The sequence below is a fragment of the Pseudomonas sp. genome (assembly GCF_050739775.1).
Lineage (GTDB): Bacteria > Pseudomonadota > Gammaproteobacteria > Pseudomonadales > Pseudomonadaceae > Aquipseudomonas.
The window spans coordinates 56,799-114,169 of sequence record NZ_JBOICA010000009.1; the positions used below are offsets into that span (position 1 = coordinate 56,799).

Sequence of the window (57,371 nt, forward strand, 5' to 3'; positions counted from 1 at the left end):
TCCGGCGTTACGTGAGGCCTTGCTCGAGGCGCAGTTCGAGCTCAAGCAGCAGTCGCGTTTTCCGGTGATTGTGCTGATCAACGGTATTGAAGGCGCCGGCAAGGGCGAGACGGTAAAGCTGCTCAGTGAGTGGATGGACCCGCGCTTGATCGAAGTGCGCACCTTCGACCAGCAGACCGATGAAGAGCTTGCCCGACCACCGGCCTGGCGCTACTGGCGCGCGCTGCCGGCCAAGGGGCGGATTGGGGTGTTTTTCGGTAACTGGTACAGCCAGATGCTTCAGGGCCGGGTCCATGGCTTGTTCAAGGATGCTGTGCTCGACCAGGCCATTCGTGGTGCCGAGCGCCTGGAGGAAATGCTCTGTGACGAAGGCGCGCTGATTTTCAAGTTCTGGTTCCACCTGTCCAAGAAGCAGATGAAAGCCCGGCTCAAGGCGCTCAAGGACGATCCGGTGCACAGCTGGCGCATCAGTCAGCTGGACTGGCAGCAGTCGCAAACCTACGACCGTTTCGTACGCTTTGGCGAACGGGTGCTGCGCCAGACCAGCCGTGACTACGCGCCCTGGCATGTGATCGAAGGGGTTGATCCGCATTACCGCAGCCTGGCGGTCGGGCGCATCCTGCTCGAGGGCCTGCAGGCGGCGCTCAAGGTCCAGCACGCGCCGGTACACAAGGCCAACATTGCGCCATTGGGGCAGAGCATCGATCAGCGCAGCTTGTTGGGCAGCCTGGACATGACCTTGCGCCTGGGCAAGAGCGACTACCAGGAACAATTGATCACCGAACAAGCGCGTCTGGCCGGCTTGCTGCGTGACAAGCAGATGCGTCGCCATGCCCTGGTGGCGGTGTTCGAGGGCAATGATGCTGCGGGCAAGGGCAGTGCTATTCGGCGGGTGGCCGCTGCGCTGGACCCGCGTCAGTACCGCATCGTGCCGATTGCCGCTCCCACTGAAGAAGAGCGTGCGCAACCTTACCTGTGGCGGTTCTGGCGGCATATTCCGGCGCGGAGCAAGTTCACCGTGTTCGACCGCTCCTGGTATGGCCGGGTGCTGGTCGAGCGGGTCGAAGGCTTCTGCAGCCAGGCTGACTGGATGCGTGCCTATGGCGAGATCAACGACTTCGAAGAACAGCTGACCAGTGCCGGTGTGGTACTGGTCAAGTTCTGGCTGTCGATCGATGAGCAAACCCAGCTTGAGCGCTTCCAGGAGCGTGAACAGATCCCCTTCAAACGCTTCAAGATCACCGAGGAAGATTGGCGCAATCGCGAAAAATGGGGGCAGTACGCCGAAGCGGTGGGGGACATGGTTGACCGCACCAGTACCGAGATCGCGCCGTGGACGCTGGTCGAGGCCAACGACAAGCGTTGGGCCCGGGTCAAAGTGCTGCGTACCATCAATGATGCGTTGGAGGCGGCGTTCAAGAAGGATAAGAAATAGCCATCGCGGGCTTGCCCCGCGGTGTTTCTCGGCTCGCAGTAACTCAGGGAATGAAGTGCTGAATTCTTTTCCGCAATTGTAGCTGTCGGCCCCAGGCACCCAGCCCGTAGAATCCAGTCTCCCCCCACCACAGGGCAATCGAGGCTGGTATGCACATTTCTTCCGGACGCTGGGTCTATGGCCTGTCTCTTTCGCTATTGACCGCTTTGCTCTGGGGCATCCTGCCGATCAAGCTCAAACAGGTGCTGCAGGTGATGGACCCGATCACCGTGACCTGGTTTCGCCTGTTGGTGTCCGGCGGCCTGTTGCTGGCCTGGTTGGCGGCGAGCAAGCGGTTGCCATCGTTCAGCCGGCTTGGGCGCAACGGCTGGGGACTGGTGGCATTGGCTACCTGCGGGCTGGTCGGCAACTATGTGCTGTACCTGATGGGCTTGAACCTGCTTAGCCCTGGCACTGCGCAACTGGTCGTGCAGCTTGGTCCGGTACTGCTGCTGGTGGCCAGCGTGTTCCTGTTCAAGGAACGCTTCAGTCTCGGACAAGGGATGGGCCTTGCCATCCTGCTCATGGGGTTCGGCCTGTTTTTCAATCAGCGCCTGGAGGAGCTGTTGACCTCGCTGAGCGTTTACACCACCGGTGTGCTGACGATTTTGCTGGCGACGACAATATGGGTGTTCTATGCCCTGAGCCAGAAGCAATTGCTGACGGTGTGGAATTCGCTGCAAGTGATGATGGTCATCTACCTGTGCTGCGCCGTGCTCCTGACGCCTTGGGTGCATCCGCTGGAAGCGTTGCAACTGAGTCCGTTGCAGGGCTGGCTGTTGCTCGCCTGCTGTCTCAACACCCTGGTGGCCTATGGTGCCTTCGCTGAGGCACTGGCCCATTGGGAAGCCTCCAAGGTCAGCGCCACCCTGGCGATCACGCCCTTGATCACCTTCGTTGCCGTCGCCTTGGCGGCCTGGTTCTGGCCAGACTATGTACACGCCGAACAGATCAACACGCTGGGTTACATCGGTGCGCTGGTGGTGGTGCTGGGTTCGGCGTTGACCGCGTTGGGCCCATCGATCATGGCCGGCTGGCGGGCCAGGCGCGTACGCCTGGCCCGGTGACTCAGCCTTTCTTGCCGGGTTCGAGCATGTCTTGCGGGCGTACCCACTGCTCGAATTGCTCGTTGGTCAGGTAACCCAGGGTCAAGGCCGCCTCGCGTAAAGTGCGGCCTTCGCTGTAGGCCTTCTTGGCGATTTCTGCTGCTTTGTCGTAGCCGATGTGCGGGTTGAGGGCGGTAACCAGCATCAGTCCGCGTTCCAGATGCGCGGCCATCTGTTCTGCATCCGGTTCGATGCCAGCGATGCAGTGCTGCTGGAAGTTGCGACAGCCGTCGGCCAGCAGCTCGATGGACTGCAGCAGGTTGTGGATGATTACCGGTTTGAACACGTTCAACTGCAGGTGGCCCTGGCTCGCCGCGAAGCCGATGGCCGTGTCGTTGCCCAGCACCTGGCAGGCCAGCATCGACAGCGCCTCGCATTGGGTCGGGTTGACCTTGCCGGGCATGATCGAGCTGCCGGGTTCGTTGGCTGGCAGGCGCACTTCGGCGATGCCGCCGCGGGGGCCGGAGCCGAGCAGGCGCAGGTCGTTGGCCAGTTTCATCAGGGCCACCGCCAGGGTCTTCAGGCCACCTGCCAGGGTGGTCAGGGGCTCATGTCCGGCCAGGGCGGCAAACTTGTTCGGCGCGGTGACAAAGGGCAGGCCGGAGAGGGCCGCCAGCTCTGCGGCAATGGCTTCGGCAAAACCGTGCGGCGCGTTCAGTCCGGTGCCCACAGCAGTGCCGCCCTGGGCCAGTTCACACACCGCCGGCAGGGCAGAGCGGATCGCCCGCTGAGCGTAATCGAGTTGTGCTACATAAGCCGAGATTTCCTGGCCGAAGGTGATCGGCGTGGCATCCATCATGTGGGTGCGGCCGGTCTTTACCAGGTGCTGGTGGCGCGCCGCCAGCTCTGCCAGCCCCGACGACAGCTCGGCGATTGCCGGCAGCAGGTGGTGCTGGACGGCCTGGGCGGCGGCGATGTGCATGGCGGTGGGGAAGCAGTCGTTGGAGCTCTGGGAACGATTGACGTGATCGTTGGGGTGGACCGGTACCTTGCCGCCACGACCCTTGCCAGCCAGTTCGTTGGCGCGGCCGGCGATCACTTCATTGATGTTCATGTTGCTCTGGGTGCCGCTGCCGGTCTGCCAGACGACGAGTGGAAACTGCTCGTCGAGTTGGCCGTCGAGCACTTCGTCGGCCGCCTGTTCGATCAGTCGGGCAATGTCAGCCGGCAGGTCTCCGTTGCGGTTGTTGACCCGTGCGGCGGCTTTCTTGATCATCGCCAGGGCATGCAAGACGGCCAATGGCATGCGTTCCTTGCCAATGGCGAAGTTGATCAGCGAGCGTTGCGTCTGGGCACCCCAGTAAGCCTGGTCAGGAACTTCGACCTGTCCGAGGCTGTCAGTTTCGATACGGCTCATGCTGCGCTCACTCCCTTGTGGTCTGAATTCGCAGTTTAGGTCCCTTTTTGGCGCAGCGGTTCCATCGCTCGTCGACCCACTTGAGTGCTGTGCCCGAGTCGGCGCAGAATGCTCTACTCTGGGGTACTACCTCCTATGTCTGATGAAGGAATTACGATGACCCGTCTACGCGCCCTTTGCACCGCTGTTGCGCTGGTCTGCGCCAGCGGCCAAGTGCTTGCAGATACCGCTAGCCACAACGCCAGTGCTGAAAAATTCCTCATGATGGCGCATGCCGACAAGCTCGGTACTCCGGTCTACATGCAGGTACAGCAGATGTTTGCCCAGCGTTTCGAGCAGACCAAGGCCCCAGCCTCGAAAAAATCCGTGCTCGACAGCTACCAGGCCAAGGCCAACACCGCCCTGGACCAGGCTATCGGCTGGAACAAGCTCAAGCCGGACATGGTCAAGCTCTACACCAGCACCTTCAGCGAAAGCGAGCTCAAGGACCTGGTCGCTTTCTACCAGTCGCCACTGGGCAAAAAAGTCCTGGAAAAGATGCCGCAGGTTACCCAGCAGTCGGCCCAATTGACCCAGCAGAAGCTGGAAAGCGCGGTGCCGGTGGTCAACAAGCTGCTGGCTGACATGACCAAGGAACTCGACCCGAACGCTGGCAAGGCCGCCGCGCCAGCTAAGAAGTAATACGTGGAGCCGTCCATGTCCATGCAGCAAAAGATTGAACAGCGTCTGGCCATGCTGGCGCCGCAGCACCTTTCGGTGCTCGATGAAAGCCACATGCACAGCCGTGGCCAACAGACCCACTACAAGGCGGTACTGGTCAGCGAGCAGTTTGAAGGCCTGAACAGCGTCAAGCGTCACCAGAAGGTCTACGCCACCCTTGGTGAGCTGATGGGCCAGGTCCATGCTCTGGCCCTGCACACCTATACCCCCGAAGAGTGGCAGAAGGTCGGCGCAGCGCCTGCCTCACCCACCTGTGCAGGTGGCAGCAAACACTGATTTCATCGTCAGGTTTTTGCTAGAATGTGCAACGCGCCGCTCGTCGGCGCGTTTTTTTTTGCTATCCGGTCCGCCCTTTGCGAGGGTGACCACCTGGAGATTTATTGCATGACCCAAGCTATCGTCGTGGCGGCGCTGTACAAGTTCGTCACCCTGAAAGATTACGTCGAGTTGCGCGAGCCGCTGCTCGAAAGCATGTCGGCCAACGACATCAAGGGCACCCTGCTGCTGGCCGAAGAAGGCATCAACGGCACTGTGTCCGGTACCCGTGAAGGTATCGATGGCCTGCTGGCCTGGCTGCGCAGCGATGCCCGCCTGGTGGATATCGATCACAAGGAATCCTACTGCGACGAACAACCGTTCTATCGCACCAAGGTCAAGCTCAAGAAAGAGATCGTCACCCTCGGTGTGGCGGGCGTGGACCCGAACCACAAGGTTGGCACCTACATTGAGCCCAAGGATTGGAACGCGCTGATCAGCGATCCCGAAGTGCTGCTGATCGATACCCGCAATGACTACGAAGTGGCCATTGGCACTTTCGAAGGCGCGATCGACCCGAAAACCACCACCTTCCGTGAGTTTCCCCAGTACATCAAGGCCAACTTCGATCCGGCGCGGCACAAGAAGGTGGCGATGTTCTGCACCGGTGGCATTCGTTGCGAAAAAGCCTCCAGCTACATGCTCGGTGAAGGTTTCGAAGAGGTCTATCATCTTAAAGGCGGGATCCTCAAATACCTCGAAGAGGTGCCGCAGGATGAAAGCCGCTGGCAGGGCGACTGCTTCGTGTTCGACAACCGGGTCACCGTGCGTCACGACCTGACCGAAGGCGACTATGACCAGTGCCATGCCTGCCGCACCCCGGTCAGCGTGGAGGAGCGGGCGTCCGAGCACTATTCGCCGGGTATCAGCTGCCCGCATTGCTGGGACAGCCTGAGCGAAAAGACCCGACGCAGTGCCATTGACCGGCAGAAGCAGATCGAGTTGGCCAAGGCCCGTAACATGCCGCACCCGATCGGTCACAACTACCGCAAAGCTGCCGAGGCCTGATAGATGTCTGCACGCCTGCTCTATGTAATGGACCCGATGTGCTCCTGGTGCTGGGGGTTTGCACCAGTGGCCCAAGCCCTGATCGCCCAGGCGCGGGCAGCCGGGATCGACACCCACCTGGTGCTCGGCGGCTTGCGCACGGGCAGCTCTGCGCTGGATGCATCGACCCGGGGTTACATCCTCGAGCACTGGCAGGCGGTCAACGCCGCCACTGGCCAACCCTTCACCCTCGAAGGCGCGATGCCGGACGGTTTTGTCTATGACACCGAGCCTGCCTGCCGCGCTCTGGTGGCGGCCCGAGGTCTTGACGGACAGCGCACCTGGGCATTGCTTGCGGCGATCCAGCAGGCGTTCTATCAGGGCGGCGAAGACGTTACCCGTGCACCCAGGCTGGTGGAGTTGGCCGAACAGGTTGGTTTTGAGCGAGCGGCTTTTGCCGAATGCTTTGCCAGTGCCGAGGTGCGCGCGGCCACGGCCTCCGATTTCACCTGGGTACAGGATCTGGGCATCGCCGGCTTTCCAACCTTGCTGGCCGAACGTAACGGCCAGCTGGCGTTGCTGACCAATGGCTACCAGTCGCTCGACTCGTTAAGCCCGCTGCTCGGCCGCTGGCTGCAGCAGGCCGCCTGTGCTTGACCTGCCAGGGTCACCCGACCCTGTGCCGGGGCCTGCTGCCGCCGTTGCCGATCGACTGAGCTGGGCACACATTCGCCGCCTGGCCCTGCACCACAAGAAAGCCCTGTGGATCGCCAACGGCATTGCGGTGCTGGCGGCCCTGTGCAGCGTGCCTATTCCCTTGTTGCTGCCGTTGCTGGTCGACGAGGTCTTGCTCGGGCATGGTGATGCCGCGCTCAAGTGGATGAATCAGCTGTTGCCGGGCAACTGGCAGGTGGCGGCCGGTTACATCGGTCTCATGCTGCTGCTGACCCTGTGTCTGCGCTGTGCCGCGCTGGCCTTCAACGTGGTTCAGGCCAAGCTGTTCGCCGGCCTTGCCAAGGACATCGTCTATCGCCTGCGCATCCGCTTGATCGAACGGCTCAAGCGAATCTCCCTGAAGGAATACGAAAGCCTGGGCAGCGGCACGGTGACCACGCACCTGGTCACCGACCTGGACACCCTGGACAAGTTCGTCGGCGAGACCTTGAGTCGCTTCCTGGTCGCCATGCTGACCCTGACCGGGACCGCCGCGATTCTGATGTGGATGCACTGGAAGCTGGCGTTGCTGATCCTGCTGTTCAACCCCTTGGTCATTTTTGCCACGGTGCAGTTGGGAAAACGGGTCAAGCACCTGAAAAAGCTGGAGAACGACAGCACTTCACGCTTCACCCAGGCGCTGACCGAAACCCTGGACGCTATCCAGGAAATTCGTGCCAGCAATCGCCAGGGCTATTTCCTCGGGCGCCTCGGTTTGCGTGCTCAGGAGGTGCGCAACTACGCAGTCGCTTCGCAGTGGAAAAGTGATGCCAGTGGCCGCGCCAGCGGCCTGCTGTTCCAGTTCGGCATTGATATTTTCCGCGCCGCGGCGATGCTTACCGTGCTGTTCTCCGACTTGTCGATCGGACAGATGCTGGCGGTGTTCAGTTACCTGTGGTTCATGATCGGTCCGGTCGAGCAGCTGCTGAACCTGCAATACGCCTATTATGCTGCTGGCGGCGCGCTGAGCCGGCTCAACGAATTGCTCGCCCGTGCCGACGAGCCGCAGTACCCCGGTGGCGTCAATCCGTTCGAGGGGCGTGACACGCTGGGTATCGAAGTGCAGGGACTGCGCTTTGCCTATGCCGACGAGCCGGTGCTCGATCAGTTGAACCTGTCCATCGCCCCGGGCGAAAAGGTCGCTATCGTCGGCGCCAGTGGTGGTGGCAAGAGCACTCTGGTGCAGTTGCTGCTTGGGCTCTACAGCGCCCAGGCCGGCACCATCCGCTTCGGTGGCTCGACCTTGCAGGACATCGGCCTGGAAACCCTGCGTGAGCATGTCGCGGTGGTGCTGCAGCATCCGTCGCTGTTCAACGACACGGTGCGCGCCAACCTGGCCATGGGCCGCGACTGCAGCGACGAAGCCTGTTGGCAGGCGCTGGGTATTGCCCAGCTTGACACAACCATTGCGGCATTACCCCGTGGCCTGGATACCGTGGTCGGACGCTCGGGCGTACGTTTGTCAGGGGGGCAGCGCCAGCGCCTGGCGATTGCGCGGATGGTCCTGGCCGAGCCCAAGGTGGTGATTCTCGACGAAGCCACCTCGGCCCTGGATGCGGCCACCGAATACAATCTGCATCAAGCCCTTGCCCGCTTCCTCAGTGCGCGTACCACATTGATCATTGCCCATCGTCTGTCCGCTGTGAAGCAGGCCGACCGGGTACTGGTCTTCGATGGCGGGCATGTCGCCGAGGATGGCGATCATCAGCAACTGATTGCTGATGGCGGCTTGTACGCCAAGCTATATGGTCATTTGCAACAGAGTTGAGGGCAAAGTGCTGAGTAAATGGAAAAGCTCTCTAGTATTGAGAGCAAATAGCCTAGGCTGTGCATCAATAAGATAGAGATTCATCCGGCTCTGTGTGCAAGGGACCTCATGAAGCGAAAACGGACTCTCGAAGCCCCGAACCTGTTGGGCATCATCTGGCCATTTGTTGCCGTGGTGTTGTTTCAGGCATTGCTGGGCGGCATCAGCCTGTACGCGTTGTCGGCGGTGCGTGGCTATGTGGCGGGGGAGAGCCTCTGGTCCAAGGGGCAGAAGGATGCGATCTACTACCTCGATCTGTATGCCGATAACCGTGACGAGGCAGTATTTCGCAAGTACCAAAAATCCTTTGCCGTACCGCAGGGCGGGCATGACTTGCGCGCGGCTCTGGATTTGCCTAGCCCGGACCTGGAAGCTGCGCGCCGTGGCATTCTTCAGGGTGGCAACCATCCTGACGACGTCTCCAGTGTCATTTGGTTGTACCTGAACTTTCGCCAGGTCAGTTACCTGGAAAAAGCCATTGAGCTGTGGGCGGTGGGTGACGGTTTCCTCAGTCAACTGGACGAAGTTGCCCAGCAGATGCACGAAGGCTTTCGCTCAGGTACGGCTGATGCCCATGCTGTGGCCGAATGGAAAGCGCGCATTGCCACCATCAACGACGGTGTGACGCCCGCTGCCCGAGCATTCAGCGACGCCTTGGGCGAAGGTTCGCGGATGCTGCTGCGGGTACTGCTGGGGACCAACCTTGCCACTGCACTGTTTCTGATTGCCCTGGCCTGGATGCGCTCAAGCAAGTTGCTGGCCCAGCGCCAGGCGTTTGCCAACGCCTTGCAGGTGGAAAAGGAGCGGGCGCAAATCACCCTTGAGTCCATTGGCGACGGGGTGATCACCACCGACGTCGAGGGTTGCATCGCTTACATGAACCCGGCAGCCGAGCAACTGACTCACTGGCACGCCACCCAAGCCCATGGCCTGCCCTTGGCGGCGCTGTTCAGCCTGCTTGATGAGAATGCCGAGAAAGACAGCCTGACCCTGGTCGAGCGTATCCTCAGCGGCGGTCTCAAGGCCGACAGTGAACACACCAAGCTGATTCAGCGCCTGGATGGCAGCACGGTGTCGGTTACCCTGGTCGGGGCGCCGATCATGGCTGACGGGCAGGTCAGCGGCATCGTCCTGGTACTGCATGACATGACCCAGGAGCGTCAGTACATCGCCAATCTGTCCTGGCAGGCGACCCATGACGCGCTGACCGGCCTGGCCAACCGCCGCGAGTTCGAATACCGCCTGGAGCAGGCGCTCAATGCCCTGGCACGCAAACCCGCACGGCATGCCTTGATGTTTCTCGACCTCGACCAGTTCAAGCTGGTCAACGACACCTGCGGGCATGCGGCCGGTGATGAGCTGCTACGACACATTTGTGCCGTGCTACAAGCGGGTCTGCGGGAAGGTGACACGCTGGCGCGGTTGGGCGGCGACGAGTTTGGCATCCTCCTGGAGAATTGCCCGCAAGAGCAGGCCGAGCGCATCGCCGAAAGCCTGCGTCAGGCCGTGCAGAGCCTGCATTTCGTCTGGAAGGGGCGTCCGTTCATGACCACGGTGAGTCTGGGGCTGGTGCATATCGCTCAGGTGCCCACCACCTTGGAGGCGTCCCTGCGCGCGGCCGACATGGCCTGCTACATGGCCAAAGAGAAGGGCCGCAATCGGGTGCAGGTGTATCACGCCGACGACAGTGAGTTGTCCATGCGCTTTGGCGAAATGGCCTGGATTCAGCGCCTGCATGTGGCTCTGGAAGAAAACCGCTTCTGTCTGTACGCCCAGGAAATCGCTGCCCTGGGGCCCCATGAGGGGGCTGGGCATATCGAAATCCTCTTGCGTCTGCAGGATGAAAGCGGGCGGATCATCCTGCCGGACAGCTTCATCCCTGCCGCTGAGCGCTATGGCTTGATGACCGCGTTGGATCGTTGGGTGGTGCGCAGTGTCTTCAAGGTCATTCGCCAGAGTCTGGACGAGCAGCGCGACGGCCCCTTGGCCATGTGTGCGATCAATCTGTCTGGCAGCAGCATCGGTGATGACAAGTTCCTTGAATACCTGCGGCGACTGTTTGGTGAGTATGGTATTGCGCCGCAGATGATTTGTTTCGAAATCACCGAAACCAGTGCAATCGCCAATCTGGGCAGCGCCATACGCTTCATCAATGAACTCAAAGGCCTGGGCTGCCGGTTCTCTCTGGATGACTTCTGTGCCGGGATGTCGTCGTTCGCGTATTTGAAGCACTTGCCTGTAGACTTCCTGAAGATCGACGGAAGTTTCGTCAAAGACATGCTCGATGACCCGATCAACCGGGCTATGGTTGAAGTCATCAATCACATCGGTCATGTCATGGGCAAACGCACCATTGCCGAATTCGTCGAAACGCCGTTGATCGAGCAAGCCCTGCAGGAAATAGGCGTCGATTACGCCCAGGGGTACCTGATCGAGCGGCCACAGGTGTTCACCTGCGACAGCCTGCAACGCCAACGGATTAGCTCGAGGCCCTTATTGTTCAAGGCACCAGGGACCTTTCGCTGAAGATCCGTACGAAAATCACAAGGAACAAGGAGCAGACAGTGATTGACGCGTTTATCCGTACCGGTCCATTGATGGACCCCACCAGTTACCCGCTCTGGGCCCAGCAGTTGATCAAGGACTGCCATGAGAGCAAGCGCCGGGTAGCCGAACACGAACTCTATCAGCGCATGCGCGACGGTCGGCTCAGCGCTCGCACTATGCGCCAGTATCTGATTGGCGGCTGGCCGGTGGTTGAGCAGTTTTCCCTGTACATGGCCAAGAACCTGACCAAGACTCGCTACGCCCGCCATCCCGGCGAGGACATGGCGCGTCGCTGGCTGATGCGCAACATTCGTGTCGAGCTCAATCATGGCGACTACTGGCTGTACTGGAGCCAGGCCCATGGCGTTAGCCTGGAGGACCTGCAGGCCCAGGACGTACCGACCGAGCTCAACGCCCTGAGCGACTGGTGCTGGCATACCTGCGCAGCCGATTCACTGGTGGTTGCCATCGCCGCGACCAATTACGCGATCGAAGGGGCGACCGGCGAATGGTCGGCATTGGTCTGTTCGACGGGCGTGTATGCCCAGGGCTTCCCGGAAGAGGGGCGCAAGCGCGCCATGAAGTGGCTGAAGATGCATGCCCAGTACGACGATGCCCACCCGTGGGAGGCATTGGAAATTGTCTGTACCCTGGCCGGTAATCATCCGTCCCAGGCGTTGCAGACCGAGTTGCGTCGGGCGATCTGCAAGAGCTACGATTACATGTTCCTGTTCCTTGAGCGCTGCATGCAGCTGGAACAGCGCCAGCCCGCCCGTGCTCAGGCGGAGCTGGTCGAGGGTTGAACCTTACTGGGCGTTGAACGCCTGGCCGTTGACGCCAGTGCTGTCAGGGCCCATCAAGTACAGGTAAACCGGCATGATCTGCTCGGGCAGCGGATTGTTCTCCGGGTTCTCGCCCGGATAGGCCTGGGCGCGCATGCTGGTGCGGGTGGCGCCTGGATTGACGCTGTTGGAGCGCACCGGCGCCACACCTTCCAGTTCGTCGGCGAGGGTTTGCATCAGCCCCTCGGTGGCGAACTTCGATACCCCATAGGCACCCCAGTAGGCCCGGCCTTTGCGCCCGACGCTGCTGGAGGTGAAGATCACTGAAGCATCCTGGGACAGCTTGAGCAGTGGCAGCAAGGTGCTGGTGAGCATGAACATGGCATTGACGTTGACCTGCATCACACGCATGAAGTTGTCGCCGGACAGCTGTTCCAGCGGCGTGCGTGGGCCGATGATCGAGGCGTTGTGCAGCAGGCCGTCGATATGGCCGAACTCGGTTTCGATCATTGCCGCCAGTTCGTCGTACTGATGCGGCAGGGCGGTTTCCAGGTTGAACGGGATGACCACAGGCTTAGGATGGCCGGCCGCTTCGATCTCGTCATAGACCTGGCCCAGGTTAGCTTCAGTCTTGCCCAGCAGCAGTACGGTCGCGCCGTGGGCGGCGTAGGCCTTGGCGGCCGCTGCACCGATTCCGCGACCGGCGCCGGTGACCATGATGGTCCGGCCTTTGAGCAGGTCGGGGCGGGCGGAGTAATCGAACATGGGGTTACCTCTAGATAGGTGATGGCTTCATCGTTGGCAAGCCAGCTCCCTGTAGGAGCCGGCGTTGCCGGCGATGCAAGGCAAAGCCTTGCTAGCTAAGTGTTCAGCAACCGCAAAGCGCGCTATCAAGCACCTTGCGCAGCTCCAGCGGATGATCGACCACCACATCCGCGCCCCAGTTGTTGGGGTTGTCATCCGGATGAATATAGCCGTAGCGCACTGCCGCGGTGCGGGTGCCGGCATCGCGGCCGGACTCGATATCGCGCAGATCGTCGCCGACGAACAGTACGCTGGCCGGGTCCAGATCCAAGGTCTTGCAGGCGAGGATCAGCGGCTCGGGGTCCGGTTTGCTGTTCGTTACGTGGTCCGGGCAGATCAGCAGGGCCGAGCGTTCGGCCAGGCCCAGCTGGTGCATGATCGGTTCGGCGAAGCGCAGCGGTTTGTTGGTCACCACGCCCCACAACAGGTTGCTTTTCTCGATGTCGGCCAACAGTTCGGCCATGCCGTCGTAAAGCTTGCTGTGTACCGCGCAGCCGTGCTGGTAGCGTTCCAGGAACTCCAGGCGCAGGGCCTCGAATGCCGCCGCTTCAGGATCGAGATTGAAAGTGACCGAGACCATGGCCTTGGCCCCGCCGGAGACCACGTCACGAATGCGCTGGTCGTCGATGGCAGGCAGGCCGCGCTCGGCGAGCATCGCCTGGCAGATGGCGATGAAGTCCGGCGCCGTGTCGAGCAGGGTGCCGTCCATGTCGAAAAGTACTGCTCTCAGGCGCATGCTCATTCCTCGCGCAGGGTCTGGATCATGTAATTGACGTCGACGTCGTTGGCCAGTTTGTAATGCTTGGTCAGCGGGTTATAGGTCAGGCCGATGATGTCCTTGACGTTCAGGCCGGCTTCACGGCTCCAGGCGCCAAGTTCGGAAGGGCGGATGAACTTCTTGAAGTCATGGGTGCCGCGCGGCAGCAGCTTCATGATGTACTCGGCGCCGATGATCGCGAACAGGTAGGCCTTGGGATTGCGGTTGATGGTCGAGAAAAACACCTGGCCGCCCGGCTTGACCATGCGGTAGCAAGCGCGGATTACCGAAGAGGGGTCAGGAACGTGCTCAAGCATTTCCAGGCAGGTGACCACGTCGAATTGCTCGGGCATTTCTTCGGCCAGGGCTTCGGCGGTGATCTGCCGGTATTCGACCTCTACGCCGGATTCGAGCTGGTGCAGTTGGGCTACGGCCAGCGGCGCTTCGCCCATGTCGATGCCCATGACGGTGGCGCCGCGTTGGGCCATGGCTTCGCTGAGAATGCCACCGCCGCAACCGACGTCGAGGACCTTTTTACCGGCCAGGTTGACCCGCTCGTTGATCCAGTTGACGCGCAGCGGGTTGATGTCGTGCAGCGGCTTGAACTCGCTCTCGCGGTCCCACCAGCGGTGGGCCAGGGCTTCGAACTTGGCGATTTCGGCGTGGTCGACGTTGCTCATGGAACGGTCCTCTGAAACTTTGATTAAAGGTGTCACGGGCCGGCAGCCGTAGCTGCCTGCCAGTTATTCGGTGCGCTCGCCAATCCGCTGGCCCCAGGCGCAGGCAGTGGCATGCAGTGCCTGTTCGTCCATGCGGGTCAGGCGGCGCTCGTCGAGCAGTTGCTTGCCGGCGACCCAGACATGCTTCACGCAGTCTCGGCCGCTGGCGTAGATCAGTTGCGAAACCGGGTCGTAGATCGGTTGCTGGGCAAGACCTGACAGGTCGAAGGCCACCAGGTCGGCGGCCTTGCCTGCTTCCAGCGAGCCGGTCAGCGTTTCCAGGCCCAGCGCCCGGGCCCCGTTGAGGGTGGCCATGCGCAGTGCCCGGTGAACATCGAGGGCGGCCGCCGAGCCGGCCACGGCCTTGGCCAGCAGGGCCGCAGTACGGGTTTCGCCGAGCAGGTCGAGGTCGTTGTTGCTGGCCGCGCCATCGGTACCCAGCGCGACATTGACACCCGCCTGCCACAAGCGCTCGACCGGGCAGAAGCCACTGGCCAGCTTGAGGTTGGATTCCGGGCAGTGCACCACGCTGGTGTTGCTTTCTACCAGCAGGGCCAGGTCTTCGTCGCTGACCTGGGTCATGTGCACCGCTTGCAGGCGCGGTCCGAGCAAGCCCAGGCGGGCAAGGCGGGCCAGTGGGCGCTCGCCGCGGGTTGCCAGCGATTGTTCCACCTCGAAGGCGGTTTCATGGATGTGCATGTGAATCGGCGCGTCGAGCTCTTCGGCGATGACCCGGATCTTCTCCAGGTTTTCGTCACTCACCGTGTAAGGCGCATGTGGGCCCATTGCCACGGTGATACGCGGGTGGTGACGCAGGTCGCCAAACAGTTCGACGCCCAGGTGCAGGCCTTCTTCGATGCTGCGTGCGCCCGGGATCGGGAAATCCAGCAGCGGCACGGCGATCTGCGCACGGATGCCGCTGTTGTGTACCCGTTCACTGGCGATCTTGGGGAAGAAGTACATGTCCGAGAAGCAGGTAATGCCGCCTTTGATCTGCTCGGCAATGGCCAGGTCGGTACCGTCGCGGACGAAATCTTCATCGACCCAGCGACCTTCGGCCGGCCAGATGTGTTCTTCGAGCCAGGTCATCAGCGGCAGGTCATCGGCCAGGCCGCGGAACAGGGACATTGCGGCATGGCCGTGGGCGTTGATCAGCCCAGGGCTGAGCAGGCAGCCTGGCAGCTCGCGGGTTTCGCTGGCGACGAAGCGCTCAGCCTCGGCCCTGGGGCCGATGAAAACGATCTGCCCATCGCGAATACCCAGGCCATGCTCCTTCAATACCACCCCGGCAGGTTCGACAGGCACCAGCCAGGTAGGCAGGAGCAACAGGTCGAGCGGCGTAGCGGGTTTGGGCATGGCAGGATTTCCCTGAGACACTTGGGCTGAGGGCGAAGTATACCCGAGCGTCTGCGCCTGGGGCTCGCTATAATCGTGCGCTTTTGATGTCCGAATGATGGGGTGAGGCATGCGCGATCGACTACTGGCAACAGAGAAGGTGAAAGCCATCGATTGGCGTGATGGCGTCCTGTACCTGCTCGATCAGCGTGTTCTGCCGTTTGAGCAGACCTGGCAGGCTTGCACCGACGCGGCCGAGGTGGCCCAGGCCATTCGTTCGATGGTGGTGCGCGGCGCGCCGGCGATTGGTATCAGCGCTGCTTACGGGCTGGCCATGGCCGTGCGCCAGCGCCTGGCTGAGGGCGACGATTGGGAGATGGCCCTGGAAGAGGATTTCGAGCTCCTGGTCAACTCACGCCCCACTGGTGCCAACCTGTTCTGGGCGCTCAATCGCATGCGTGAACGTTTGTTGCGGATCAAGCAAGGCGAGGATGTGGCAGCGATCATGGCCGCCGAAGCCGTCGCCATCCATGACAGTGATCGCGAGGCCAACCTGACCATGGCGCAGTTGGGGGTCGAGCTGATTCGCAAGCACCAGGGCAACCAGCAGGCTTTGCTGACCCACTGCAATACTGGCGCTCTGGCAACCGGCGGTTTCGGCACCGCGCTGGGGGTGATCCGTGCGGCCTACCTGGAGGGCATGGTCGAGCGGGTCTATGTCGATGAAACCCGGCCCTGGCTGCAGGGCTCGCGCCTGACTGCCTGGGAGTTGGCCAACGAAGGCATTGCGCTGACCGTCACTGCCGACTCCGCCGCTGCCCACCTGATGAAAACCAAGGGTATTACCTGGGTCATCGTCGGTGCGGAGCGCATCACCGCCAATGGTGACATGGCCAGCAAGATCGGCACCTACCAACTGGCTGTCAATGCCATGCACCACGGTGTGCGCTTCATGGTCGTGGCGTCGAGCTCGAGCATCGATATGAATCTGGAAAGTGGCGAAGACATCCTGCTCGAAGAGCGCAGCGCCAGCGAGTTGCTGGAGGTCGGCGGCAAGCAGGTGGGTGCTGATGTCGAGGCCTTCAATCCGGCATTTGATGTGACCCCTGCAGATCTGATTGACGTGATCGTGACCGAGAAGGGGGTCGTCGAACGTCCGGATACCCTAAAGATGGCACAACTGATGTGCCGCAAGCGTTTGCACTGAGTCTTTGTTCCCGCTTGCGGTCTGCTGGGGCGGCTAGCGGGCGTTACTGACGAGCAGTAGGGTAGTAGTGGCGCAGCCTACTCCCACCGTCTGGGCGATTGTGGTAACATCCAACGGTTTCCAAGGCAGCCCCGCGGGGTTGTCTTTACTGCGCAGATCCATGGCTTAACTCGTTGATTTGTCGTAAGTCGCTGCAAGGAGTCACTTTGCAGCGGCGAGCTTCGTTCGTCCCATATGGATGTGACGAGGTTTCACCAGAAAAAGGAATCAGGCTTCTCATGGGCGAACTGGCCAAAGAAATCCTCCCGGTCAATATCGAAGACGAACTGAGACAGTCCTACCTCGACTACGCGATGAGCGTCATTGTCGGGCGTGCACTGCCCGATGCGCGTGATGGCTTGAAGCCCGTGCATCGCCGCGTTCTGTATGCGATGAGCGAACTGGGTAACGACTGGAACAAACCGTACAAGAAATCCGCCCGTGTGGTCGGTGACGTGATCGGTAAGTACCACCCGCACGGTGATACCGCGGTCTACGACACCATCGTCCGTATGGCCCAGCCGTTCTCGCTGCGTTACCTGCTGGTCGACGGCCAGGGCAACTTCGGTTCGGTGGACGGCGACAACGCCGCAGCCATGCGATACACCGAAGTGCGCATGACCAAACTGGCCCATGAGCTGCTGGCGGACCTGCACAAGGAAACCGTCGACTGGGTGCCCAACTACGACGGCACCGAGCTGATCCCGGCGGTCATGCCGACCAAGATCCCCAACCTGCTGGTCAACGGTTCCAGCGGTATCGCCGTGGGCATGGCGACCAATATTCCGCCGCACAACCTCGGTGAGGTCATCGATGGTTGCCTGGCGCTGATCGACAACGCCGACATCACCGTCGATGAACTGATGCAGTTCATTCCCGGCCCGGATTTCCCGACCGCTGCAATCATCAACGGCCGTCAGGGCATCATCGAGGCCTACCGCACCGGCCGTGGCCGCATCTACATGCGTGCACGTTCGATGGTCGAAGACATCGACAAGGTCGGTGGCCGTCAGCAGATCGTCGTCACCGAGCTGCCTTACCAGTTGAACAAGGCGCGTCTGATCGAGAAGATCGCCGAGCTGGTCAAGGAAAAGAAACTCGAAGGTATCACCGAGCTGCGCGACGAGTCCGACAAGGACGGTATGCGTATCGTCATCGAACTGCGCCGTGGCGAGGTGCCCGAGGTCATCCTCAATAACCTCTACGCCCAGACCCAGCTGCAGAGCGTGTTCGGCATCAACGTGGTAGCGCTGATCGATGGCCGTCCGCGGGTACTGAACCTCAAGGACCTGCTCGAGGCGTTCGTTCGTCACCGCCGCGAAGTGGTTACTCGCCGTACCGTATTCGAACTGCGCAAGGCCCGCGAGCGTGGCCATATCCTTGAGGGTCAGGCCGTTGCCCTGTCCAACATCGATCCGGTCATCGCCCTGATCAAGGCGTCGCCGACCCCGTCCGAGGCCAAGGAAGCGCTGATCAGCACGCCTTGGGAATCCACTGCCGTGCAGGTAATGGTCGAGCGTGCTGGCGCAGAGTCCTGCCGTCCGGAAAACCTCGACGAGCAATACGGCCTGCGCGATGGCAAGTACTTCCTGTCGCCGGAACAGGCCCAGGCCATTCTCGACCTGCGTCTGCACCGCCTGACCGGCCTAGAGCACGAGAAGCTGCTGGCCGAGTACCAGGAGATCCTCAAGCAGATCGGCGAGCTGATTCGCATCCTCAACAGCGCCGAGCGCCTGATGGAAGTGATTCGCGAAGAGCTGGAGCTGATCCGCGCTGAATACGGCGATGTGCGCCGCACCGAAATTCTCGATGCACGCCTGGACCTGACCCTGGGTGACATGATTCCGGAAGAAGACCGGGTTGTGACTATCTCCCACGGCGGTTACGCCAAGACCCAGCCGCTGGCGGCCTATCAGGCCCAGCGTCGCGGTGGCAAAGGCAAGTCGGCCACCGGCGTCAAGGACGAGGACTACATCTCGCACCTGCTGGTCGCCAACAGCCACACCACGCTGCTGCTGTTCTCCAGCAAGGGCAAGGTGTACTGGCTCAAGACCTACGAAATTCCCGAAGCCTCCCGTGCTGCGCGTGGTCGACCATTGGTCAACCTGCTGCCGCTGGACGAAGGCGAGTACATCTCGACCATGTTGCCGGTCGAGGAGTACACCGAAGGTCACTTCATCTTCATGGCCACCGCCAACGGTACTGTGAAGAAGACCCCGCTGGAGTCCTTCAGCCGTCAACGCAGCGTCGGTCTGATCGCTCTGGAACTGGACGAAGGTGATGTGCTGATTTCCGCGGCCATCACCGATGGCGAGCGTGAGGTCATGCTGTTCTCCGACGCCGGCAAGGTTACCCGCTTCAAAGAGTCCGACGTTCGTGCCATGGGCCGTACCGCTCGCGGTGTGCGCGGCATGCGCCTGGCCGAAGGGCAGAAGCTGATCTCGATGATCATTCCGGAGGAGGGCAGCCAGATCCTCACCGCCTCCGAGCGTGGTTATGGCAAGCGTACCGAAATCGGCGAGTTCCCCGAGTACAAGCGTGGCGGTCAAGGCGTTATCGCCATGGTCAGCAACGAGCGTAACGGTCGTCTGGTCGGTGCCGTGCAGGTGCAGGATGGCGAGGAAATCATGCTGATTTCCGACCAGGGCACCCTGGTCCGTACCCGCGTCGGCGAGGTCTCCAGCCTGGGTCGTAACACCCAGGGCGTGACCCTCATCAAGCTGGCCAGCGACGAGACCCTGGTGGGGGTGGAGCGTGTCCAGGAGCCATCCGAAGAGGAAGGCGACGAGGACTTTGAGGACGATGCTGACGCCGTTGAAGCCGATGACGCACCTGGGGCCCAGGCCGCTGGCGACGAAGAGGCGCCGCAGGAATAATCAACACAGTAGCGTAACCCTGGTGGGGTGGCCGTCGTGGCGCATTCTTTGCGCCACCCGGCCGGCTCCACGGACATCATGAGCAGAGCGAGAGTGGATGTGAGCAAACGAGCCTTTAACTTCTGCGCAGGCCCTGCTGCGCTTCCCGACGCGGTACTGCAGCGCGCCCAGGCTGAAATGCTGGACTGGCGTGGCAAAGGCCTGTCCGTGATGGAGATGAGTCACCGTAGCGACGACTACGTGGCCATTGCCGAGAAGGCCGAGCAGGATCTGCGCGACCTGATGTCCGTTCCCGCCAACTACAAGATTCTCTTCCTGCAGGGCGGTGCGAGCCAGCAATTCGCCGAGATCCCGCTGAACCTGCTGCCTGAAGATGGCACCGCCGACTATATCGAAACCGGTATCTGGTCGAAGAAAGCCATCGAAGAAGCCCGTCGCTACGGCAATATCAATGTTGCCGCCAGCGCCAAGCCTTACGACTACCTTGCCATTCCCGGCCAGAACGAGTGGAAGCTGAGCAGCAACGCTGCCTACGTGCACTACGCTTCGAACGAGACCATCGGTGGTCTGGAGTTCGATTGGGTGCCGCAGACCGGTGATGTGCCGCTGGTGGTCGATATGTCCTCGGACATCCTCTCCCGTCCGGTTGATGTCTCCAATTTCGGCCTGATCTACGCCGGTGCGCAGAAAAACATCGGCCCGAGCGGCCTGGTGGTGGTGATCGTCCGCGAAGACCTGCTCGGCCGCGCCCGCAGCAGTTGCCCGACCATGCTCGACTACAAGGTCGCGGCCGACAATGGCTCGATGTACAACACCCCGGCGACCTATTCCTGGTACCTGTCCGGGCTGGTCTTCGAGTGGCTGAAAGAGCAGGGCGGCGTCGAAGCCATGGAGCAACGCAACCGGGCCAAGAAAGATCGTCTGTACGGCTTTATCGACAGCAGCGACTTCTACAGCAACCCGATCAGCGTCAACGCCCGTTCGTGGATGAACGTGCCGTTCCGCCTGGCCGACGAGCGCCTGGACCAGGCGTTCCTCGCCGGTGCCGATGCGCGTGGCCTGCTCAATCTCAAGGGCCACCGTTCGGTGGGTGGCATGCGTGCTTCGATCTACAACGCTCTGGGTCTGGACGCTGTGGAGGCATTGGTGACCTACATGGCTGAATTCGAGAAGGAGCACGGCTGATGTCGGAGCAGGAACTCAAGGCGCTGCGGGTGCGCATTGACAGCCTCGACGAGAAGATTCTCGAGCTGATCAGTGATCGTGCCCGCTGTGCGCAGGAAGTGGCGCGGGTCAAGACCGCGACCCTGGCTGAAGGTGAGGTGCCGGTGTTCTACCGGCCCGAGCGCGAGGCTCAGGTGCTCAAGCGTGTAATGCAGCGCAACCAGGGGCCGTTGGGCAACGAAGAAATGGCGCGCTTGTTCCGCGAAATCATGTCCTCGTGCCTGGCTCTTGAGCAGCCGCTCAAGATTGCTTACCTGGGCCCTGAGGGTACGTTCACCCAGGCGGCGGCGATGAAGCACTTCGGCCACGCGGTGATCAGCAAGCCGATGGCGGCCATCGACGAAGTGTTTCGCGAAGTGGCGGCCGGTGCCGTCAATTTCGGCGTGGTGCCGGTGGAGAATTCCACCGAAGGTGCGGTCAACCACACCCTCGACAGCTTCCTCGAGCACGACATGGTCATCTGTGGCGAAGTCGAGTTGCGTATTCACCACCACCTGCTGGTGGGTGAAAACACCAAGACCGACAGCATCAGCCGTATTTACTCGCACGCCCAGTCCCTGGCCCAGTGTCGTAAATGGCTGGATGCCCACTATCCGAACGTTGAGCGCGTCGCGGTGTCGAGCAACGCTGAGGCGGCCAAGCGGGTCAAGGGGGAGTGGAACTCGGCGGCCATCGCCGGTGATATGGCGGCGGGCCTCTACGGCCTGACCCGTCTGGCTGAGAAGATCGAAGACCGCCCGGACAACTCCACGCGCTTCCTGATGATCGGTAACCAGGAAGTGCCGCCGACTGGCGACGACAAGACCTCGATCATCGTCTCCATGAGCAACAAGCCGGGGGCCTTGCACGAGTTGCTGGTGCCGTTCCATGAAAATGGTATCGACCTGACCCGTATCGAGACCCGTCCGTCGCGCAGTGGCAAATGGACCTACGTGTTCTTCATCGACTTCATCGGCCATCATCGCGATCCGCTGATCAAGGCCGTGCTGGAGAAAATCAGCCAGGAAGCCGTGGCTCTCAAGGTATTGGGTTCCTATCCCAAAGCGGTACTCTGAGGTAATGAATGGCGTGCATGCAGATTTGAATAGGGTCCTGCTCCGTGGTTGAAGTCGTGGCAAACAAGGTCGAGCCGCTGATCGGCCGGCTGGTGGTGGTCGGTCTGGGGCTCATTGGCGGCTCTTTCGCCAAAGGTCTGCGTGAAAGCGGCTTGTGCCGTGAGGTGGTCGGTGTCGACCTGGATCCGCAGTCGCGCAAGCTGGCGGTGGAACTGGGTGTGGTTGACCGCTGTGAAGAAGACCTGGCCGCTGCCTGCATTGGCGCTGATGTCATTCAGTTGGCCGTGCCGATCCTGGCCATGGAAAAGCTCCTGGCCCGCCTGGCGCAACTTGACTTGGGGCGTGCGGTGCTGACCGACGTCGGCAGTGCCAAGGGCAATGTGGTGCGCGCTGCGCGTGAAGCGTTTGCCAAACAGTTGGCATACTTCGTGCCCGGGCACCCGATTGCCGGTTCCGAGCAGAGTGGCGTGGAGGCCTCCAATGCCGCTCTGTTCCGTCGCCACAAGGTGATCCTTACTCCGCTGGCCGAAACCGATCAGGGCGCGCTGGCGCTGGTTGATCGGCTTTGGCGTGCGCTGGAAGCCGATGTCGAACACATGCAGGTCGAACGCCATGACCAAGTCCTGGCGGCAACCAGTCATCTGCCGCACCTGCTGGCCTTTGGTCTGGTCGATTCTCTGGCCAAACGCAATGAAAACCTGGATATCTTCCGTTACGCTGCCGGCGGTTTCCGCGATTTCACAAGAATCGCCGGAAGCGACCCGGTCATGTGGCACGACATTTTTCTCGCCAACCGCGAAGCTGTTCTGCGCACACTGGATACATTTCGCAGCGACCTCGACGCCTTGCGCGACGCGGTCGATGCAGGGGATGGGCATCAATTGCTGGGCGTCTTCACGCGCGCCCGGGTTGCCCGCGAGCATTTCAGTAAAATCCTGGCCCGCCGGGCCTATGTGGACGCTATGAACTCCAACGACCTGATTTTCCTGGCAAATCCTGGTGGCCAACTGTCTGGCCGAATTCGCGTACCAGGCGACAAATCGATTTCCCATCGCTCGATCATGCTCGGCTCCCTGGCCGAAGGCACCACTGAAGTCGAAGGCTTCCTTGAGGGTGAAGACGCGCTGGCGACCCTGCAGGCCTTCCGCGACATGGGTGTGGTCATCGAGGGGCCGCATCATGGCCGGGTGACCATTCACGGTGTTGGCCTCAATGGCCTGCAGCCGCCACCGGGCCCGATCTACCTGGGCAACTCCGGTACCTCCATGCGCCTGCTCTCCGGCCTTTTGGCTGCGCAGCCATTCGACACCGTGCTGACCGGCGATGCCTCGCTGTCCAAGCGGCCGATGAACCGTGTGGCCAACCCGCTACGGGAAATGGGCGCGGTAATCGAGACTGCTGCTGACGGTCGTCCGCCGATGACCATTCGTGGTGGTCACACACTCAAGGCGCTGACCTACACCCTGCCAATGGCCAGTGCCCAGGTGAAATCCTGCCTGCTGCTGGCGGGCCTGTATGCCGAAGGCAAGACTACGGTCACCGAGCCTGCGCCTACCCGTGACCATACCGAGCGCATGCTCCGTGGTTTCGGCTACAGCGTTAATGTAGACGGCCCTACGGCGTCCCTGGAGTCTGGTGGCAAGCTGGCCGCGACCCATATCGAAGTGCCAGCCGATATCTCCTCGGCGGCCTTCTTTCTGGTGGCTGCGTCGATTGCCGAAGGTTCGGAACTGGTGCTCGAGCACGTGGGTATCAACCCGACCCGTACCGGTGTCATCGATATCCTCAAGCTGATGGGCGGCGACATCACCCTGGAAAACCAGCGTGAAGTAGGCGGTGAGCCAGTAGCGGACCTGCGTGTGCGCGGGGCTAAACTCAAGGGTATCGAGATTCCTGAGCACCTGGTGCCGCTGGCTATCGACGAGTTCCCGGTACTGTTCGTCGCCGCGGCCTGCGCCGAAGGGCGTACCGTGCTGCGTGGTGCCGAAGAGCTGCGGGTCAAGGAGTCCGACCGCATCCAGGTTATGGCCGATGGCCTGCTGAGCTTGGGTGTGAAGTGCGAGCCGACTGCGGATGGCATCATCATCGATGGTGGTCCGATCGGCGGCGGTGAAGTGCACGGGCATGGCGACCATCGTATTGCCATGGCGTTCAGCGTCGCCTCACTGCGCGCCTCGGCACCGATCCGTATCCATGATTGCGCCAACGTCGCTACTTCTTTCCCGAACTTCCTGGCCCTGTGCGCCGAAGTCGGGATTCGTGTTGCAGAAGAGGGCAAGTCGTGAGCGTGAATGCGCCGGTTATCACCATCGACGGCCCAAGCGGTTCGGGTAAAGGTACCGTTGCCGGCCTTTTGGCGCGTGAGTTGGGCTGGAAGCTGTTGGACTCAGGTGCGTTGTATCGTTTGCTGGCTTTTGCTGCCAGCAATCATGGCGTCGACCTGACCAACGAAGAGCTGCTGATCAAGCTGGCTGCACACCTGGATGTGCAGTTCATCGCCGCCGAGCCTGGCAAGCTGCAGCAGATCATCCTCGAGGGCGAGGATGTCAGTAACGTCATCCGTACCGAAACTGTTGGTGCCGGGGCTTCCATGGTGGCTTCGCTGCCAGCGGTGCGCGACGCCTTGCTGCAGCGTCAACGGGCGTTTCAGGAAGCGCCGGGGTTGATTGCCGACGGTCGCGACATGGGCACGGTGGTGTTCCCCGATGCGCCCTTGAAGGTTTTTCTGACCGCCAGCGCCGAGGAACGTGCTCGTCGGCGCTACTTGCAGTTGAAGGGCAAAGGCGAAGATGTTAGTCTGTCAAGTCTGCTAGATGAGATTCGTGCGCGCGATGAGCGCGACACCCAGCGCGCAGTGGCCCCGCTCAAACCGGCGGCCGATGCGATTCAACTGGATTCCACGGAGTTGTCCATCGAGCAGGTGTTGGAACGCATCAAGAGCGAGCTCGCCCTGCGCGATATCGCCTGATGATCAGGGAGGCAGGCAGGGGCACCAGTCAACGTCCTGTCGGCTTTCCTTTATATGAACGAAACCCACATTGTCTGGAGTGTGGCTGATGGGCGTATGTCTCGCCCTAATTTACAGGAATTAAAATGAGCGAAAGCTTTGCAGAACTCTTTGAAGAAAGCCTGAAAACCCTCAATCTTCAGCCGGGTGCGATCATCACCGGTATCGTTGTCGACATCGACGGCGACTGGGTTACCGTACACGCTGGCCTGAAGTCCGAGGGTGTCATCCCGCTCGAGCAGTTCTACAACGAAGCTGGCGAGCTGACCATCAAGGTCGGTGACGAAGTTCACGTTGCGCTGGACGCGGTCGAAGACGGCTTTGGCGAAACCAAACTGTCCCGTGAAAAAGCCAAGCGCGCCGAGTGCTGGATTGTTCTGGAAGCAGCTTTCGCCGCCGAAGAAGTGGTCAAGGGCGTTATCAACGGTAAGGTTAAAGGCGGCTTCACTGTCGACGTTAACGGTATCCGTGCGTTCCTGCCGGGCTCCCTGGTTGATGTCCGCCCAGTGCGCGACACCACCCACCTGGAAGGCAAAGAGCTGGAATTCAAGGTCATCAAGCTGGACCAGAAGCGCAACAACGTTGTCGTTTCCCGTCGCAGTGTCCTGGAGGCCGAAAACAGCGCCGAGCGCGAAGCTCTGCTGGAATCGCTGCAGGAAGGCCAGCAGGTCAAAGGTATCGTCAAGAACCTCACCGACTACGGCGCATTCGTTGACCTGGGCGGCGTTGATGGCTTGCTGCACATCACCGATATGGCCTGGAAGCGTATCAAACACCCATCGGAAATCGTCAACGTTGGTGACGAGATCGATGTCAAGGTACTGAAGTACGATCGCGAGCGTAACCGTGTATCCCTGGGCCTGAAGCAACTGGGTGAAGACCCATGGGTTGCTATCAAGGCGCGTTACCCAGAAAGCACCCGCGTAATGGCGCGTGTTACCAACCTGACCGACTACGGCTGCTTCGCAGAGCTGGAAGAAGGCGTGGAAGGCCTGGTACACGTTTCCGAAATGGACTGGACCAACAAGAACATCCACCCTTCGAAAGTCGTACAAGTCGGCGACGAAGTGGAAGTCATGGTTCTGGACATCGACGAAGAGCGTCGTCGTATCTCCCTGGGCATCAAACAGTGCAAGTCCAACCCATGGGAAGACTTCTCTGGCCAGTTCAACAAGGGCGACAAGATCTCCGGCACCATCAAGTCGATCACCGATTTCGGTATCTTCATTGGTCTGGACGGTGGCATCGACGGCCTGGTTCACCTGTCGGACATCTCCTGGAACGAAGTCGGCGAAGAAGCCGTGCGTCGCTTCAAGAAGGGCGACGAGCTGGACACCGTCATCCTGTCTGTTGATCCAGAGCGTGAGCGCATCTCGCTGGGCATCAAACAGCTGGAAAGCGATCCGTTCTCCGAGTACGTTCAAGCGAACGACAAGGGCGCAATCGTTAAGGGTGTTGTAAAAGAAGTTGACGCCAAAGGCGCCATCATCACCCTGGCCGACGACATCGAAGCCACTCTGAAAGCTTCCGAAATCAGCCGTGACCGCGTTGAAGACGCGCGTAACGTCCTGAAGGAAGGCGAAGAGATCGAAGCCAAGATCATCAGCGTTGACCGTAAGAGCCGTGTCATCAGCCTCTCCATCAAGTCGAAAGACGATGCTGAAGAGAAAGAAGCCATCCAGAGCCTGAAAGAAACTGCTCCGGAAGCTGCTGATACCACCATGGCCGCGCTGCTGCGTCAGGCAATGGCCAAGCAGAACTAAGTTCTGCTTGGATCTAAAAAGGGCGACTTCGGTCGCCCTTTTTTGTGTCTGCGATTTGCCTGTGCTGCGGGCTCTGTTTACCGCTGTAACCCTTGCGCTGCTTGGCTTTGGCAAAGTGCCCTGTTTTTACCCTGGAGGGGGTAAAACAAGAATCCTCGATTAAGTCAATAACCACCCTGTTCAAAACCCTCAGGTCATGCTAAAAACAATGAAGCAATGATCTAGCTGCTTGATAAAGAAGGGAAAAATATGACGAAGTCGGAGCTGATCGAACGTATTGTCACCCATCAAGGGCTGCTCTCATCCAAGGATGTCGAGCTGGCCATCAAGACCATGCTTGAACAGATGTCCCAGTGCTTGGCGACCGGAGATCGCATCGAGATCCGTGGCTTTGGCAGCTTTTCCTTGCACTACCGTGCGCCACGGGTAGGGCGCAATCCGAAAACCGGGCAGTCCGTCAGTCTCGATGGCAAGTTTGTGCCGCATTTCAAGCCGGGCAAAGAGCTGCGAGATCGGGTCAACGAAGAGGAAGAGCGTGCCTAATAGGGCTGACAAAGGAGCGGGGCATGCGAAATGTTAAGCGGTTGTTGCTGACGCTGCTGTTGTTGGGCCTTGCAGGGCTGACACTGTTTTTTGTGCTGGAGAACCAGCAGGCGGTCTCTCTGGTGTTGTTTGGTTGGTCGTCCCCGGCGTTGCCGTTATCTGTCGTGGTGCTGATTGCCGTGATCGCGGGGTTGTTGGTTGGTCCGCTGTTGGGCATATGCATGGGCTTGCGCGCGAAGTCTCGGGTGCGTCGAATGGCTGATTGATCGGCGTATCGATTCGAATAGGTTAGTGCTCGGAATATCGTGATTGCAGCAAGTCCATCGTGGGCGTCCTGTCTGGTGCCACTGATTTCAGTCGTGGACGATGCATTTTTTAGTTTTTTTGCCTGCTTCTTGGGGGTATGTTCGCCTGTCGCGAAAGTTCTCTTTCATCTTAAGTGTTTGGGGCTCTTGCTGCCGGGGGGGATGCTTCAGGTGTCGGCTGTTTGCTCGTGAGCGTGCTGACGGGCATGGCAGTGGTGCTGCTGCAGCTCGCGGGTCATGGCATTAACACAATTGCTTATCAATAATTAATTGAACTTTTTTCTCGATTTTTGTTCTTACAGCGCTCAGCTTTCCTGAGGCGAAGCACAATGATTTTTAATCGCGTCGATCCTCACCTGTGCGGGGTTGAGATGCCTTGATGGGCTTTCATAAACCAATGAAAATGCTTCGGGGTCGTGCTATTTTCTGAGGGCGATTCAGGGCCTCTTTCCGGTGCCCGGTTCAGCGGCTTTATCCTGTTTGTATCGCGTTCAAAATTACTGCAAGGAACAATATAATAAATGTCCAATGACCGTGAGCGTTTGATCAAGGACGGTGAAATTGATTTGGTGCTATTGTTCCAGGGACTTCTGCGTCAAAAGTTACTGATTGCGGTCACCGTCGTGGTTGTGTCGTTGGGTGCAATAACCTACGCATTGATGGCCAAACCTGTGTACGAGGCCAGGGTATTCCTGCAGCCGCCGTCCCAGAATGATGTTGCTCGCCTCAATTATGGTCGGGGAGAGCATAGCGGGTTGCCCGAACTGACCGTCAAGGACATCTACGATGTCTATGTGCGTCATCTTCAGTCAGAGTCGTTGCGCCGAGAGTTTTTTCGCAAGGTGTTCCTCCCTTCGCTGGTGCAAGAGAAGCGTGGCGGTTCACAGGATCGGCTGTACGGCAGGTTCAACTCCATTTTGCAGGTAGACCTGAAGGACAAAGGTGGTGCGACAAGTTACGTGGTAGCTGTCAAATTGCCTGACCCGGAGAAAGCTGCGATGTGGGCTGCGCTGTATGCCGAAATGGCAGGCGAGGCAGCCAAGAAAGAAATTTTGACTAACGTGAAAAGTGATGCTGCGGTCAGGGCTGGCAGTTTGCAGCAACAGATTGTTAGCGCTCAGAACACTGCGCTTCGTCAGCGCGAAGACCATATTGCGCGATTGAAGGAGGCATTGCTTGTTGCCAGATCGATCGACCTTGCAAAGCCACCGGTGATCCTGGGTGATGCGTTGTCCGAGGTCTCTGGAAGCATGGATGGCTCATTGACGTACATGCGTGGTAGCAAGGCATTGACGGCCGAGATAGAAAACTTGCAGAAACGTTCGTCTGATGATCCGTTCATCAGCAACCTGCGGGAAAAGCAAGCTGCCTTGGCGTTCTACAGCGGGCTGGAGGTCGATCCGAAAATGGTATCTGTGTATCGCCAGGATGGCGGGGCGGAACTGCCTGATCAGCCGGTCAGCCTAAGTGGCTTGTTTGTTGTGCTGCTGGGGGTGATTGCCGGCCTGGTGCTGGGCGTTGCGGTGGCGCTGATTCGGCTGTTGCTGGCCAGTCCTCACAAGAGCGTCTGAGCGGGGTTTGCGGCTGGTGTGGGGGGGGGCGCCTCGTCATGTTGGTTTGCCGGCGCAAAAGATCATTCGGATCTTACCTGTGCCGGCAGGTCGAGCCATTTCGGGGTCAGCGGGTGACTTGCTTGTTCTCAAGGGGGATGAGAATGATCCGTACTGGATTGTTGATGCCATTCAGTTCTGAAATGATGCTGCCATTTTTAACGGCAACTATTCTGTGATTGTCGGTGTCGGCTATCACAAAGGTTTTTTTCAAGTAAGCGCCACCGTTTGGTGAGTAGAGTGTGTTGTGCCCCATGAATTCGCGTGCGCATCGGCTCACGCCGTTGGGGCTATTGTATTTCACTACCTGATCTTCGATGTCTTTTATCTTCTTGCGCGTTTGCATGTATGCCCAGAGTGGGCAGGAAAACTGGACAGTGTTTGAATCAACAGCTATGACGCGATTGGCATGTTCTTCGACAACCATGACGCGCCCGTTTGCAATGAACAGGTCGTTTGGGTAGTAGAAATTTTTCTGGTACAGCAGTTCAAGGTTGTTCAGGCGGAATACCAGGACGCGGTGGCCGAAAGTGTCGGAAACATATAGAAGCCCGTTGTGAATCAGTGCGTCGCGTGCCCACTGGGTCTTTATCGGGAGCGGTTTGCCGTTGATTTTGACTGTGCTGCGACCTGATTGATCGAGGCCTTGCATTGCGACGCCGTTTTGTGTCTTGTTGAACAGGAAGTAGGCGTTGGTTGGGGCTTTCTCCAGGAGGCGGCCATCGGCTGGGTCGATGGTGAGCTTTTGCTTTCCTGCATAAACGGTCAGTACTCCGTCGACCAGGTTGATGGCCCTTACCGTGTCCGGGTAGGTAACGAGCATCCAGGCCTTTTGGCCTGACGCGCTGTACCTGGCAATATTGGTACCAATGTCGCTTGCAACAATCATGTCGGCGGGGAAGTCGCTGCCCGAAAATGTCAGTGGCTGCTGGTTGGCGCCATACACCAGTTGGTGAGTTGCGCCGCCAGGCTCGTAGTAGGATTGCGATTCGTGTCGAGATAATGCGGGCGCTACATAGAGTGCGCTTTTCTCTGCTGCACGTGTATCTGGTAGCAGTGCCAATTGGAGGGAGATTGTCAACAGCAAGAGCTTGTGCATGGCGGTTGGGTTGTCTGATTTGTTGTAGAAAAGTGCCGCCGGAGTCTCGATGCAAGCAAATTGCCAGCTTCCTCTCTGGGTTGTAGGCTGTTGGTCTAGAGGGGCGCATTGTTGCTGATTTTCAGCGCTGGATCCACAGGGCGCAGGGGCTGTTGCTCTGGTGTAGGAAAGTTTTGGTCTAAGTTGGAGTGCTTGTATGGATTGTAGTGGGGTGGTCGGTAGGGTTATGGAGTGCTAGGTTACAAGTCGAACCGCAGAGATTTTAACCGAAAACCTTGAAAGAGAGGGCGCCAAGAGCGAGCCAAGGGTGGTAAGCCGAGACGGCTTGTGCACGTTGCAATGGATGCAGTGGCGGGGGTTGTGTATAGTGCCGCAAGGCCAGCGAAGGCTTGATTGAGCCGTGGTCTGCAAATGCTTGGCGGGTCTCGGCGGCGATCATGCTGCTCGAAATCGCGTAAGCCAATGTCAACGATGGCCTGCGCTAGTGAAACCCGCAGCTTGTACTGGCTTTTGGGGCTGGGAAATCTGTGGTGGTGTCGCTGGCGATACTGGTTGGGCTGGGGTTGCTTGCAGATCGTTGCGTATGGCAGTTTTAGCGAATTTGACGTGGTAATTGCCAAGGATTGAGTTGTCCGGCAGTTACAGGGTTCAATAGTTTATTCATATGTTTTATTGCCTAGGATCTTGAAGCTCCGGGTGGGACACGTTAAGGGTTGAACGATGACTACAGTTTTGGTGACCGGCGCTGATGGATTTATTGGTTCGCATTTGACCGAATTGTTGGTGCGTGAGGGCTACAAGGTCAAGGCACTTTCCCAGTACAACTCCTTCAACTACTGGGGGTGGCTCGAGGATGTCGACTGCCTTTCGCAGATTGAAGTGCTCAATGGCGATGTTCGCGATCCGCACTATTGCAAGCACATCACCAAAGGTGTCGATATTGTCTTTCACCTCGCTGCACTGATTGCCATTCCCTACTCCTATGTTGCTCCGGACAGCTATGTCGATACCAATGTCAAGGGTACTCTGAATATCTGTCAGGCTGCGCTCGAGAACGGCGTGAAGCGAATTATCCATACCTCTACCAGTGAAGTGTATGGCACCGCGCAATACGTCCCGATCGACGAAAAGCACCCGCTACAAGCGCAATCGCCCTACAGTGCGTCGAAAATCGGCGCCGATGCCATGGCGATGAGCTTCTTCAATGCCTTCGACCTGCCGCTGACCATTGCCCGTCCTTTCAATACCTATGGGCCGCGCCAGTCTGCTCGGGCAGTGATTCCAACAATCATTAGCCAAATTGCTTCGGGTCAGAAGCAAATCAAACTGGGTGACGTAACACCGACCCGGGACTTCAACTATGTTGCCGACACTTGCCGTGGCTTCCTGGAGTTGGCGCGTTGCGATCAGGCCATTGGCGAGACGGTGAACATTGGTTCGAATTTCGAGATTTCGGTCGGCGACACCCTCAACCTGATCCGTGAATTGATGAAGAGCGATGTCGAGTTCCTCACCGATGAACAACGCATGCGCCCGGAAAAGTCGGAAGTATTCCGTCTGTGGTGCGATAACTCGAAAATTCACGGCCTGACCGGGTTCAAGCCTGAGTATTCGATTCGTCAAGGTCTGGAAAAAACGGTCGAATGGTTCTCGCAGCCTCAGAACCTCGCCAAATACAAAGCCAATATTTACAACGTTTGAGGTCCGGTATGTTTGACTCGCTTGTCAGGTTTGTACGCGATCAGTACGGCACCAATGAGTTTATCCCACTGCATGCCCCGGTATTTTCCGGCAATGAACAGAAGTACGTAGCCGCTACCATTGAGTCTACGTTCGTCTCCAGCGTGGGCGCTTTTGTCGATCGCTTCGAACATGACATGCAGGCTTACACGGGGAGTCCGCGTGCTGTGGCGACCGTGAACGGCACAGCGGCATTGCATATCGCATTGATGTTGGCCGGGGTCAAGCCCGGAGATCTGGTGATCACCCAGTCCCTGACGTTCGTCGCAACCTGTAACGCGATTGCCTACTGTGGTGCTGAACCGGTATTTGTGGATGTCGATCGTGACACCCTGGGACTCTCGCCCGTAGCGCTTGAGGCCTGGCTGGAATCAGTAGCCTATATCGATGCCGATGGACACTGCCGCTTGAAACAGGATCAGCGTGTACTGCGGGCATGCTTGCCAATGCATACGTTCGGTCATCCTGTGGCGCTCGATGCCCTGCTCGATGTGTGCAAGCGTTGGGGCCTGACGTTGGTAGAGGATGCTGCAGAATCGCTGGGTAGCACCTACAACGGGCAGCACACCGGAACCTTTGGCCTGATCGGCACACTCAGCTTCAATGGCAACAAGGTGATTACCACCGGCGGTGGCGGCATGTTGCTCACCAGCGAGGCCTTGGGTGTCCGCGCCAAGCACCTGACCACGACTGCCAAGCAGGCGCACCCTTACGAGTATGTCCACGACGAGATCGGCTACAACTATCGTTTGCCGAATATCAACGCGGCGTTGGGTTGCGCACAGCTGGAACAACTGGACACCTTTCTCGCGGCCAAGCGCAAACTGGCCATGAGTTACGCCGATGCATTGGCCGGTGGCGACTTGCAGTTTGTCTTCGAGCCCCAAGGGTGCCGCTCCAACTACTGGCTCAATGCGGTTACTTGTCAGGACCTGGCGCAGCGCGATGCGCTACTCAAGGCAACCAACGAGCAGGGGGTGATGACCCGCCCGATCTGGGCGTTGATGAATCGCCTGCCGGCTTATCAGCATTGCCTCAAGGGTGACCTGAGTAATGCCGAATGGCTGGAAGCCCGTGTTGTGAACTTGCCAAGTAGTGTTCCGCCTTTGGGGCGCACATGAAACGTAGCGTTGCTGTATTTACCGGGACCCGGGCAGAATATGGTCTCCTGTACTGGTTGATGAAGGAGATCCAGTCCAGTGAGTTGCTGGACCTTCAGGTCATTGTCAGCTGCATGCACTTGTCTCCCGAGTTTGGCGCCACTTGGCGCCAGATCGAAGAGGATGGTTTTGCGATCGATGCCAAGGTCGAAATGTTGCTTTCATCGGACACCGATGTCGGTACGGTCAAGTCCATGGGGCTGGGGCTGCTGGGCTATGCCGATGCTCTGGATCGCCTGCGGCCGGACATGCTGGTGGTGTTGGGTGACAGGTTCGAGGCGCTGAGTATTGCTCAGGCAGCCTTGATCATGCGCATACCTATTGTCCACCTGCATGGAGGAGAAATTACCGAGGGGGCATACGACGATGCCATTCGTCACGCCATCAGCAAGATGGCGTACCTGCATTTCGTGGCCGCGCAACCCTACCGCAAGCGCGTGATCCAGATGGGGGAGGCGCCTGAGCGAGTGCTCAATGTGGGGGCGGTCGGCCTCGATCACCTCAAGCGCACGCCGCCAATTCCGCTGGCCCGGTTGGGTGAAGAGCTGAAGTTTGATTTTACTTCGCCATTTCTGTTGGTGACCTACCATCCGGTCACCGCCCAGGATGAAGACCCAGTGGAGAGCTTCAGTGCATTGTTGCAGGCGCTGGATGAGTTTCCTGATCAGGGCGTAGTGCTCACCTACCCTAACGCCGACAGCGGTGGCCGGGCGATCATTCCCTTGCTGGAAGACTATGCCGCGCGTAATCCTGGGCGCGTGCTGGCCATTCCGTCACTCGGCTTTCGGCGCTATCTCAGTGTTGTCGGGCATGCCAGTGCAGTGGTCGGCAACTCATCGAGTGGTCTTATTGAGGTCCCGTCCTTCGGTGTGCCTACCGTCAATATCGGCTCGCGGCAGGCTGGCCGCTTGTGTGCGGACTCGGTTATACATTGCCTGGCGGACAAGACGTCCATCGTGAGTGCGCTTGAGCAGGCTTTGAGCGATACCTTCACCGCCCGCTGCAAGGGGGTGACCAATCCTTATGGGCAGGGCGATGCAGCGAAGCAGATAGTGCAATTCCTTGAAACCTGTGATGTGTTGAGTCACAAGTCATTTCATGATTTGGGTTGACGTATGAGACAAGCCAATAAAGATTCTGTCTATGTAATAGCCGAAGCGGGTGTGAACCATAACGGTGAACGCGACCTGGCCTTCAGGCTGATCGATCTGGCAGCCAGCGCCGGCGCGGACGCGGTAAAGTTTCAGACCTTTGATGCGCAAAAGCTGGCATCGGTCAATGCCCCCAAGGCGCTCTACCAGCAGAGGACCACGGACGCTGCAGAAAGCCAGCTGGCCATGTTGCAGAAGCTTGAGCTGCCCAGGGCGTGGCATGCTGAGTTGCAGGCCCACGCCAAGTCGCGCGGGATTGAATTCATCAGTACCGCCTTTGATAGCGACAGCCTGGAATTCCTGGTCTCGCTGGATATCCCATTCTTCAAAGTACCTTCCGGGGAGCTGACCAACGGCCCGCTGCTCTGGCAGTTTGCCCGAACCGGCAAGCCGCTTGTGCTCTCCACGGGTATGGCGACCCTGAGCGAAGTTGAGCAGGGCTTGGCAATTGTTGCCCACGCTCTGGTCAATGAGCAGGAGCCTGCCAACATGGAGCAGGTCTGGCGGTGCTGGAGTGATGCAGGTGTCAGGCAGCGCTTGCAGGGGCATGTCAGCCTTTTGCACTGCACCTCCCAGTACCCGACACCTCTCGATCAGGTCAATTTGCGCGCAATGGACACCCTGCAACAGGCGTTTGGGCTTGAAGTGGGCTACTCGGACCATACCGAAGGCTTGCTGGTGCCCCTGGCGGCTGTTGCTCGTGGTGCGCGGATTATCGAAAAGCACTTCACCCTTGATCGCTCCATGCCGGGGCCTGATCACAAGGCGTCGCTGGAGCCCGACGAACTGACGCAGATGGTTTCACAGATTCGGGGGCTGGAGCAGATCATGGGGGGTGCTTGCAAATCGCCGCAGCCTAGTGAGTGGGATACCCGCAAAGCCGCGCGACAACAGGTCGTTGCCGTGCGGGATGTCGCCCAGGGGGGCCGATTCTCCCGTGACGATCTGGGTACCGCCCGCTGTGGCGGCGGATTACCCGCAACGTCTCTCTGGGAGCGGGTCGGTTCGGTCGCTTCCAGGGCATATCAGGCTGGTGAGATCATTGAATGATGTCACCTGAGCATCCGTTGAGCGCAGCGCCTTGCGTCATCCTCGGGGCAGGGGGGCATGCCAAGGTGTTACTGTCGTTGCTCCAGGCGCTGGGTGTCCAGGTAAAGGGTGTGTGTGATCCTGGCTTGGCCGCAAGCTCTGTACCGATGTGGCGGGGGATCCCGGTTCTGGGGGGTGACGAGGCTCTTGAGCAGTTCGGCCCCTCTCGCATTGCCCTTGTCAATGGCATGGGGCAGGTGGCTGGTTCCAGTCGCAGGCGCGATATTTTTGTTGCCCTGGAGGCCAAGGGCTTCTATTTTCCGGCGCTGGTACACCCGGCCGCCTGGGTCGATACCAGTGTCATGCTGGAGGCTGGCGTGCAGGTGATGGCCGGAGCGGTTATCCAGCCTGATGCGACGATCGGTGCCAACACGATAATAAATACCGGAGCCAGGGTAGATCACGACTGTATAATTGGCAGTCATGTGCATGTCGCACCTGCAGCGGTGCTGTGTGGTGGTGTGAAGGTTTCACCTGGCGCCTTCATCGGGGCAGGCTCGACGACGATACAGGGCCTGTCGATTGGTGAAGGCGCTACAGTCGGTGCAGGTACTACCCTGATCAGGGACGTGCCTGCAGGGCGTTTGGTGGTGGGTTCGCCAGTGCGAACCCTTGAATCAAAAAATTAAGTTTAGCCGAAGGCATCATGAAATCAGTTGATCATCAGTTCTGGCGCAAGGCGCTATTGGCTCAAGGCGCGACCATTCAGCAGGCGATCAGCAACCTGGATGAGTCGGGCCTGCAGATCGTGTTGGTCGTCTGCCCTGAAGGCCGTTTGCAAGGGAGTGTCACTGATGGCGATGTTCGCCGTGCCCTGCTGCGCGGTCTTGATCTCGGAAGTCCGGTAGACCAGATCATGTTCACCAGTCCATTGGTCGTGCCACCTGAAATGGGCCGCGAAATGGTTTTGCACCTGATGCATGCCAACAAGATTCATCAGGTTCCGATCGTCGACGCCGAGCGTTGTGTGGTGGGCCTGCATTCGTGGGACGAGGTACTTGAGGGCGGCGATCGCGAGAACACCATGGTGATCATGGCTGGCGGTCTGGGCAAGCGCTTGTTGCCGCTCACTGAAGACTGTCCCAAGCCGATGTTGCCGGTCGGCGGCAAACCCATTCTCGAGCTGATCATCGAACGAGCGAAAATGGATGGATTCGTCAACTTTATTGTGTCCGTGCACTATCTGGGACACATGATCGAAGAGTATTTCGGCGATGGCCAGAAATGGGGGGTGAACATCAGTTACCTGCATGAAGACTCCCCCTTGGGGACTGCAGGTGCGATCAGTTTGCTCAACCCTCGGCCTTCGCTACCGTTCGTTGTTACAAATGGTGATGTCCTGACTGATATTCACTACGGCGAGATGCTCGATTTTCATCTCCGACATGGAGCGTTGGCAACAATGGCAGTAAGGCTCCATGAATGGCAGAACCCTTTCGGGGTGATCCGCACTGAGGGCATAAAAATTGTTGGTTTCGATGAGAAACCTGTTTATAGAACTCATGTGAATGCAGGCATTTACGTGCTGGACCCGATCGTGCTCGAAGAGCTGGTTGCGGGCAGCCCGTGCGACATGCCTACCTTGTTTGAACGTGTGCAGCAGAAGGGCGAAAGCACCATCGCCTATCCCATGCATGAGCCTTGGCTGGATGTGGGGCGTCCTGACGACCTGCAGCTGGCGCGTAACAAATATCCTGTTTGATTGTTGATTTTGCAATTGGAGATCGGTTTTGAAAATTGCCCCTAGCTCTTCTGTAGATCTTTCAAGATTCGCCAAGCCGCACGGCGAGCTGGAAGTATTTTATGGGCTGCCGCGCGACGTTAAGTTCTGCAAAATTTGTAACATGTCCAACCAGCAGCCGATGTCGAGTAACGAGTATGCACATAGCAATAGCTCGACCAAGACGACCCTGAGTTTTGACGAACATGGTGTCTGTCATGCTTGCAATTTCAACAAGCTGAAGGAAGACGGCGAAATCGATTGGGACGAGCGCGAGCGCGAACTGATCGAACTGTGCAATCGATACCGCAAGAATGACGGTAGCTACGACTGCATCGTTGGTGGTAGCGGCGGTAAAGACAGCGCCATGCAGTCCCACCTGTTGAAGTACAAGTACGGGATGAATCCGCTGACTGTTACCTGGTCGCCACACCTGTACACCGACATCGGTTGGAAAAACTTCCAGAACTGGCTGCACGTGGGTGGGTTCGACAACTTCCTCTACACCCCCAACGGCAAGATTCACCGTCTGTTGACCCGCAACGCAACGATCAATCTGTTGCACCCCTTCCAGCCCTTCATCCTCGGGCAGAAGACCTTCGTTGCCAAAATGGCTGCCAAACTGAACATTCCGCTGATTTTCTACGGGGAAATGCCTGGCGAGTACGGTGAGAAAATCTCTCACAAGACCTCCAGCTATGCTGCTGCCGGCGAGGCTGTAGAAAGCGAAGGTTTCTCCCTCGACTACCTGGGTGGCAAGGATATCCGTGATGTCTTCCTGGGCGGCCAGGCAATCGGCCAGTACCTGGATGAAGGCGTTCCGATGGTCGACCTGGTCAGCTACCTGCCTATGGAACCGGACGTGCTCCATAAAAAGGGCATCGACTTCAAGTACCTGGGCTACTACAAGAAGTGGGTTCCACAGGAAGCCTACTACTACGCAGTAGAGCACACCGGTTTCGAGGCCAACCCGGTTCGTACCGAAGGTACCTACTCGAAGTACAACAGCCTTGACGACAAGGTCGACGGCTTCTTCTATTTCACCCGCTGGATCAAGTTCGGCGTGGGCCGTGCGATGATGGATTCCGCACAGGAAATCCGCAACCATCACATTGACAAACAAGAAGCGATGGCGCTGATGCAGCGTTACGAGGGTGAATACCCTTCGCGTTATGAAAAAGAGTTCCTGGACTACATCAGCATGACCCGGGAAGGGTTCCTGGCGACCTGCGATCGTTTCCGTTCTCCTCACCTGTGGCATGTTGTCGACGGTGAGTGGAAGCTGCGTTACACACCTTGGAACCCTGCTGCATGAGCAATACGCGATTGATAGCCCGCCTTGATGTAAAGGGGGCTAACCTGATCAAGGGTATTCACCTGGAAGGGTTGCGCATCATCGGTTCGCCCAACGAGCATGCCCTGCGTTACTACGAGCAGGGCATCGATGAGCTCATCTACATGGATTGTGTTGCGAGCCTGTATGGTCGCAACAGCCTGGGTGAACTGATTCAGAAGACTGCGCAGAATGTGTTCATCCCGATGACTGTCGGTGGTGGCGTGCGTTCGGTCGAAGATGTTGCCCACCTGCTGCGTTGTGGCGCGGACAAAGTCGCTGTCAACACAGCGGCTGTGGCCAATCCTCAGTTGATCAGCGAGATTGCCCGCCGCTTTGGCAGCCAGTGCATGGTTCTCTCGATCGAGGCAAAGCGCATGGCTTCCGGTCGTTGGGAGGTGTTTACCGACAATGGCCGGGAAAGCACCGGGCGGGATGTTGTGCAGTGGGCTCGTGAAGCCGCTGCGCTCGGCGCAGGAGAAATTCTGCTGACCTCGGTTGACCAGGAGGGCACCCGTAAGGGGTTCGACCTGCAACTGATTCAAGCCGTCACCGAGACGGTCAGCATTCCCGTAATCGCCAGCGGCGGCATGGGCAGTGCCCAGCATGCCGTGGAAGCGGTACGCGGTGGCGCGGATGCGGTGGCAATGGCTGACATTCTGCACTACAACCGGGCTTCCCTGAGCGATATCCGCAAAGACGTTTCGGCTGCTGGAATCCGGGTGCGCATGTATGAGTAATGTAGTAACTGTTGTTGATTACGGCGTAGGCAACCTGTTCAGCGTCCAGCGGGCGCTTGAGCATTGTGGTGCTACGGTCAGGCTGGTTTCCGACCCTGAAGACCTCAAGCATGCCTCCAAGGTCTTGCTGCCAGGCGTAGGGGCGTTCGCTGATGCGATGTGCGAGTTGTCCAGCAAGGGTATGGATCAGGCTATCAAGGCGTATGCGGCTTCGGGCGCACCGCTCTTTGGTATTTGCTTGGGTATGCAGATGCTGCTTGATAGCAGCCACGAATTCGGCTGCTCCGAAGGGTTGGGGCTGATTGCCGGTAGCGTTGAGCCTATCCCGACCCAGGACAAGTCCGGGGCACTCCTGAAGGTCCCGCATATCGGTTGGTCCAGCCTGTCCTACCCCCAGGGGCGCAGCTCCTGGGAGGGCACCTTGCTGGACGCGATCGAACCTAACAACAGCGACGTGTACTTCGTGCATTCATACATGGCCGTACCGAGTTCATCAGCGCATCGTATTGCCGATTGCCAATATGGCGATACGGCGGTTGCTGCGGTGATTGGCAGGGATAACGTCTGGGGCGCGCAGTTCCATCCGGAAAAAAGCGGCAAGGTCGGTCTTTCAATGTTGCGCAATTTTGTGACCTTGAAATGAAGATCCTTGGCATTGTACCTGCCAGGGGCGGATCCAAGCGGTTGCCTGGCAAGAACATCAAAGTTCTTGGTGGGCGACCGCTTATCGCCTGGACCATCGAGGCGGCGCTGCAGAGCCAGGTCATTGGCGACGTTGTTGTTTCGACAGATGATCCTGCCATCGCCAAGGTTGCCACACAGTATGGTGGAACTGTGCCGGGCCTGAGGCCTGAGCATCTAGCCACCGATACAGCGACCAGTGTTGATGTGGTCATTCACGTACTCGATGAATATGAGGCTGTGCATGGTAGTGTCGACGGGGTCATGTTATTGCAACCCACCTCGCCATTTCGCAGTGCAGAGTCAATTCGTCGAGCGGTATCGCTGTTTCAGGCGGATGTCTCGCGTCCGGTAGTCAGTGTGTGTGCAGCCAGTACCCATCCTGCCTGGTGCTTCAGGCTGGAAAGCGACAGCATGGAGCCTTTTTTGGGCTGGGAGCATCTATCCAGGCGCTCTCAGGACCTTGAATCTGCTTTCACGCTCAGTGGTTCGATCTACCTTGTGGCGCCCAGTGTGCTGCGTGAGCAGCGGCGCTTCGTATGCCCAGGGACAGTGCCATTGGTGGTCGCTGAAAACTGCGAGTCGTTGGATATTGATACGCCCGAGGATTGGGACGTTGCATTGCGCTGCCTGGATCAACGGATAGTTGTCCCCTCAAGTGATCTGCTGGGTGTAGGCGAGAAAGCCTGATTCCATGTATTGACTGGCTGTTGCGCTAGGCAATGCAGGAACCGGGCAGTTTTCGGTCAAGCGCTGGCGCCCGTCTCCGGGGCTTTGGGAGAAAGCCCACATGAACTGGCCGGCGCACTGTCCGGCATTCATGTAAGCGGCTCGAGTGCTGATCAAGTGCGTTACTAGGTGTTCGAAGAGATTATGGAAGAACTACGTGCTTTACTGCTGGCGCTGCCACGGCGGCGCAAACGTCTGCTGCAAATCGCTGTCGATACCCTGGTGGTCTGGATAGCGTTATGGTTGGCTTTTGTTGTACGTCTGGGCATCGATGAATTCGCCGACCCGGTCCGGGATCATTTCTGGTTGTTTGCCGTGGCACCGATCGTGGCCATTCCCCTGTTCATGTACTTCGGCATGTATCGGGCGGTGATGCGCTACTTCGGCAACGATGCCCTGATCGCAATCTTCAAGGCGGTCAGCCTTTGCTCGTTGATCTTGGGGGTTATCGTCTACTGGTACAGCAACCACCAGAATATCGTTCCACGTTCGATCATCTTCAATTACTGGTGGCTGAGCCTGGTGATGGTGGGCGGGCTGCGCCTGGCAATGCGTCAGTACTTTCTCGGGGACTGGTTCGCAGCAGCCCAGCATGTTCCCTTCACCAATCGCGACAACGGTTTGCCCAAGGTTGCCATCTATGGTGCCGGGGCGGCGGGCAATCAACTGGTTGCCGCGCTACGTATGGGGAAGGTCATGCGCCCCGTTGCATTCATCGACGATGATGCCAGCATCGCTGATCGGGTCATCTCCGGATTAACGGTCTATTCGCCTGACAAGATCAGGAAAATGTTCGATGTGACGGGGGCCGAGGAGGTACTGTTGGCCATTCCGTCTGCCACGCGCGGGCGGCGGCGTGAAATCCTCGGGTTTCTCGAGGGGCTGTCGCTTCACGTCAGAAGTATTCCCGGCTTCATGGACCTGGCTAGCGGTCGGGTCAAGGTTGATGACTTGCAGGAGGTCGATGTCGCCGACTTGCTAGGGCGTGATGCCGTGCCTGCGCAAGAGGATTTGCTTGAGCATTGTGTGCGTGGCAAATCGGTGCTGGTGACAGGGGCGGGCGGTTCCATCGGCTCGGAGTTGTGTCGGCAGATTCTTGTGCTCAAGCCCAAAGTGCTTCTGTTGTTCGAGCACAGTGAGTTCAACCTGTACAGCATCCTTTCGGAATTGGAGCAGCGCATCGCGCGTGAGTCGCTATCGATCAGGCTGTTGCCGATCCTTGGCTCGGTGCGCAACCAGGCGCAGTTGCTGGATGTCATGAATGTTTGGCGAGTCGATACGGTTTACCATGCTGCCGCCTACAAGCATGTACCGATGGTCGAACACAACGTCGCCGAGGGCATTCTGAACAATGTGATTGGTACCTTGTGTGCTGCTCAGGCTGCTCTGCAAGCGCAGGTGGCGAACTTCGTGCTTATTTCTACCGACAAGGCGGTTCGTCCGACCAATGTCATGGGAAGTACCAAGCGTCTGGCGGAAATGACGCTGCAGGCATTGAGTCGGGAGTTGGCGCCTGTTCTGTTCGAAGACGGCAACAATGTCTCCCACGTCAACAAGACGCGCTTTACCATGGTTCGTTTCGGGAATGTGCTTGGGTCTTCCGGCTCGGTGATTCCACTGTTCCACAAGCAGATCAAGTCCGGTGGGCCGCTGACGGTGACTCACCCGAAGATTACCCGCTATTTCATGACCATACCCGAGGCCGCGCAGTTAGTGATTCAAGCCGGCTCGATGGGGCAGGGCGGGGATGTCTTCGTGCTGGACATGGGGGAACCGGTGAAGATCGTCGAACTGGCCGAGAAGATGGTCCATCTGTCGGGCCTGAGTATTCTTTCGGAAACCAACCCGCGCGGTGATATCGCCATTGAGTTCACGGGATTGCGGCCTGGCGAAAAGCTCTATGAAGAGCTGTTGATTGGCGACAACGTGGTGTCGACCCTTCATCCCATGATCATGAGTGCGCAAGAGGATTATCTTGGCTGGGAGTGTCTGAAGGAGCGCTTGGCTGCACTGAAGGCGGCGTTGAAGCAGGACGACTACACGCGTGTTCGGCAGTTATTGCGGGAAACGGTGAGTGGTTATACGCCGGATGATGAAATTGTCGACTGGATTTACCAGCAGCGCCGTCAGGAGCCCTGAGGCAGGCCACGTGCACAGTCCGGGGCGGATAACCCCGGACTGTGCAGGATTTCAAGGTAGCTGGTGAGCTGCCAGGTTTGTGCTGGTTCTGGGCAATTCAATCGCACTGAGTCTTCCATCAGGAAATGAACAGCCGGTATCCAAGTACACGACATTACCCAATTGCAGTATCTGTGGCACGGTAGAGTGCCCCACGTAAAGTGTTTCAATGCCGGCAATCGGTGTGGGGTCCTGGCGCGTAATCTTGCCTCTCGAGTACATGGCCTGTTGCCGGGCCGCGAGCTGTGTAGCGGGCTCTTCCGAATAGAGCAGGGCTATGGCGTCAGGCCATCCCAGGCGATCTTCCCAGCAAGGGGATTCGGCATGAATTATGCCGATTTTACGCCCATTCTGCAGGGCAACCTCAATCGCTAAGGGCATGCTGAGCAGCGCCTCGGCGATCTGCTGTTGATGCGCTTCGGGCAGGCTGTAAAACCAGGCGCCACCATTTCGCGCATGTCTTGCTGCGTCACCCTGGCCAGCTACATGATCAAGCACCATCTGCTCATGATTGCCGCGTACTGCATGGAACCATGGATAGCTGAGCCAGCGTACCACCTGCTCTGAGCAGGGGCCGCGGTCGATCAGGTCGCCTGTACAGAATACGCGGTCATGGTTGGAGCAAAAATGGAGTTCTGCCAACAGATTCTCTAGTAGGTCAAAGCAACCATGAATGTCACCAACGATGAAATCTCGTCCTTTGCTGTTGGCGTCAAAGGCGTGGAGATGATGATTGGGGGAGGAACTGTGCAATTCGGTGCTCTTGCTAGCGAGGGCGTTGTCAAACGGGATTCGGGCGAGAGCTTAGCAGGATCGAGCGTGCCAGATAAGTCCCGCTAGCCTGGCGCTTGGCAAGCTACTGGCATCCTGCCTTTAAGCAGTATCGATGTGAAAAATCTAATCTTATCTATGCCTTTCTTTATATTTTTCACATCTTGTTTGAATCTGTTTTGCCCTTGCAGTGGCCGTAAGTCCGTTGAACCGCTAGGTTTGCAGGGCAGCCAAGGAAATGCTGCCTTTGAATGCACACACCATGGAGTGAACTATCATGCGCAACGCGTACCTCGCATCACTGCTGTTGGCTTTCTTCGCGTTATTCTCCGTGCCGGCCCTGGCGACCAATACGGCCAGCGAAGTGTCGGTTCCTGCTGCTGGGGTATCAGTGTCAATTGTCGACTTGAACAGTGCCGATGTGGCCACCTTGCAGTCGTCGCTCACCGGGGTAGGCCGACTCAAGGCTGAAGCGATTGTCGCCTATCGTGAACAGCACGGCGCCTTCGCCTCGGTGGATGAGCTACTGGAAGTCAAGGGAATCGGAAAGGCGTTACTGGAGCGCAATCGCGAGAAGTTGAGCATCAAGTAAGTTGAAACAGGGCGGGCCGGTGTATCGTCAAGGCCCGCTTTGCATTGCCAGGCCGGGTTACCTGTCTATCTATCCTGAGCGTCCTTTGCGTCTGCCTCGGCATTGCGCTCTCGCACACGCTTGAGTTGTTCCTCTGTCAGCGGCAATTTTTTCGCCGTGTCACGTAGCACCATCAGCCCACCAACGATCGAACCGATCGCCACCAGCAAGATCAACCAAGCATACCAGGGCATGAAATTCTCCTTTCTACGGTAAGCGGGGCCGCGCCTGAACATTCGAGTGAGCGCATTGGTCATTGCTTCAAGTATAGGTCTGGCACCGTCCAGGAGCTAATTCGCGATCACCGGCCCCCGTTGTGCCGCCGCATCGTTTACAATGCGCGCCGATTTCGACTTGCCTTGAGAGCCCGACCATGTCCGCCTGCCAGACGCCCATCATCGTCGCCCTGGATTTCCCTACCCGTGACGCCGCCCTGAAGCTGGCCGATCAGCTTGATCCTGCCCTGTGCCGGGTCAAGGTCGGTAAGGAGCTGTTCACCAGCAGCGCGTCAGGTATTGTCGAAACGCTGTGCGCCAAGGGCTTCGAGGTGTTCCTCGATCTGAAATTCCACGACATTCCCAACACCACTGCCATGGCCGTTAAAGCCGCTGCGGAAATGGGCGTGTGGATGGTCAATGTCCATTGCTCCGGTGGTCTGCGCATGATGGCCGCCTGCCGAGAGGTGCTAGCCCAGCGTAGCGGCCCACAGCCGCTGCTGATCGGCGTGACCGTGCTGACCAGCATGGAGCGTGAAGACCTGGCCGGCATCGGCCTGGATATCGAGCCGCAGGAGCAGGTGCTGCGCCTGGCCGCGTTGGCCGAGAAGGCCGGGATGGACGGCTTGGTGTGTTCTGCACTGGAAGCACCTGCGCTGAAGGCCGCGCATCCGTCGCTGCAACTGGTCACTCCGGGTATCCGCCCGGCCGGCAGCGCCCAGGATGACCAGCGCCGCATCCTCACTCCGCGCCAGGCCCTGGACGCCGGTTCCGACTACCTGGTGATCGGCCGCCCGATCAGCCAGGCCGCCGATCCGGCCCAGGCGCTGGCGGCGGTGGTCGCCGAAATCAGGGCTTAAGCACCAGCTTGCCGAAATTTTCCCCGCTGAACAGCTTCAACAGCGTCTCGGGGAAGGTTTCCAGCCCTTCGACCACGTCTTCCTTGCTCTTCACTTTGCCGGTTGCCAGCCAGCCGGCAATCTCCTGCGCCGCCTTGCCGTAGTGGGCGGCATGGTCCATCACCACAAAGCCTTCCATGCGCGCACGGTTGACCAGCAGTGACAGGTAGTTGGCCGGGCCTTTGACCGCCTGCTTGTTGTACTGGCTGATGGCGCCGCAGATCACTACCCGCGCCTTGAAGTTCAAGCGGCTGAGCACTGCATCAAGGATGTCGCCGCCGACGTTGTCGAAGTAGACGTCCACACCTTTCGGGCATTCACGCTTGAGTCCTTCGAGCACATCCTCGGCCTTGTAGTCGATGACGCCGTCGAAGCCCAGTTCGCCCTTCAGATACTGGCATTTCTCTGCGCCACCGGCGATACCCACCACCCGGCAACCTTTGATCTTGGCAATCTGCCCGGCAATGCTACCCACCGCACCGGCGGCACCGGAGATCACCACGGTTTCACCTTCCTTGGGGGCGCCGACGTCGAGCAGGGCGAAGTAGGCAGTCATGCCGGTCATGCCCAGGGCGGACAGGTAGCGCGGCAGCGGTGCGAGTTTCGGATCGATCTTATAGAAGCCCTGAGGTTCACCGACAAAGTAGTCCTGCACACCGAGGGCACCACTGACGTGGTCGCCGACGGCAAAGCCCGGGTGTTTCGAGGCGATCACTTCGCCCACGCCCAAGGCACGCATAACTTGGCCAAGACCCACTGGGGGGATGTACGACTTGCCTTCGTTCATCCACCCGCGCATGGCAGGATCGAGGGACAAGTAGAGGGTTTTCACCAGCACTTGGCCTTCACCAGGTTCGCTGACCGGTATCTGTTCAAAGTTGAAGTCGTCACGGTTGACTGCCCCGATCGGACGTTTGGCGAGCAAGAAACGGCGGTTGGTCTTGGCGGTCATAACAGGGCTCTCGAGTGAAAGGCAAAGCTTGTTGATAGACCCTTACAGGCATTCCGGCAAGGTTTACCCGCTTGGCGAATGCATCATGATCCACACGCGTGATTCAGGCTTACCCAGATAATCACCCGAACCGATACCTCTTCAACTGGCAACCTGATGATGCTGCCAATCCATGCCGCTGGCTGCATAGACTCCAGGCCACTGACCTCACTTTGTTGCAGGAGCTAGCGATGAGCATGACTTTTTCTGGTCGGGTTGCCCTGGTCACCGGGGGCGCGACGGGTATTGGCCGGGCAACGGCCCTGGCCTTTGCCGCCGAAGGATTGAAGGTGGTGGTGGCCGATCTGGACGCTGCAGGTGGTGAGAGTACGGTCGAGCTGATCCGCGCTGCTGGGGGAGAGGCTTTGTTCGTAGCCTGCAACGTTACTCGCGAGGCTGATGTGCAGCGGTTGCTGGCTTGCACGGTCGAGGCTTACGGTCGCCTCGACTATGCCTTCAACAATGCCGGCATCGAGATCGAGCAGGGGCGTCTGGCCGAGGGTAGCGAAGCAGAGTTCGATGCGATCATGGGCGTCAACGTCAAGGGGGTGTGGCTGTGCATGAAGCACCAGTTGCCGTTGTTGCTGGCCCAGGGCGGCGGCGCCATCGTCAATACCGCGTCGGTGGCCGGGCTCGGAGCGGCGCCGAAGATGAGTATCTACAGCGCGTCCAAGCATGCGGTGATCGGCCTGACCAAGTCGGCGGCTATCGAGTACGCCAAGAAGAAAATCCGGGTTAACGCAGTGTGCCCGGCGGTGATCGATACCGATATGTTCCGCCGCGCCTACGAGGCCGATCCGCGCAAGGCCGAGTTTGCGGCAGCCATGCATCCAGTGGGGCGTATCGGCAAGGTCGAGGAGATCGCCAGTGCTGTGCTGTACCTGTGCAGCGATGGAGCCGCGTTCACTACTGGCCAGGCCCTGGCGGTGGACGGTGGCGCTACAGCTATCTGACTTACCAGCGCGACTTTAACTTACCCTCGAGAAACACTGCGCGTCGGTCTTTACGGCCGACGTGTTCATGCTTGCTGAGCTGATAGCAGTGCTTGAAACGCTCTCGGTCGACGTCGGGATAGTGAGTCAGCGCGGCATCGACCAGTTCGTCGTAGCGGGCTTCGGTGATAAAGCGGTAGATCCCCCGGAAATAGAAGTAGCCGAACTGAAAACCGAGGGTCTCGTTGATAAAGGCTGTCGGCCGACAGAAACAGTTTTCCAGGTCGATGGCCTTAGCCGGACCTGGAAACTCGTCGGGAACCATCACGTTGGCAGCCCACAGGTCCATATGGCTGATGCCTTGCTGGTGCAGCGAGCGCAGCAGTTCGAAGGCGCTGGCAATTAGCGTTTCGACCTGCTTCGGGTTGGCGTTGACCCACTGCCAGCCATCGGTATGACCTGTGAACAACTCAGTGATAATGAAGAAGTCATCCATCAGGCCCAGGCGACCCCTGGAATAGCCAAAGCCAATCAACGGCGCAACACGGGCACCGCGTTTGTGCGCTTCGGCGGTATTGACCAGCTCTTCAATAACCCAGTCATTCAAGTCTTGGCGTTTGACGCTACCGAAGGCCACGCGTAGCTTTTTTTTCAGCGAGTCCAGTTGCTGGCGTTTGGCGAACAGGGCGCTTTGGGGGCAATCGAGCGGTGCGCTGACGCGCTTGGCCGAGCGCTTCTGTTCTACGAGGCGCTGCAAGGCCTGAGTGGTGAAGGTGGCGGGAGGTGTCTTGAAATGTAGTGTGGAACGACGGTGGTTGAGTGTGTAGGAAAACTCGTTCACCAAGTCTTTGCATCCACCCGTCACTGCACACGTCCATATGTCAAAATGCCATCGTCAAACAAATGTAACATTTCCTACATTTTTTTACATTTTTTACGACTTATTTTACTGCCGAAAGTCGCTGACTCTTCAGAGCGTACTGGGGTGGCTTCGCAACTGCTGGCCCTGCCGTAACAGGCGTGCGCCAACCAACAGGCAGCCAACCAGCAAGCCGGCACCAAATACCAGTAGGGCAACCCTGGAACCCAGATGATCGGCCAGCAGCCCGGTGAAGATCACTGGCAGGCTGAAGCCCAGGTAAGCGAGGAGGAAGAAGCCTGCGCTGGCGCGGGTTTTCTCTGCTCCGGCCAGTGTATTCACAGCCGACAACCCGCCGAGATAGACAAAGCCATAGCAGGCGCTGCTGGCGGCCACTGTGCCCAGCAGCACGACTAGAAGCTGACCGCTGTCGGCACCCCAGGCCAGCAGCACATAGCTGCAGGGCAATACCATCAGGCCAAGCAAGGTCGCTCTGGCGGGCTCCATACGCCGGGCCAGTGGTTGGAACAACAGGCCACAACTGATCACGCAGAATGTTGAGAACCCCGACCAGCTGGCCAGACCGTGCTGCTTGAGGATCGACGGCAGCAAGGCGATGACCAAACCGACGCAGGCCCAAGCCAGGAGAATCGCCAGGCCATAAGGCAGGCTGCCAGCGGGGTAGCAGGGCAGGCGTAGCCACGCGCCGCGGGTATCACGACGTTGATCGGGAAGGCGCCAGACCGCCAGCAGGGCCAGGCCAGCCAGCAGCAGATGCAGGTAAAAGCTCTCAGGTGCCAGGCTCGGCCCACGCAACAGGAACAGACTGGTCACTGCGGCGCCCAGCCCAAAGCCCAGTGAAGTGCTGGCAGTGACCCAAGTGGCCGCACGCTGGTTATCGCCGTTGGGCATCAGCTCACTCATGTAGGCTGTGCCGGTCGCCGAGGCCAGCGCTGTACCGACGCCTAGCAGTAGGCGCGCCAGGCCAAGTGTTTCCAAGGTTGGCACCAGCAACATCAACAGGGTGGCGAGTATCGACAAACCCAGGGCGACAATGATCAACGGCCGCCGCCCAACCCGATCCGCCAGGCCGCCCAGCAGCAACAGCACCGGTACCACACCCACGACATAAGCTGAAAAAGCCACCGCCGTGGCGGCGGCGCCTCTTCCGGATAGCTCGGCATAGGCAGTGTAAAGCGGCGCCTGCAGGTTGACCGCGAAAGTGATCAGGCACAGGGCAAAGGCCAGCAGGGCAGGGGAACGCTGGATGGGCATGGAGAGCTCCTTGTCGATGCTGCGACTATCCGGCGATCACGAGGGGCTCACAAGGCACACTGCCCGAGGATTTGTGATTAACTGTTCGGACGAAATTTACGAACACTTTAGCCATGAACCTGACACTTGACCGCCGATCGTCCACGCCACTGGTACAGCAGCTCGCGGATCAGCTGCAGGACTGGATCGAACACCAGCGCCTGCGTCCCGGCAGTCGTTTACCATCGATCCGCCAACTTGCGCGCGAGCAGGGCGTCAGTCAGTCATGCGTGATCGAGGCCTATGACCGGTTGGTGGCAGCGGGTTTGCTGGAGGCCAGGCATGGCGCCGGTTTTTTTGTCGCCGAATACCGTCTAAGTGCTCCCTTGGTTGACCAGCCATTTCGCGATGAAGCCTTCGGCAATCGCTGGCAGCAGTTCAGCGACGGCCAGGCCGACCTGCTCAATCTGTGTTGCGGCTGGGTGCCTTCCAGTTGGCGTGCTACCGAGGCGATCGCCCAGGCTGTGCGTCAAGTCAGCCGCGGGCCGCTGGAAGATCTGATCGACTACTGTCCACCCTTGGGCTTGGCCAGTTTGCGCAGCCAGTTGCACAAGGGGCTGGCGCAGATCGGTATCCAGGTCAGCCCACAGCAGATCCTCACGACCCAGGGTGCCAGCCATGGCCTCGACCTGCTGGTGCGCACCCTGCTCAAGCCCGGCGACAAGGTTCTGGTGGAAAGTCCGGGGTACTACAACCTGTACAACCTGCTGCGCCATCATCAGATCGAAATGCTGCAGATGCCGCGTACCGCCTGTGGCCCGGACTTGCAGGCAGTGGAAGCGCTGCTCAAGCGCCACCGTCCGCGTTGCCTGTACATCAACAGCCTGTATCACAACCCCACCGGCAGCAGCCTGGCCCCCAAGATGGCTTATCGCTTGCTGGAGCTTGCCCGCGAACATGACGTACAGATCATCGAGGACGATATTTACGCCGACTTCCAGGACGGTGCGGTAACACGCCTGGCCACCCTGGATGCCGAGCAGCGGGTGATTTACCTCGCCAGTTTCTCCAAGACCCTGAGCAGCTCGTTGCGCAGTGGTTACCTGGTGGCCGAGCCTGCACTGGTCGCCCGTCTGGCCGAACTGAAGATGGTCGCGGGGCTCGGGACTTCCCGATTCACCGAACAAGTGGTGGCACAGATGCTGGCCAGTGGTACTTACCGCAAAAGCGTGGCGCGCCTGCGTCTGCGCCTGGCGCAGCACATGGCCAAGGCGCTGGGACAACTTGAGGTCAGCGGTTGGCAGGTATTCACCGAGCCTTACGGCGGTATGTTTGTCTGGGCGCGGTGCCCAGGCTGGGATTTTGCTGCACTCAATCGAGAAGCCTTGGCCTGTTCGGTGCTGCTGGCGCCGGGCAGTGCATTTGATCCGCAGGGAGCGGCGAGTGACTGGTTGCGGATCAATGTCGCCTATGTTCAGGACCAACGCGCCCAGGCGTTTTTTCTGCGCACAAGGCGACCTCCGCCATCCTGAAAGCGACGCCTCTGTAGCCTTTTGCCATTATTCCGACGCCAGCATCTTGTGCCAGCACCGGCGCCATTGCCACTCTGCGGCATTGAGTCGTTGCCGGGTGAGTGGGGGGAGGTGCAATGAGTTCGGTCAAGCGTGGTTTTTTTGCCAACCTGGGCATGGCGCGTAAGTTGGGCCTGGGCTTTGCCTTGGTCTTGCTGCTGACCGCCGTGGTGGCGATCTGCGGCGTTGCCGCGTTGCACAGCGTCAGCCTGCGATTTGGGGGGCTCAAGCAGATGACGGCGCTCAATGCCGAGGTACTCAAGGTACGTTTGCAGGAACAAGCCTTTACCCTGCGCTCCGATCCCAAGGCCGTGGAGGCGCTGCATCAAGGGGTAGAGGGATTGCTGGCGCAGGCACGAGGTCTGCCGCAATTGGCCGGTAGTGGTGTGGAACAGGCGTTGAACGATTATCGCCAGGCTTTCGATCAGTTCGTCGAGCTGACCCAGTCCAAGGAGCTGGCACTGGACATGGCCAGTTGGTCGGTGTCGAGCGTCGCCAATAATCTCGACGTGCTGCAGGCAGGGCTTGCTGACGACGGCACCTACACCCTCAAGGATACCCAGGGCCAGCAAGGCGCCGAGTTTGTCGAGCAGGCCGGACAGGTTGCCCAGGTGGCCAGGTTGATGCTCCAGGCCATGGATGAGGCGCGGCTGCGTCTGGAGCAGAACCGCAAAGGCGCCGAGGATGCCCGTCAGGGCCGCATTGAGCAGACCGAGCAGGCGGCCACCCTGGTCGAGCAGCTCAAGACCGGCGTCAGTGATGTTGGCTACCAGACCGTTCTCAATGAGGTCAGTGGCCATATCGCCAGCTTCAGTGAAAAGCTGGGGGAATACACTGACTTGCTGGGGCGCGAGCAGCAACTCAAGCAGCAGCTGCAGCAGCGGGCCGAGCAGGTCAGTGCTCAGGTCGATCAGGCCTATGGCGCCGAAGACCAGGCCATGCAGCTCCAGCTCAAGCGCAACGCGCTGTCGATTCTGCTGGCGTCATTGTTGGCACTGGTGGTTGGGGTGGTTGCAGCCTGGCTGATCACGCGCGCGGTGGTCGGGCCGCTGCGGCAGGTGATCGGTCGCGCCGAGCAGATTGCCGCCGGCGATCTGAGTGGTGACATCCGTGTCGGGCGCCGCGACGAAGTTGGCCAGCTTATGCAAGCCATGCAGCAAATGGGCTCAGGGTTGAGCAGCATTGTCAGTGGTCTGCAGAAGGGTATCGAGCAGTTGGCGAGCAATGCTCAGTCGCTGTCGGCGGTGACCGAACAGACCACCCGTGAGGTCAGCAGCCAGAAGGAAGAAACCGAGCAGGTGGCCACCGCTATGCAGCAGATGACCGCCACCGTCCATGATGTCGCGCGCAATGCCGAAGAGGCTGCACAAGCTGCCCAGGCAGCAGACGACAGGGTCGGCAGTGGTCAGCAAGTGGTGCGCCAGAGCCTGCAACGAATTGAACAATTGGCTAGCGCTGCCGAGTCGGCCAGCCAGGGTATCGAAAGCCTCAGTGCCGAAATCCAGACCATTGGAACAGTGCTGGAGGTGATCAAGAGTGTCGCCGAACAAACCAACTTGCTGGCGCTCAACGCCGCCATCGAGGCGGCTCGCGCCGGGGAGCAGGGCCGTGGCTTTGCCGTGGTGGCCGATGAGGTGCGCGCTTTGGCCCGGCGTACTCAGCAGTCAACCGAGGAGATCGAGCGCCTGGTGAGCAGCCTGCGCAGCAGTGCCCAGGCCTCGGTAGCGCAGATTCAGGGCAGTAGTGAATTGGTCAAGCTGGCGGTGACCGATGCCCTGCAAACCGAAAGCGCCCTGGGCAGTATTGCCGCAGCGGTGTCGTTGATCCAGCAGATGAATCAGCAGATCGCCGCAGCGGCCGAAGAGCAGAGCTCGGTGGCCGAGGAAATCAACCGCAGCGTCACCCAGATTCGCAGCAGTGCCGATCAGTCGGCGCTGGCCATGCAGGGCAATGCCAGCTCGAGTGTCGAGCTGGCGCAGTTGGGCAGTGATCTCAGGGGCATGGTGGGGCATTTCAAGTTGTAGAGGGTCACCGTCGCTCCCACAGGTTTTATACGCCCTTGCGCCAGTTGAGGATCATCAGCGTCAACACCCCAGCGACAATCCCCCAGAACGCCGAGCCGATGGAGAACAGGGTAAAGCCCGACGCGGTGACCATGAAGGTGATCAACGCCGCTTCGCGTTCCTTGGCTTCATTCATGGCAACCGTCAGGCCGTTCATGATCGAGCCGAACAGCGCCAGGGCGGCAATCGATAGCACCAGCTCCTTGGGCAAGGCGGCGAAGAGGGCGGCCAGGGTGGCGCCGAAAACCCCGGCGATGCCATAGAACACCCCGCACCAGACCGCTGCGGTATAGCGCTTGTTCGGGTCTTCATGGGCGTGCGGGCCGGTACAGATGGCCGCGCTGATCGCCGCCAGGTTGATGCCGTGGGAACCGAAGGGTGCCAGCACCAGCGAGGCCAGGCCGGTCACCGAGATCAGCGGTGAGGCGGGCACCTGGTAACCGTCGGCACGCAGCACGGCAACGCCGGGCATGTTCTGCGAGGTCATGGCGACCACGAACAGTGGAATGCCGATGCTGATAGTGGCCGCCAGGGAAAAGCTCGGGCTGGTCCACACCGGGGTTGCCACCTCCAGGCTGAAGCCGCTGAAATCCAGCAAGCCCATGGCGCCGGACAACACGGTACCCACCAGCAATGCGGCGAGCACCGCATAACGCGGCGACAGGCGCTTGATGATCAGATAGCTGAAGAACATCCCCAGCACCAGCGCGGTGCGGTGCTGGGCGGCGATGAAAATTTCGCTGCCGATCTTGAACAGGATACCGGCCAGCAACGCTGACGCCAGTGACGCCGGGATGCGTTTGACCAGGCGCTCGAAGCTGCCGGTCATTCCGCAGATCACCACCAGCACCGCGCAGGTGATGTAGGCGCCGATGGCTTCGCCGTAGCTGACCCCGCCAAGGCTGGTGATCAGCAGTGCGGCACCCGGGGTTGACCAGGCCACTGTCACCGGCGTGCGATAGCGCAGCGACAGGCCAATGCTGCACACTGCCATACCGATCGACAGGGCCCAGATCCACGATGAGATTTGCGCACTGGTCAAACCGGCCGCCTGGCCGGCCTGAAACATCAGGACCAGGGAGCTGGTGTAGCCGGTCAGCATGGCGATAAAACCTGCGACCACGGCCGAGGGCGAGGAGTCAGCCAAAGGGCGCAGTTGCGCGGAAGCGGCATCGGGCATGGGGCAATCCTTGTACTAGGTGTAAGCAGATTTTGCAGACTAACGTGCAGGTCTCCCATCCTTGCCATACAGCAGGCATTGCATTTAGCCGTACAGTCGCCAACTATGGGGGCGGGTACGTTTCAGCCATTGAATGGGGGGAGTGATGTACAAGGTTTACGGTGATTACCAGTCGGGCAACTGCTACAAGGTCAAGCTGATGCTGCACTTGCTTGATCTGCCCTATGAATGGCACTTAGTGGATATTCTCAAGGGCGAGACGGAAACCCCGGCGTTCCTGACAATGAACCCCAATGGCAAGGTGCCGGTGCTGGAGCTTGAAGACGGCACCTACTTGTGGGAATCCAACGCGATCCTGAACTTTCTCGCCGATGGCAGCGAATTCCTGCCCACCGAGCCACGCTTGCGTACCCAGGTACTGCAGTGGCAGTTCTTCGAGCAGTACAGCCACGAACCGTACATTGCCGTGGCGCGCTTCATCCAGTTTTACCTGGGACTGCCGCAAGGGCGTCTGGAGGAGTACAAGACCCTGCACAAGGGGGGCTACAAGGCCTTGCGGGTAATGGAGAAGCAGCTGCAGCTAACGCCTTACCTGGTCGGTGACCGTTACTCGATTGCCGATGTCGCGTTGTACGCCTACACCCATGTTGCCCAGCAGGGTGGTTTTGACCTGGACGAATACCCGGGCATCCAGGCATGGTTGGAACGGGTAGCCAGCCATCCACGTCATGTGACGATGATCGGCTGATCGATCAGGCGGTAAACCGCTTGTTGAGGTAGTCGATGATCACCTTGGATTCATACATCCAGGTGGTCTTGCCGTCTTCTTCAATACGCAGGCACGGCACTTTGATCTTGCCGCCTTCATTGAGCAGCGTCTGGCGATCCTGTTCGTTGTTCTTTGCATCGCGCAGGGCCACCGGCACGTTCAGGCGGTGCAGGGTGCGGCGGGTTTTCACGCAGAACGGGCAGGCGTGGAACTGATACAGACTCAGGCCCTTGGCCTGTTGTTCGACCTGACCCTGGGCTGCCGGGTCACGCTTGAGCTTGGCCGGGCGACTGACCCAGTCCAGGAACACGATCAACTGGCCGAGGCCGACACGCAGAGCTTTGACGATCATGACAACTCCTCAGAATGAAAAAAGCCGACCACCAGGGGTCGGCTTGCAAGCATGCCCGATTACTTGATCAGGCTGAGAAACTCGCTGCGGGTCGCGGCATTTTCGCGGAACTCGCCGAGCATCACCGAGGTGATCATGGTCGAGTTCTGTTTTTCCACACCGCGCATCATCATGCACATGTGCTTGGCTTCGATGACCACCGCCACGCCCAGGGCGCCGGTGACCTTCTGGATCGCCTCGGCCACTTGGCGGCTGAGGTTTTCCTGGATCTGCAGGCGACGTGCGTACATGTCGACGATCCGCGCAACCTTGGACAAGCCCAGGACCTTGCCATCGGGAATGTAGGCAACATGGGCCCTGCCGATGAATGGCAGCATATGGTGTTCGCACAGCGAGTACAGCTCAATGTCCTTGACCAGGACCATTTCGCTGTTATCGGAGCTGAACAGTGCGCCGTTGGTCACTTCTTCCAGGGTTTGCTCATAACCGCGGCAAAGGTACTGCATGGCCTTCGCAGCCCGTTTGGGCGTTTCGAGCAGGCCCTCGCGGGAGACGTCCTCGCCGAGCTGGCCGAGGATCGCGGTGTAGTTCTGTTCCAGTGTCACAGGGGCTGATTCCATAAGGGTTTCAGAGGGGTACTGTTTCAGTCTGTACCGATTTTGTACCAATCAGCTTGCTTTCAAGCTTACCGCGCTCGCTCCAGTCCGTGCCGGATTTGATCCATCGGGTGTAGGTCGACAAGAGCATGCTATGACCCAACTGATTGGCTATAAACGCAGGGCTCATACCCGCCATGAGGCACATAGTAGCGTATGTATGTCGGCAGTTGTATTGCCGGCTGGCGCGAATCTTCAGTTCGGTCCGCGCAGCATGGACGTCCTTGTCGGTCGCACTGGCCCGCTGGATCTACTCAACGTTCTTGGCCGGCGGGAAACGAAGGCTGGCTCAGGATGCTTTCCGGGGCTCTGCCGGTTGCGCTGGCGAGCCACCTTTTCGGCCTCTGCAGTAGGTATAGAGCCGGGCTGTTGAGCTTCAAGCAACGCATCAGCCGACGTGGGAACTGCCACGGAACGGTTAATTCGCAGCCTGAAAACGGAGTGGGTGCCGACAGCGGGCGACATGAGCGCTTCGCCGGCGCCGAGGAAAACTGACGCAGTGCCGGGGATCAGTTGGGTATTACTGGAAGAGGTTGTCACGATGACAAGTGCCGCCTTCGATACGTGCCAACCGCAGCCCTGACGCCCTTACCTCTGATTGAACAAGTCGTGAAGTTTAGTTAGGATGCAGGGTTTTAAGGGTGTTTAATTGCCTCGGCGTCCCGGGGTGATTGCTGAATATCAAACAACATATACAAAGAAAATAACAATATGGCAGCTCTGCAGTCTCACCTGCTACACACGAAGTACCGCCCGGATATAGACGGCCTCAGAGCAATAGCAGTACTCTCGGTGGTGGCATTTCATGCTTTTCCAGATGTCTTAAAGGGCGGGTTTATTGGTGTAGATATATTCTTTGTAATATCAGGGTTTTTAATTACAACCATTATCTTTGAAAATCTGGAGCGAGGGACTTTCAGTTTTGCAGTGTTCTACGCTCGGCGCATAAAGAGGATTTTTCCTGCGCTGCTTATTGTATTGGTTGCATGCTATGTGTTCGGCTGGTTTACATTGCTTGCCAATGAATACAGGCAGCTAGGGAAGCACCTCGCGGCAGGTGCCAGCTTTTCCTCGAATTTTATTCTTTGGGGCGAGGCCGGCTATTTTGATAGTTCCGCAGAGGCAAAGCCACTGTTGCACTTGTGGAGCTTGGGCATTGAGGAGCAATTCTACATTTTCTGGCCAGTTTTACTTTGGTTGGCCTGGCGGTGTAAATTAAATTTTCTTGCCCTGACCTTTCTTATTGCTTGCGTGTCTTTCTACCTCAACACGAAAGGCGTCGAAAAAGATTCAGCCGCCACGTTTTTCTCACCCCAGACCCGGTTCTGGGAGTTGTTATGTGGAAGCTTGTTGGCCTGGGCAGCACTATACAAACAGGTCGCATTCGCCACCTTCAGATCAAAGATAGATGGCTGGCTGGCCTCGCGTAGCGATCATGCAATGCGGGAAGCTCATGGGAAAAAAGCATCCGAACTGCTCTCGCTCTTCGGTTCGGTTCTGCTGGCTTATGGTTTCTGGCAAATCAGTAAAGAGTCAATATTTCCTGGGAACTGGG

General features: G+C 59.0%; 51 protein-coding genes and 1 pseudogene (2 of these 52 cut by a window edge). 38 read left to right on the top strand and 14 right to left on the bottom strand.

From position 1 onward, the window contains the following. Both pap and ACRESH_RS06965 read left to right on the top strand, forming a co-directional pair. Window positions 1-1,435, top strand: partial view of a polyphosphate:AMP phosphotransferase gene (gene pap / locus ACRESH_RS06960; RefSeq protein ID WP_431741274.1) — the 3' portion only. The gene continues 59 nt to the left of window position 1, outside the view; the window shows 1,435 of its 1,494 coding nt (coding positions 60-1,494); the start codon falls outside the window, past its left edge; the stop codon is at window positions 1,433-1,435. Between the two features lie 149 nt (window positions 1,436-1,584). Continuing rightward, window positions 1,585-2,541 (top strand): DMT family transporter, encoded by a 957-nt coding sequence (locus ACRESH_RS06965; protein ID WP_431741275.1) that lies wholly within the window; start codon window positions 1,585-1,587, stop codon window positions 2,539-2,541. Between the two features lies 1 nt (window position 2,542). Here the strand turns inward: ACRESH_RS06965 and ACRESH_RS06970 are convergent, their stop codons facing one another. Further along, complete coding sequence (locus ACRESH_RS06970; protein ID WP_431741276.1) at window positions 2,543-3,937, bottom strand: class II fumarate hydratase; 1,395 nt, start codon at window positions 3,935-3,937, stop codon at window positions 2,543-2,545. 156 nt (window positions 3,938-4,093) lie between these two features. Here ACRESH_RS06970 and ACRESH_RS06975 point away from each other — a divergent pair, with 156 nt between their 5' ends. From ACRESH_RS06975 to ACRESH_RS07005, 7 genes are all read left to right on the top strand, one after another. Continuing rightward, complete coding sequence (locus tag ACRESH_RS06975) at window positions 4,094-4,618, top strand: DUF2059 domain-containing protein (protein ID WP_431741277.1); 525 nt, start codon at window positions 4,094-4,096, stop codon at window positions 4,616-4,618. Between the two features lie 15 nt (window positions 4,619-4,633). Further along, window positions 4,634-4,933, top strand: a complete 300-nt coding sequence (locus ACRESH_RS06980) for a BolA family protein (RefSeq protein WP_431741278.1) — start codon at window positions 4,634-4,636, stop codon at window positions 4,931-4,933. A 108-nt stretch (window positions 4,934-5,041) separates the two neighbouring features. Beyond that, complete coding sequence (locus ACRESH_RS06985) at window positions 5,042-5,980, top strand: rhodanese-related sulfurtransferase (RefSeq protein ID WP_431741279.1); 939 nt, start codon at window positions 5,042-5,044, stop codon at window positions 5,978-5,980. Between the two features lie 3 nt (window positions 5,981-5,983). Further along, a complete protein-coding gene (locus tag ACRESH_RS06990) occupies window positions 5,984-6,616 on the top strand; it encodes a DsbA family protein (RefSeq protein WP_431741280.1) in 633 nt (210 codons plus the stop codon). Then, window positions 6,609-8,441: an ABC transporter ATP-binding protein gene (locus ACRESH_RS06995; protein ID WP_431741281.1), complete on the top strand. Its 1,833-nt coding sequence runs from the start codon at window positions 6,609-6,611 to the stop codon at window positions 8,439-8,441. Before ACRESH_RS06990 ends, ACRESH_RS06995 begins: the two co-directional genes overlap by 8 nt. 108 nt (window positions 8,442-8,549) lie before the next feature. Then, entirely contained in the window at window positions 8,550-11,006 is a 2,457-nt protein-coding gene (locus tag ACRESH_RS07000) for an EAL domain-containing protein (RefSeq protein ID WP_431741282.1), read from the top strand. Between the two features lie 71 nt (window positions 11,007-11,077). Beyond that, window positions 11,078-11,830, top strand: coding sequence for a TenA family transcriptional regulator (locus ACRESH_RS07005; protein WP_431741336.1), 753 nt, complete (start codon window positions 11,078-11,080; stop codon window positions 11,828-11,830). A gap of 3 nt (window positions 11,831-11,833) precedes the next feature. On the opposite strand, the gene ACRESH_RS07010 is transcribed toward ACRESH_RS07005, so the two are convergent. The 4 genes from ACRESH_RS07010 to ACRESH_RS07025 form a co-directional block, all read right to left on the bottom strand. Then, a complete protein-coding gene (locus ACRESH_RS07010; RefSeq protein ID WP_431741283.1) occupies window positions 11,834-12,574 on the bottom strand; it encodes a YciK family oxidoreductase in 741 nt (246 codons plus the stop codon). Between the two features lie 103 nt (window positions 12,575-12,677). Next, window positions 12,678-13,349, bottom strand: coding sequence for an N-acetylmuramic acid 6-phosphate phosphatase MupP (gene mupP / locus ACRESH_RS07015; protein WP_431741284.1), 672 nt, complete (start codon window positions 13,347-13,349; stop codon window positions 12,678-12,680). Window positions 13,350-13,351: 2 nt separating this feature from the next. Then, entirely contained in the window at window positions 13,352-14,050 is a 699-nt protein-coding gene (gene ubiG, locus ACRESH_RS07020; protein ID WP_431741285.1) for a bifunctional 2-polyprenyl-6-hydroxyphenol methylase/3-demethylubiquinol 3-O-methyltransferase UbiG, read from the bottom strand. Window positions 14,051-14,113: 63 nt separating this feature from the next. Further along, window positions 14,114-15,445: a TRZ/ATZ family hydrolase gene (locus ACRESH_RS07025; protein ID WP_431741286.1), complete on the bottom strand. Its 1,332-nt coding sequence runs from the start codon at window positions 15,443-15,445 to the stop codon at window positions 14,114-14,116. 109 nt (window positions 15,446-15,554) lie between these two features. On the opposite strand from ACRESH_RS07025, the gene mtnA reads away from it, so the two are divergent. The 10 genes from mtnA to ACRESH_RS07075 all read left to right on the top strand — a co-directional run bounded on the left by mtnA (window position 15,555) and on the right by ACRESH_RS07075 (window position 29,014). After that, window positions 15,555-16,631 (top strand): S-methyl-5-thioribose-1-phosphate isomerase, encoded by a 1,077-nt coding sequence (gene mtnA, locus ACRESH_RS07030; protein ID WP_431741287.1) that lies wholly within the window; start codon window positions 15,555-15,557, stop codon window positions 16,629-16,631. Window positions 16,632-16,909: 278 nt separating this feature from the next. After that, window positions 16,910-19,546 carry a DNA gyrase subunit A gene (gene gyrA / locus ACRESH_RS07035; protein ID WP_431741288.1) on the top strand — a complete coding sequence of 879 codons (2,637 nt, stop codon included), beginning with the start codon at window positions 16,910-16,912 and terminating at the stop codon, window positions 19,544-19,546. A gap of 99 nt (window positions 19,547-19,645) precedes the next feature. Then, window positions 19,646-20,731 (top strand): 3-phosphoserine/phosphohydroxythreonine transaminase, encoded by a 1,086-nt coding sequence (serC, locus tag ACRESH_RS07040; protein WP_431741289.1) that lies wholly within the window; start codon window positions 19,646-19,648, stop codon window positions 20,729-20,731. Beyond that, entirely contained in the window at window positions 20,731-21,825 is a 1,095-nt protein-coding gene (gene pheA, locus ACRESH_RS07045; RefSeq protein WP_431741290.1) for a prephenate dehydratase, read from the top strand. The genes serC and pheA overlap by 1 nt, the downstream gene beginning before the upstream one ends. A 77-nt stretch (window positions 21,826-21,902) precedes the next feature. Continuing rightward, window positions 21,903-24,110: a bifunctional prephenate dehydrogenase/3-phosphoshikimate 1-carboxyvinyltransferase gene (locus ACRESH_RS07050; protein WP_431741337.1), complete on the top strand. Its 2,208-nt coding sequence runs from the start codon at window positions 21,903-21,905 to the stop codon at window positions 24,108-24,110. Next, entirely contained in the window at window positions 24,107-24,793 is a 687-nt protein-coding gene (cmk, locus tag ACRESH_RS07055) for a (d)CMP kinase (RefSeq protein WP_431741291.1), read from the top strand. The genes ACRESH_RS07050 and cmk overlap by 4 nt, the downstream gene beginning before the upstream one ends. A 125-nt stretch (window positions 24,794-24,918) precedes the next feature. After that, entirely contained in the window at window positions 24,919-26,595 is a 1,677-nt protein-coding gene (gene rpsA, locus ACRESH_RS07060) for a 30S ribosomal protein S1 (RefSeq protein ID WP_400171495.1), read from the top strand. Window positions 26,596-26,844: 249 nt separating this feature from the next. After that, complete coding sequence (gene ihfB / locus ACRESH_RS07065) at window positions 26,845-27,138, top strand: integration host factor subunit beta (protein WP_431741292.1); 294 nt, start codon at window positions 26,845-26,847, stop codon at window positions 27,136-27,138. A gap of 23 nt (window positions 27,139-27,161) precedes the next feature. Then, entirely contained in the window at window positions 27,162-27,404 is a 243-nt protein-coding gene (locus ACRESH_RS07070) for a LapA family protein (protein ID WP_431741293.1), read from the top strand. A gap of 560 nt (window positions 27,405-27,964) precedes the next feature. Continuing rightward, window positions 27,965-29,014 (top strand): LPS O-antigen chain length determinant protein WzzB, encoded by a 1,050-nt coding sequence (locus ACRESH_RS07075; protein WP_431741294.1) that lies wholly within the window; start codon window positions 27,965-27,967, stop codon window positions 29,012-29,014. A 106-nt stretch (window positions 29,015-29,120) separates the two neighbouring features. On the opposite strand, the gene ACRESH_RS07080 is transcribed toward ACRESH_RS07075, so the two are convergent. Continuing rightward, window positions 29,121-30,152, bottom strand: a complete 1,032-nt coding sequence (locus tag ACRESH_RS07080; RefSeq protein WP_431741295.1) for a hypothetical protein — start codon at window positions 30,150-30,152, stop codon at window positions 29,121-29,123. 735 nt (window positions 30,153-30,887) lie between these two features. On the opposite strand from ACRESH_RS07080, the gene ACRESH_RS07085 reads away from it, so the two are divergent. The 11 genes from ACRESH_RS07085 to ACRESH_RS07135 all read left to right on the top strand — a co-directional run bounded on the left by ACRESH_RS07085 (window position 30,888) and on the right by ACRESH_RS07135 (window position 42,634). Continuing rightward, window positions 30,888-31,853 carry an NAD-dependent 4,6-dehydratase LegB gene (locus ACRESH_RS07085; protein WP_431741296.1) on the top strand — a complete coding sequence of 322 codons (966 nt, stop codon included), beginning with the start codon at window positions 30,888-30,890 and terminating at the stop codon, window positions 31,851-31,853. 8 nt (window positions 31,854-31,861) lie between these two features. Further along, window positions 31,862-33,013, top strand: a complete 1,152-nt coding sequence (locus ACRESH_RS07090) for a LegC family aminotransferase (protein WP_431741297.1) — start codon at window positions 31,862-31,864, stop codon at window positions 33,011-33,013. Then, the gene (gene neuC / locus ACRESH_RS07095) at window positions 33,010-34,164 is read left to right on the top strand and encodes a UDP-N-acetylglucosamine 2-epimerase (RefSeq protein ID WP_431741298.1); all 1,155 of its coding nucleotides are present in this window, start codon (window positions 33,010-33,012) and stop codon (window positions 34,162-34,164) included. Before ACRESH_RS07090 ends, neuC begins: the two co-directional genes overlap by 4 nt. A 3-nt stretch (window positions 34,165-34,167) precedes the next feature. Then, window positions 34,168-35,253 (top strand): N-acetylneuraminate synthase, encoded by a 1,086-nt coding sequence (gene neuB / locus ACRESH_RS07100; protein WP_431741299.1) that lies wholly within the window; start codon window positions 34,168-34,170, stop codon window positions 35,251-35,253. Continuing rightward, a complete protein-coding gene (locus tag ACRESH_RS07105) occupies window positions 35,253-35,921 on the top strand; it encodes an acetyltransferase (protein ID WP_431741338.1) in 669 nt (222 codons plus the stop codon). Before neuB ends, ACRESH_RS07105 begins: the two co-directional genes overlap by 1 nt. A gap of 17 nt (window positions 35,922-35,938) precedes the next feature. Then, entirely contained in the window at window positions 35,939-36,994 is a 1,056-nt protein-coding gene (locus ACRESH_RS07110; protein WP_431741300.1) for a nucleotidyltransferase family protein, read from the top strand. Window positions 36,995-37,022: 28 nt separating this feature from the next. Next, window positions 37,023-38,327 (top strand): N-acetyl sugar amidotransferase, encoded by a 1,305-nt coding sequence (locus ACRESH_RS07115; RefSeq protein WP_431741301.1) that lies wholly within the window; start codon window positions 37,023-37,025, stop codon window positions 38,325-38,327. Continuing rightward, on the top strand, window positions 38,324-39,085 hold the full coding sequence (gene hisF / locus ACRESH_RS07120; protein ID WP_431741302.1) for an imidazole glycerol phosphate synthase subunit HisF: 762 nt from the start codon (window positions 38,324-38,326) through the stop codon (window positions 39,083-39,085). Before ACRESH_RS07115 ends, hisF begins: the two co-directional genes overlap by 4 nt. Beyond that, entirely contained in the window at window positions 39,078-39,728 is a 651-nt protein-coding gene (hisH, locus tag ACRESH_RS07125; protein WP_431741303.1) for an imidazole glycerol phosphate synthase subunit HisH, read from the top strand. The genes hisF and hisH overlap by 8 nt, the downstream gene beginning before the upstream one ends. Continuing rightward, window positions 39,725-40,456, top strand: coding sequence for a cytidylyltransferase domain-containing protein (locus ACRESH_RS07130; RefSeq protein WP_431741304.1), 732 nt, complete (start codon window positions 39,725-39,727; stop codon window positions 40,454-40,456). The genes hisH and ACRESH_RS07130 overlap by 4 nt, the downstream gene beginning before the upstream one ends. 183 nt (window positions 40,457-40,639) lie before the next feature. After that, the gene (locus ACRESH_RS07135; RefSeq protein WP_431741339.1) at window positions 40,640-42,634 is read left to right on the top strand and encodes a polysaccharide biosynthesis protein; all 1,995 of its coding nucleotides are present in this window, start codon (window positions 40,640-40,642) and stop codon (window positions 42,632-42,634) included. 51 nt (window positions 42,635-42,685) lie between these two features. Here the strand turns inward: ACRESH_RS07135 and ACRESH_RS07140 are convergent, their stop codons facing one another. Continuing rightward, on the bottom strand, window positions 42,686-43,426 hold the full coding sequence (locus ACRESH_RS07140) for a metallophosphoesterase (RefSeq protein WP_431741305.1): 741 nt from the start codon (window positions 43,424-43,426) through the stop codon (window positions 42,686-42,688). Between the two features lie 295 nt (window positions 43,427-43,721). Between ACRESH_RS07140 and ACRESH_RS07145 the strand changes: the two genes are divergently transcribed. Next, a complete protein-coding gene (locus tag ACRESH_RS07145; RefSeq protein WP_431741306.1) occupies window positions 43,722-44,036 on the top strand; it encodes a ComEA family DNA-binding protein in 315 nt (104 codons plus the stop codon). A gap of 65 nt (window positions 44,037-44,101) precedes the next feature. Here the strand turns inward: ACRESH_RS07145 and ACRESH_RS07150 are convergent, their stop codons facing one another. Then, a complete protein-coding gene (locus ACRESH_RS07150; protein ID WP_431741307.1) occupies window positions 44,102-44,269 on the bottom strand; it encodes a DUF2897 family protein in 168 nt (55 codons plus the stop codon). 179 nt (window positions 44,270-44,448) lie between these two features. On the opposite strand from ACRESH_RS07150, the gene pyrF reads away from it, so the two are divergent. After that, complete coding sequence (gene pyrF, locus ACRESH_RS07155) at window positions 44,449-45,150, top strand: orotidine-5'-phosphate decarboxylase (protein WP_431741308.1); 702 nt, start codon at window positions 44,449-44,451, stop codon at window positions 45,148-45,150. Here pyrF and ACRESH_RS07160 read toward each other — a convergent pair. Next, window positions 45,140-46,141, bottom strand: coding sequence for an NADP-dependent oxidoreductase (locus tag ACRESH_RS07160; protein WP_431741309.1), 1,002 nt, complete (start codon window positions 46,139-46,141; stop codon window positions 45,140-45,142). The two genes, pyrF and ACRESH_RS07160, sit on opposite strands and share 11 nt — an antisense overlap. A 230-nt stretch (window positions 46,142-46,371) precedes the next feature. On the opposite strand from ACRESH_RS07160, the gene ACRESH_RS07165 reads away from it, so the two are divergent. Further along, on the top strand, window positions 46,372-47,133 hold the full coding sequence (locus ACRESH_RS07165) for an SDR family oxidoreductase (protein ID WP_431741310.1): 762 nt from the start codon (window positions 46,372-46,374) through the stop codon (window positions 47,131-47,133). Between the two features lies 1 nt (window position 47,134). On the opposite strand, the gene ACRESH_RS07170 is transcribed toward ACRESH_RS07165, so the two are convergent. After that, on the bottom strand, window positions 47,135-47,953 hold the full coding sequence (locus ACRESH_RS07170) for a lipopolysaccharide kinase InaA family protein (RefSeq protein WP_431741311.1): 819 nt from the start codon (window positions 47,951-47,953) through the stop codon (window positions 47,135-47,137). Window positions 47,954-48,082: 129 nt separating this feature from the next. Beyond that, window positions 48,083-49,246 carry an MFS transporter gene (locus ACRESH_RS07175; protein ID WP_431741312.1) on the bottom strand — a complete coding sequence of 388 codons (1,164 nt, stop codon included), beginning with the start codon at window positions 49,244-49,246 and terminating at the stop codon, window positions 48,083-48,085. A 113-nt stretch (window positions 49,247-49,359) separates the two neighbouring features. On the opposite strand from ACRESH_RS07175, the gene ACRESH_RS07180 reads away from it, so the two are divergent. From ACRESH_RS07180 to ACRESH_RS07190, 3 genes and pseudogenes are all read left to right on the top strand, one after another. After that, window positions 49,360-50,757 carry a PLP-dependent aminotransferase family protein gene (locus ACRESH_RS07180; protein ID WP_431741313.1) on the top strand — a complete coding sequence of 466 codons (1,398 nt, stop codon included), beginning with the start codon at window positions 49,360-49,362 and terminating at the stop codon, window positions 50,755-50,757. A 977-nt stretch (window positions 50,758-51,734) separates the two neighbouring features. Further along, window positions 51,735-51,956 (top strand): annotated as a pseudogene (locus ACRESH_RS07185) (HAMP domain-containing protein); the annotation flags it as partial. Then, window positions 51,957-52,820 carry a methyl-accepting chemotaxis protein gene (locus ACRESH_RS07190; protein ID WP_431741340.1) on the top strand — a complete coding sequence of 288 codons (864 nt, stop codon included), beginning with the start codon at window positions 51,957-51,959 and terminating at the stop codon, window positions 52,818-52,820. Window positions 52,821-52,845: 25 nt separating this feature from the next. Here ACRESH_RS07190 and ACRESH_RS07195 read toward each other — a convergent pair whose 3' ends face one another. Then, window positions 52,846-54,039 carry a benzoate/H(+) symporter BenE family transporter gene (locus tag ACRESH_RS07195; protein WP_431741314.1) on the bottom strand — a complete coding sequence of 398 codons (1,194 nt, stop codon included), beginning with the start codon at window positions 54,037-54,039 and terminating at the stop codon, window positions 52,846-52,848. 145 nt (window positions 54,040-54,184) lie between these two features. On the opposite strand from ACRESH_RS07195, the gene ACRESH_RS07200 reads away from it, so the two are divergent. After that, window positions 54,185-54,787, top strand: a complete 603-nt coding sequence (locus ACRESH_RS07200) for a glutathione S-transferase family protein (RefSeq protein ID WP_431741315.1) — start codon at window positions 54,185-54,187, stop codon at window positions 54,785-54,787. Window positions 54,788-54,791: 4 nt separating this feature from the next. Here the strand turns inward: ACRESH_RS07200 and ACRESH_RS07205 are convergent, their stop codons facing one another. Then, window positions 54,792-55,160: a glutathione S-transferase N-terminal domain-containing protein gene (locus ACRESH_RS07205; RefSeq protein ID WP_431741316.1), complete on the bottom strand. Its 369-nt coding sequence runs from the start codon at window positions 55,158-55,160 to the stop codon at window positions 54,792-54,794. 59 nt (window positions 55,161-55,219) lie between these two features. Next, window positions 55,220-55,765 carry a GTP cyclohydrolase I FolE gene (folE, locus tag ACRESH_RS07210; RefSeq protein WP_431741317.1) on the bottom strand — a complete coding sequence of 182 codons (546 nt, stop codon included), beginning with the start codon at window positions 55,763-55,765 and terminating at the stop codon, window positions 55,220-55,222. Window positions 55,766-56,527: 762 nt separating this feature from the next. On the opposite strand from folE, the gene ACRESH_RS07215 reads away from it, so the two are divergent. After that, window positions 56,528-57,371 carry the start of an acyltransferase family protein gene (locus ACRESH_RS07215; RefSeq protein WP_431741318.1) on the top strand. Its footprint extends 1,208 nt past the window's final position, so the window shows 844 of its 2,052 coding nt (coding positions 1-844); it begins with the start codon at window positions 56,528-56,530; its stop codon lies beyond the right edge, outside the window.

What these genes read in the sequence shown, in the direction of transcription:
- ACRESH_RS07190 (WP_431741340.1), top strand. Translation starts at nt 51,957, where the DNA reads ATGGGCTCAGGGTTGAGCAGCATTGTCAGTGGTCTGCAGAAGGGTATC.
- ACRESH_RS07080 (WP_431741295.1), bottom strand. Translation starts at nt 30,152, where the DNA reads ATGCACAAGCTCTTGCTGTTGACAATCTCCCTCCAATTGGCACTGCTA.
- ACRESH_RS06990 (WP_431741280.1), top strand. Translation starts at nt 5,984, where the DNA reads ATGTCTGCACGCCTGCTCTATGTAATGGACCCGATGTGCTCCTGGTGC.
- ACRESH_RS07000 (WP_431741282.1), top strand. Translation starts at nt 8,550, where the DNA reads ATGAAGCGAAAACGGACTCTCGAAGCCCCGAACCTGTTGGGCATCATC.
- hisF (WP_431741302.1), top strand. Translation starts at nt 38,324, where the DNA reads ATGAGCAATACGCGATTGATAGCCCGCCTTGATGTAAAGGGGGCTAAC.
- ACRESH_RS07160 (WP_431741309.1), bottom strand. Translation starts at nt 46,141, where the DNA reads ATGACCGCCAAGACCAACCGCCGTTTCTTGCTCGCCAAACGTCCGATC.
- ACRESH_RS06975 (WP_431741277.1), top strand. Translation starts at nt 4,094, where the DNA reads ATGACCCGTCTACGCGCCCTTTGCACCGCTGTTGCGCTGGTCTGCGCC.
- ACRESH_RS06985 (WP_431741279.1), top strand. Translation starts at nt 5,042, where the DNA reads ATGACCCAAGCTATCGTCGTGGCGGCGCTGTACAAGTTCGTCACCCTG.
- pheA (WP_431741290.1), top strand. Translation starts at nt 20,731, where the DNA reads ATGTCGGAGCAGGAACTCAAGGCGCTGCGGGTGCGCATTGACAGCCTC.
- ACRESH_RS06965 (WP_431741275.1), top strand. Translation starts at nt 1,585, where the DNA reads ATGCACATTTCTTCCGGACGCTGGGTCTATGGCCTGTCTCTTTCGCTA.
- ACRESH_RS07010 (WP_431741283.1), bottom strand. Translation starts at nt 12,574, where the DNA reads ATGTTCGATTACTCCGCCCGCCCCGACCTGCTCAAAGGCCGGACCATC.
- ACRESH_RS07135 (WP_431741339.1), top strand. Translation starts at nt 40,640, where the DNA reads ATGGAAGAACTACGTGCTTTACTGCTGGCGCTGCCACGGCGGCGCAAA.
- ACRESH_RS07150 (WP_431741307.1), bottom strand. Translation starts at nt 44,269, where the DNA reads ATGCCCTGGTATGCTTGGTTGATCTTGCTGGTGGCGATCGGTTCGATC.
- ACRESH_RS07025 (WP_431741286.1), bottom strand. Translation starts at nt 15,445, where the DNA reads ATGCCCAAACCCGCTACGCCGCTCGACCTGTTGCTCCTGCCTACCTGG.
- ACRESH_RS07105 (WP_431741338.1), top strand. Translation starts at nt 35,253, where the DNA reads ATGTCACCTGAGCATCCGTTGAGCGCAGCGCCTTGCGTCATCCTCGGG.
- ACRESH_RS07070 (WP_431741293.1), top strand. Translation starts at nt 27,162, where the DNA reads ATGCGAAATGTTAAGCGGTTGTTGCTGACGCTGCTGTTGTTGGGCCTT.
- ACRESH_RS07090 (WP_431741297.1), top strand. Translation starts at nt 31,862, where the DNA reads ATGTTTGACTCGCTTGTCAGGTTTGTACGCGATCAGTACGGCACCAAT.
- ACRESH_RS07180 (WP_431741313.1), top strand. Translation starts at nt 49,360, where the DNA reads ATGAACCTGACACTTGACCGCCGATCGTCCACGCCACTGGTACAGCAG.
- ACRESH_RS07195 (WP_431741314.1), bottom strand. Translation starts at nt 54,039, where the DNA reads ATGCCCGATGCCGCTTCCGCGCAACTGCGCCCTTTGGCTGACTCCTCG.
- ACRESH_RS07175 (WP_431741312.1), bottom strand. Translation starts at nt 49,246, where the DNA reads ATGCCCATCCAGCGTTCCCCTGCCCTGCTGGCCTTTGCCCTGTGCCTG.
- ACRESH_RS06970 (WP_431741276.1), bottom strand. Translation starts at nt 3,937, where the DNA reads ATGAGCCGTATCGAAACTGACAGCCTCGGACAGGTCGAAGTTCCTGAC.
- pyrF (WP_431741308.1), top strand. Translation starts at nt 44,449, where the DNA reads ATGTCCGCCTGCCAGACGCCCATCATCGTCGCCCTGGATTTCCCTACC.
- mupP (WP_431741284.1), bottom strand. Translation starts at nt 13,349, where the DNA reads ATGCGCCTGAGAGCAGTACTTTTCGACATGGACGGCACCCTGCTCGAC.
- gyrA (WP_431741288.1), top strand. Translation starts at nt 16,910, where the DNA reads ATGGGCGAACTGGCCAAAGAAATCCTCCCGGTCAATATCGAAGACGAA.
- ACRESH_RS07130 (WP_431741304.1), top strand. Translation starts at nt 39,725, where the DNA reads ATGAAGATCCTTGGCATTGTACCTGCCAGGGGCGGATCCAAGCGGTTG.
- hisH (WP_431741303.1), top strand. Translation starts at nt 39,078, where the DNA reads ATGAGTAATGTAGTAACTGTTGTTGATTACGGCGTAGGCAACCTGTTC.
- ACRESH_RS07205 (WP_431741316.1), bottom strand. Translation starts at nt 55,160, where the DNA reads ATGATCGTCAAAGCTCTGCGTGTCGGCCTCGGCCAGTTGATCGTGTTC.
- ACRESH_RS07075 (WP_431741294.1), top strand. Translation starts at nt 27,965, where the DNA reads ATGTCCAATGACCGTGAGCGTTTGATCAAGGACGGTGAAATTGATTTG.
- ACRESH_RS07145 (WP_431741306.1), top strand. Translation starts at nt 43,722, where the DNA reads ATGCGCAACGCGTACCTCGCATCACTGCTGTTGGCTTTCTTCGCGTTA.
- ihfB (WP_431741292.1), top strand. Translation starts at nt 26,845, where the DNA reads ATGACGAAGTCGGAGCTGATCGAACGTATTGTCACCCATCAAGGGCTG.
- ACRESH_RS07200 (WP_431741315.1), top strand. Translation starts at nt 54,185, where the DNA reads ATGTACAAGGTTTACGGTGATTACCAGTCGGGCAACTGCTACAAGGTC.
- ACRESH_RS06980 (WP_431741278.1), top strand. Translation starts at nt 4,634, where the DNA reads ATGTCCATGCAGCAAAAGATTGAACAGCGTCTGGCCATGCTGGCGCCG.
- ubiG (WP_431741285.1), bottom strand. Translation starts at nt 14,050, where the DNA reads ATGAGCAACGTCGACCACGCCGAAATCGCCAAGTTCGAAGCCCTGGCC.
- mtnA (WP_431741287.1), top strand. Translation starts at nt 15,555, where the DNA reads ATGCGCGATCGACTACTGGCAACAGAGAAGGTGAAAGCCATCGATTGG.
- neuB (WP_431741299.1), top strand. Translation starts at nt 34,168, where the DNA reads ATGAGACAAGCCAATAAAGATTCTGTCTATGTAATAGCCGAAGCGGGT.
- neuC (WP_431741298.1), top strand. Translation starts at nt 33,010, where the DNA reads ATGAAACGTAGCGTTGCTGTATTTACCGGGACCCGGGCAGAATATGGT.
- ACRESH_RS07165 (WP_431741310.1), top strand. Translation starts at nt 46,372, where the DNA reads ATGAGCATGACTTTTTCTGGTCGGGTTGCCCTGGTCACCGGGGGCGCG.
- rpsA (WP_400171495.1), top strand. Translation starts at nt 24,919, where the DNA reads ATGAGCGAAAGCTTTGCAGAACTCTTTGAAGAAAGCCTGAAAACCCTC.
- ACRESH_RS07005 (WP_431741336.1), top strand. Translation starts at nt 11,078, where the DNA reads ATGGACCCCACCAGTTACCCGCTCTGGGCCCAGCAGTTGATCAAGGAC.
- ACRESH_RS07110 (WP_431741300.1), top strand. Translation starts at nt 35,939, where the DNA reads ATGAAATCAGTTGATCATCAGTTCTGGCGCAAGGCGCTATTGGCTCAA.